Origin of the sequence: Micromonospora sp. NPDC093243, assembly GCF_044753725.1 — a bacterium.
Lineage (GTDB): Bacteria > Actinomycetota > Actinomycetes > Mycobacteriales > Micromonosporaceae > Micromonospora.
In genome coordinates, this window is sequence record NZ_JBIVNT010000002.1 from 987,913 (window position 1) to 1,030,109 (window position 42,197).

A 42,197-nucleotide genomic window follows, 5' to 3' on the forward strand; every position below is an offset into this window, starting at 1 on the left:
GTCTTCAGCGTCGGGGAGCGGGTGGTCGACATGAAGGACGAGGTGGCGGCCGTCCGGTTGCCGGAGTCGCCCTCCACCGACGCCGACTTCCAGGCGTACGTCGACCACTACCAGCAGATGGTCGGCCGGCACCTGGTCCCCGCGCTGGCCTGCCTGGTCGCCGCGGTCGCATTCATCGTGCTGGTCCAGCGGATCTCGGCCGCCCAGCAGGACCGCATCGCCCGCGCAGCCCCCGCCTGGTCGATCGTCCCGGGGATGCAACTGCCGCCGGGCACGCCCGGGATGCCCGCCCATCCGCAGCCGGTGACGGCGCCGTCGCCGCAGGTGCAGGCCGGTGCGACGCCGGTGTCCCCGCCGGCCCCGCCGGCGTCGGGTGGCACGATCGGGGCATGAACGAACTGGTCGGTCTCGCCGACGTACAGGCCGCGCGGGAACTGCTCGCCGGCGTCACCCGGACCACCCCGCTGGAGCCCTCCCGGCCGCTCAGCGCGGTGCTCGGCGGGCCCACCTGGCTCAAGTGCGAGAACGTCCAGCGCGCCGGCTCGTACAAGGTGCGTGGCGCGTACGTGCGGATCTCCCGGCTGTCGGCGGAGGAGCGGGCCCGGGGCGTGGTGGCGGCGAGCGCCGGCAACCACGCCCAGGGGGTGGCCCTCGCCGCCGGCCTGGTCGGTACGCACGCCACGGTCTTCATGCCGGTGGGTGCGCCGCTGCCGAAGGTGGCCGCCACCAAGGGGTACGGCGCGCAGATCGAGCTGGTCGGTGCCACGGTCGACGAGTCGCTGGTCGCGGCGCAGACCTTCGCCGAGCGGACCGGGGCGGTGCTGATCCACCCGTTCGACCACCCGGATGTGATCGCCGGGCAGGGCACGGTCGCCCTGGAGATCCTCGAACAGTGCCCGGACGTGAGGACGATCGTCACCGGGGTGGGCGGCGGTGGGCTGGTCTCCGGGATCGCGGTGGCCGCCAAGGCGCTGCGCCCGGACGTCCGGGTGATCGGGGTCCAGGCGGCCGGCGCGGCGGCGTACCCGCCCTCACTGCTCGCCGGCGAGCCGGTGCGGCTGCCGGCGTTCAGCACCATCGCCGACGGCATCGCGGTCGGTCGGCCCGGCGATCTCACCTTCAGCCACGTGCGCAAGCTGGTGGACGAGGTGGTGACCGTGTCGGAGGAGGACATCTCCCGGGCGCTGCTGATGCTGCTGGAGCGGAGCAAGCAGGTGGTGGAGCCGGCGGGCGCGGTCGGCGTCGCCGCGCTGCTGGCCGGGTCGGTGCAGGTGGAGGCCCCGGTGGTCGCGGTGCTCTCCGGCGGGAACATCGACCCGCTGCTGTTGCTGCGGGTGATCGAGCACGGGCTCGCCGCCGCCGGCCGTTACCTGCGGCTCACGGTGCGCTGCTCGGACCGCCCGGGCCAGCTCGCCTCGCTGCTCGGCGAGATCGCCGAGCACCGGGCGAACGTGGTGGACGTGGAGCACCAGCGGGCCAACCTGCACCTCGGCGAGGTGGAGGTGGCGCTGTCGGTGGAGACCCGGGGCGTGCAGCACTCGGACACGCTGATCAGCGCCCTGCGGGCGAGCGGCTACCAGGTGGTCTTTGCGGGCGAGGCGTGACACCGACGGTGTCACGCCTCGCCCGGGGATGCTGCGGTGGGCCGGGGCGCGGGCCCCGGCCGCCGGCTCAGCCGGAGAACGGCTCGAAGCTGACCACGGTCACCTTGATGTCGGCGCCGCTCGGCGCCGTGTAGGTGCAGGTCTGCCCGGCCCGGCCACCCAGGATGGCCTTGCCCAGCGCCGACTCGGGGCTGTAGACGGTCAGGTCGGTGGTCGACGCGATCTCGCGGGAACCGAGCAGGAACGTCTCGGTGTCGTCCTTGTCGTCGTCGAAGTAGATCGTCACGACCATGCCGGGCGAGACCGCGTCGGCCGACGGAGCCCCGCCGACCTTGGCGGTGCGCAGCAGCTCCTGGAGGTAGCGGATCCGCCCCTCGGCCTTGCCCTGCTCCTCGCGGGCGGCGTGGTAGCCACCGTTCTCCCGCAGGTCGCCCTCCTCGCGCCGAGCGTTGATCTCGGCGGCGATGACCGGCCGGTTGGCGATCAGCTCGTCCAGCTCGCCCTGGAGTCGGTCGTAAGCGTCCTGGGACAGCCAGGTGGCGGGCGCCTCGTTGCCAGTGGACACAGGCGGTCTCCTCAGTTGTGCGTGGCTGGCTGACAGGTGAACTACCAAATTACCAGTGAGGTACGACAAGAGGTGGCGTCGATCACCCCTGGTGCCATCGTCCGGCACGCTTTGTCAGGGTGTCGACCGACTTCCGTCAGCCGATCGTCCCGCCGTCGGGGCGGGCCCGATCGCTGAACGCCGGGTCGCTCAGCCGGTCGGGCGGCAGCGCAGCACCTCGCCGATGAACGCCCGCCCGGTGGTCGCCAGCAGGTGGCTGGTGGTCACGTGCCGCTGTCCCGGGGGCGCGGTGACGGTGATCTGCTCCCGGGCCACCTCGGCGCCGTCCCGGTCCCGGGCGCGCAGCAGACAGACCGTCGACCCGCCGGCCGGCACGGTCACCCGGAAGTCGAGTCGTAGCTGGTTGTCGGTGATGTCCGTGTACGTGATGACCTGTGCGTCGTAGTTCGGGTCACCGTACTGCCGGTAGAGCCGGACCGAGATCAGGCTCAGCACGGACACCAGCACGAGCAGGGCCACCGTGGCCAGCAGGACGCGGCGGCGGCCACCGGGCTCCCGGCGACGGCCGTAGCGCCCCGGCGGAAAGACCGGCGCTCCCGGTGCGATTGTGGCGTGCGTCTCGCTCACCGGCGGGTATCTCCTGGCGTTGTTGTCGGTGGCATCGGCAAGAATGGCAGTGTCCATTCTTCCAGCCCGGCTCTCGGTAAAGCATGGCAGGTCGACCACGGGTGTCGACCGGCCGGCGTCCCCGCGGGCCGCCGGCAGGGAAGGATCACGGCAGGTCCGCCGGCTCGGCCCCGGGCCCACCGGTCGACCCAGACGAGGAGTGCCGACGTTGGCAGAGCAGTTGCGTCTCATGGCCGTCCACGCGCACCCGGACGACGAGTCCAGCAAGGGCGCCGCGACCATGGCGAAATACGTCGCCGAGGGGGTGGACGTCCTGGTCGCCACGTGCACCGGGGGTGAGCGCGGCAGCGTGCTCAACCCGAAGCTCGACCGGCCGGACGTCTGGGCCAACATCGGCGAGATCCGCCGCGCCGAGATGGACGCCGCCCGGGCGATCCTCGGTGTCGAGCAGGCCTGGCTCGGTTTCGTCGACTCCGGGCTGCCCGAGGGAGACCCGCTGCCGCCGCTGCCCGAGGGGTGCTTCGCCCTCCAGGACGTCGAGGTGGCCGCCCGCCCGCTGGTGCGGCTGATGCGCGAGTTCCGTCCGCACGTGGTCACCACGTACGACGAGGAGGGTGGCTACCCCCACCCCGACCACATCATGTGCCACAAGGTGACGATGGCCGCCTTCGAGGCCGCCGGCGACCCGGAGCGCTACCCCGAGCTGGGTGAGCCCTGGCAGCCGCTCAAGCTCTACTACGACATCGGCTTCTCCAAGGCCAAGATCATGGCGCTGCACGAGGCGATGCTCGCCGCCGGTCTCGAGTCGCCCTACGAGGAGTGGCTCAAGCGCTGGGAGGAGCGGCCCGACAAGGGCCCGCGGATCACCACCCGGGTCGAGTGCGCGGAATACTTCCCGGTCCGCGACGACGCGCTGCGCGCCCACGCCACCCAGGTCGACCCGGACGGCTTCTGGTTCCACGTGCCGATGGAGCTGCAGAAGCGCGCCTGGCCGACCGAAGACTTCGAGCTGGTGCGCTCGATGGTCGACAGCCCGATGCCCGAGTCGGACCTCTTCGCCGGGGTGCGGGAGACGGCGCATGCCCGCTGAGTCAGCGCGGCGCTACGCTGGTCACCAGTCGCACATCGGAGGAACGCCATGTTGACCGCTGCCCAGGTGCTCGCGGAGAACAACTTCGGGGACACCCGCACGGGCGGCCTGGCCGGGCCGATGGGTCTCTTCCTCATCCTGGTGCTGGGCGCCGCCACCGTCCTGCTGATCCGCAACATGAACGCACGGCTGCGCCGGCTGCCCGACCGCTTCCCCCAGCAGGGTCGACCGGTCGAGTCGGGGCGGACCGACGCGGAAGTCGCCGATCCGACAGACGGGACCGGGGGACCGGATTCATCCTCGGACGCTCCCATGGGCCGTCAGCAGCGCCGGAACGGGTAGTCGGCGCATGAATCACGCCCAACCCGGTCGTCGACCCCTGTTGCGACCACCGGGTTTGGCTTAGCCTTCCGCCGGGGGGACCAAAAGTCCCCGAGCCGTGCGCGGAAGGGGGTGCCGATGACTGTCACAGCAACGGCCGCCCGCCGTACGCTCGATCGGCCCGTCCACGGGGCGGGTCGGTGACCTCCGGCAGGGCCGGCGAGCAGGTCGACCGGCTCGGATTGCGTGAGACTCCACCACGGGTGCTGGTGCTCACCGCCGCGGTCACCCTGACCGCCCTCGTGGCCGCCGTGGTCGGGCTGAGCCTGCCGCACCGCCTCCCCGCCGACGACCCGATTCCCGCCCCGGCGCGCTACGGCATGGCCGTGGCCGTGCTCGCCGTGGCCCAGCTGTTCCGGCTGCGGTTCCGCGCCGCGGGCGGCATGGTGAGCATCACCTGGGGCGAGGCCGCCCTGATCATCTGCCTCTATCTGGTGCCGCCCGGCTGGCTCCCGTCCGCCACGCTGCTCGGCGCCGGGCTCGCCTGGTCGGCGCTCTCGGCGTTCGGGGAGCGGCGGCCGGCGCTGGAGGTCGTCCGGATCGCGGCGTCACTGGCCGCCGCGTCCGCGGTCGCCGTGTCGGTCACCACCGCGCTGGGGCGTCCGCTGCTCACCGCGCCCACCCCGACGCTGGCCGCCGCCATGGTCGCCGGGTCGGTGACCTACCTGCTCGTCACGGCCTGGCTGGGCGGGGTCACCCTCGGCCTGCGGCACGGCGTGCCGATCGGGCCGGCGCTGTTCGCCGCGGTGCGCGGCAAGCTGCTGATGTTCGTCGGCAACGTCGCTGTCGGCCTGGTCGTGGTGGCGCTGCTCGAGGTCGACCCGCGTTGGCTGCTGCTGCTCCCTCCACCGCTCTGGCTGCTCCAGCAGACCTACCGGCACCGCCTCCGCGCCGATCAGGAGCGCCGGACCTGGCGGGCGTTCGCCGACGCCACCGCCGCGCTCAATCAGCTCGACGAGCGGGGTGTGGCCAGCGCGGCGGTCACCGGGGCGCTGGCCCTCTTCGACGCCGAACTGGTCGACGTGGACGTGGCCCGCGGTGACGGCCGTTGGCGGCGCTACCGGGGCGACGCGGCCGGTGGCCTGGTCGACCGGGAGATCGCCCAGCCCGGGTCCGAGGAGCCGGACGAACACGAGCTGGTGCGTCCGCTCGCCGTCGGTGCCGTGCCGGTCGGTCGGTTGCGGGTCCGCTTCCCCCGCACCGCGCCACCCAGTGGCCGGGAACGGGACGCGGTGGCCGCCTACGGTGACGCGCTCGCCGCCGCGCTGCACGACGCGGCGACCCATCGCGAGCTGCGGCTGGTCACCGCCCGCTCGTCCTACGAGGCGGTGCACGATCCGCTCACCGGGCTGGTCAACCGGGCGGCGATGCTCGGCAAGGGCGACCAGGCGCTGCGCCAGCTCGCGCACGACCACCCGGTGGCCCTGCTGCTGCTCGACATCGACCAGTTCAAGGAGGTCAACGACACGCTCGGGCACGCCGCCGGTGACCAGCTGCTGCGGCTGACCGCCAACCGGCTGGGCGCGCTGGCCCGCACCGGCGACCTGCTCGGCCGCCTCGGCGGCGACGAGTTCGCGCTGCTGCTGACCTCGGTCCCGGTGGTCGCTGACCGGACGGCCCCGATGGCGTACGCGCTGCGCCAGGCCCGCGAGATCGCCGAGCGGCTCGCCACGCCGACCGAGGTCGCCGGGGTGCGGATGTCCGTCGAGGTCTCCGTCGGCGTGGTGGTCGCCGACGCCGGCACCGCCGACCTGACCGAGCTGCTGCGCCGGGCCGACATCGCGATGTACCAGGCCAAGGAGGGCGGCGGCAACGTCGCCGCGTACGACAGCACCCGGGATGCGGCCAGCACCGACCAGCTCGCGCTCCTGGCCGAGCTGCGTGAGGCGCTGAAGGTGGAGGACCAGCTCGTGCTGGCGCTGCAGCCGGCGGTCGACCTGTCGACCGGGGCGCCGACCGGGGTCGAGGCGCTGATCCGCTGGCGGCACCCGCGCCGGGGTTGGCTCAGCCCGGTCGACTTCATCCGGCCGGTGGAGAACAGCGAGCAGCTCGGCACCTTCACCCGCTACGTGCTGGACAAGGCGCTCGCGGTCGCCGCCGGTTGGGCGCGCGAGGGGCTGGAGGTGCCGATCTCGGTCAACCTCTCCGCGCGCAGCCTGCTCGACCCGCGGCTGCCCACCGAGATCGCCGAGGCGCTGCGCCGGCACCAGGTGCCCCCGCAGCGGCTGGTCCTGGAGATCACCGAGACGGTGGTGATGAGCGAGCTGGAGGTCATCGACGAGGTGCTGGCCACGCTGCGTTCGATGGGTGTGCAGCTCGCGGTGGACGACTTCGGCACCGGCTTCTCGTCGTTGACGTTCCTGACCCGGATCGCGGTGGACGAGTTGAAGGTGGACCGTTCGTTCGTGATCCGCATGGTCGACTCTCCGGAGGCGGCGGCGATCGTGCGGACCACCGTCGGGCTGGCGCACGAGTTGGGGCTGCGGGTGGTGGCCGAGGGGGTGGAGACCGCCGAGCAGCGCTCCGCCCTGGCCGAGCTGGGCTGCACCGCGGCCCAGGGCTACCACTTCTTCAAGCCGATGCCGGCCGACAAGATCAGCGCGGTGCTCGGCACCCTCCTGGACGAGGCCCGCCCCAACGTCTTCCCTCTCCGCGCCGACGGCGCCTCCTAACCCCCCGCCCCCGCTGGCCGGGGTTGATCATGAAGTTATTGCCGGCCGCCCCGGCGTGTCCGGGCAACAACTTCATGATCAACCCGTCTTGGGGTCGGAGTCGGGCGGGGGCGGCGGCGGGTGGATAGGGTCGTTGGGTGAATCGACTCGCCGACGCGACCTCGCCCTACCTGCTTCAGCACGCGGAGAACCCGGTCGACTGGTGGCCGTGGTGCGAGGAGGCCTTCGCCGAGGCGCGCCGCCGGGACGTACCCGTGATCATCTCGGTCGGCTACGCCGCGTGCCACTGGTGCCACGTGATGGCGCACGAGTCGTTCGAGAACGAGTCGGTGGCCGCGCTGATGAACGGCGACTTCGTGTCGATCAAAGTGGACCGGGAGGAGCGGCCGGACGTCGACGCGGTCTACATGACCGCCACCCAGGCGATGACCGGCCAGGGCGGCTGGCCGATGACGGTCTTCGCCACCCCGGACGGCACCCCGTTCTTCTGCGGCACCTACTTCCCCCGCGACAACTTCCGCCAGCTGCTGCAGTCGGTGGCCACCGCCTGGCGCGAGCAGCGTGAAGCCGTGCTCCGGCAGGGCGCCGCCGTGGTCGAGGCGATCGGCGGGGCCCAGGCCGTGGGCGGGCCCACCGCACCGCTGGAGGGGACGCTGCTCGATGCCGCCGCCGCGCAGCTCGCCCAGGAGTACGACGAGACGAACGGCGGCTTCGGCGGCGCGCCGAAGTTCCCGCCGCACATGAACCTGCTCTTCCTGCTCCGGCACCACCAGCGCACCGGATCGGCCCGGAGCCTGGAGATCGTCCGGCACACCTGCGAGGCGATGGCCCGCGGCGGCATCTACGACCAGCTCGCCGGCGGCTTCGCCCGCTACTCGGTCGACGGGCACTGGACCGTGCCGCACTTCGAGAAGATGCTCTACGACAACGCGCTGCTGCTGCGGACGTACACCCAGCTCTGGCGGCTCACCGGCGACCCGCTCGCCCGACGGGTGGCCCGGGACACCGCTCGGTTCCTCGCCGACGAGCTGCATCGGGCCGGCGAGGGTTTCGCCTCCGCGCTGGACGCGGACACCGCCGGCGTCGAAGGCCTCACCTACGTCTGGACTCCGCAGCAGCTCGTCGAGGTGCTGGGCGAGGAGGACGGTCGGTGGGCCGCCGACCTGTTCGCAGTCACCGCCGAGGGGACCTTCGAGCACGGCAGCAGCGTGCTGCGGCTGGCCCGGGACGTCGACGACGCCGACCCGGCGGTGCGGCAGCGCTGGCAACAGGTGGTGGGACGGCTGCTGGTCGCCCGGGACACCCGGCCCCAGCCGGCCCGCGACGACAAGGTGGTGGCCGCCTGGAACGGGCTGGCGATCACCGCGATCGCCGACTTTCAGCAGGTCGCCGCCGCCTACGCGAACCCGGACGACGAGGACGCGAACCTGATGGACGGTGTGCTCATCGTCACCGACGGCGCGATGCGCGACACCGCCGAGCACCTGGCCAAGGTGCACCTGGTGGACGGGCGGCTGCGCCGGGTCTCCCGGGCCGGCGTGGTCGGCGCGCCCGCCGGGGTGCTGGAGGACTACGGCTGCGTGGCCGAGGCGTTCTGCGCGATGCACCAGCTCACCGGCGAGGGGCGCTGGCTGGAGTTGGCGGGCCGGTTGCTCGATGTCGCGCTGGAGCGGTTCGCTGCCCCGGACGGCGGGTTCTACGACACCGCCGACGACGCCGAGCGGCTGGTCACCCGGCCGGCCGACCCGACCGACAACGCCACCCCCGCCGGCCGGTCGGCGATCGTCGCGGCGCTGGTGGCGTACACGGCGTTGACCGGCGAGACCCGCTACCGGGAGGCGGCGGAGGCCGCGCTGGCCACCGTGGCGCCGATCGTCGGCCGGCACGCCCGGTTCACCGGGTACTCGGCGGCCGTCGGGGAGGCGCTGCTCTCCGGGCCCTACGAGATCGCCGTGGTCACCGACCAGCCGGTGGGCGACCCACTGATCGCGGCCGCGCATCGGCACGCCCCGCCGGGGGCGGTGATCGTGGCGGGCCGGCCCGACCAGCCCGGGGTTCCGCTGCTCGCCGACCGGCCGATGGTCGACGGGCGGTCCACCGCGTACGCCTGCCGGGGGTTCGTCTGCGAGCGGCCGGTCACCGAGGTGGCTGACCTGGTCGGGCAGCTCGCCGGCCGGTAGCGGCGGCGGCGCCGGGCCCCGATAGGCTGGCGCCGCTATGGATTCCCGTACCGGTCTGCCAGTTGTCGGCATGGTGGGTGGTGGCCAGCTGGCCCGGATGACCCACCAGGCCTCGATCGCCCTCGGCCAGTCGCTGCGCGTTCTCGCGCTGGCCCCCGACGACGGCGCCGCGCTGGTCGCCGCCGACGTCCAGTACGGCGATCACACCGATCTCGCCGCGCTGCGCACCTTCGCCAAGGGCTGCGACGTGGTCACCTTCGACCACGAGCACGTGCCGAACGAGCACGTCCGCACGCTCGCCGCCGAGGGGGTCACGCTCTATCCGCCGGCGGACGCGCTGCGGTACGCGCAGGACAAGCGCGCGATGCGGGAGCGGCTGACCGAGCTGGGCGCCCCGGTGCCGGCCTGGCGGCCGGTCGGCGCGCCGGACGACCTGGTCACCTTCGGCACCGAGGTGGGCTGGCCGGTGGTGCTCAAGGCGGCCCGTGGCGGCTACGACGGGCGTGGCGTCTGGATGGTGACCGACGCGGCGCACGCTGCCGAGCTGGCCGGCACGCTGCTCGCCGGTGGCACCGAGCTGATCGTCGAGGAGCGGGTGCCGCTGCGCCGGGAGTTGGCCGTGCAGGTGGCCCGCTCGCCGTTCGGTCAGGTCGCCGCCTACCCGGTGGTGGAGACCGTGCAGGCCGACGGCATCTGCGTCGAGGTGCTCGCCCCGGCCCCGGATCTGCCGGAGGAGCTGGCGCTCGCCGCCCAGCAGCTCGCCATCGACCTGGCGACCTCGCTCGGCGTGGTGGGCCTGCTGGCGGTCGAGCTGTTCGAGGTGGCGGGGCCGGACGGCAGCCGGATCGTGGTCAACGAGCTGGCGATGCGGCCGCACAACTCGGGGCACTGGACCATCGAGGGCGCGCGTACGTCGCAGTTCGAGCAGCACCTGCGGGCGGTGCTCGACTACCCGATGGGGGACACCTCGCTCGCCGCGCCGGTCGTGGTGATGGCGAACGTGCTGGGTGGCGAGCCCGGCGGGATCTCCGTCGACGAGCGGCTGCACCACCTCTTCGCGGCGGAGCCGGGCGCGAAGGTGCACCTCTACGGCAAGCAGGTCCGCCCGGGCCGCAAGATCGGGCACGTCACGGTGCTCGGCGACGACCTGGACGACGTACGGGCGCGGGCCGCGCGGGCGGCACGCTGGCTTCGCGAGGGACACGAGTGAGCGCGAGGAGCGAGCTTGCGAGCCCCGCGGTCGGGAACGAAAGGCAGTCGAGCGTGACGGTCGTCGGGTTGATCATGGGCAGCGACTCGGACTGGCCGACCATGAAGGCCGCGGCCGAGATCCTCGACGAGTTCGGGGTGCCCTACGAGGTCGGCGTGGTCTCCGCGCACCGCACCCCGGTCAAGATGATCGAGTACGGCCGCGCCGCCGCCGACCGCGGCCTCAAGGTGATCATCGCGGGGGCCGGCGGCGCCGCCCACCTGCCCGGCATGGTCGCCTCGGTCACCCCGTTGCCGGTGATCGGCGTGCCGGTGCCGCTCAAGCACCTGGACGGGATGGACTCGCTGCTCTCCATCGTGCAGATGCCAGCGGGGATCCCGGTCGCCACCGTGTCGATCGGCAACGCCCGCAACGCCGGCCTGCTCGCCGTCCGGATCCTCGGGGCGGCCGACACCGAGCTGCGCGCCCGGATGGCCGCCTACCAGGAGGGCCTGGAGCAGATGGTCGCCGAGAAGGACGCCAAGCTGCGCGCCACCCTCGCCTGAGGCAGCCGCCCGCAGGTCACCGCCTGGCTGCCGGCCCAGGGCCGACGCGTCGTGGCCGACGCACGAACCGGCACGCTCTGCCCGGCCGCCCCATGCAGGAACCCGGCATGCTCTGCCCCCGCCCGACGCTGCCCGCCGTGACCCTCCGATTCATCGCATGCCCCGCAGCGCGGTCTGCAGGCGCTCCTGGGCGCGGCGGCGGCGCTCGTTGCTCGCGCCGAGGATCAGCAGCAGAATGCCGACCGGGATCAGCGCCAGCCACGGTCCGAAGGCGAACAGGGCGTGGATGGCGGTGATCGCGGTGACCGTGGCCCCGACGATCACCGGCGCCTGCTGCCGGCTCGACGAGCCGAAGACGAGCACGGCGACCCCGCCGAGCAGCAGCAGCACCTGCCGTAGGGTGCTGGACTCGCTGGCCAGCACGATCGCCAGGGTCGGCAGGAAGGCGGCGACCAGCGCCGGACCGTACGCCACCCAACTGCTCATGTCCGGCCGGTGACGCAGCTCCAGCACGCCGACCAGCAGGGCCAGCGCGGCGAACGGCAGGGTGTACGCCTCGGGCAGCGCCACGTCGGCGACCCGCATCAGGATCCACCAGGCGGTGATCTCGCAGACCACCACGGACCAGAAGAGGATCCGCCGCTCCACCGGGCGACGACCCGGCCGGGCCGCGGCGATGCCCAGCACGGCGCCCCAGGCGGCCAGCAGGGCGGCGATGTGCCGGGGTGAGTCGAAGGCGAGCGCCAGCGCGATCAGCGCGGCGGCGTATCCGCTCCACTCCACGGTCGCGGCCTCGCGCTGGGCCTCCGGACGGCGGAGTCGGGGCAGCGTCGCGGCGAAGACCTGCAACGCCGCGCCGACCGCGAGCACCCCGAAGGCGGACCAGACCGCCGCCAGCCCGGCGACCAGGCCGGCGGTGAGCACGAAGAGCTGCGCCATCAGCGAGGCGAAGAGCCAGCCCAGGATGCGGGCCCGCTGGGTGGTGCCGAAGAACGCCGCCACCGCGCCCACGCCGACCGCGCCGCCGAGGGTGAAGAGGGTCAACTCCCGGGTGGCCAGGCTGCCGGCGAGTCCGGCGCCCCCGGCGGCCAGACCGATGGCGAAGACCAGGACCCGGGCCAGCCGCAGTGACCGGGCCGGTTCGACCAGCGGGGGCGGCGGGGTCAGCGCCAGTCCCAGCATCGAGATGGTGAAGACCGAGAGCGCGGCGAGCACGCTGGCCGGCCAGCCACTGCCCAACGCGATCGGGGTGATCAGCAGGGTGACCGCCGCGCCGGGCAGCACCACGGGCACCGCCCGGGAGCGCCGCCCGCCGCTGAAGCCGGTGGCGGCCAGCGCCGCGGTCACGGTCAGCAGCAGCGCGGTCAGCACGTGGGTCGGGTCGACCGCGCCGGGCGGCGGGGTGAGCAGCTCCGGAGGTGGCCCCTGCCAGATCCGGGCCAGCGTCCGATGCGGTTCGACCAGCGCGACCTCCAGGGCCTGCGCGATCGAGGCGAGCGCCAGGGCGGTCGGCAGCGCCGCCGCGGCCAGCGCCCCGGCAGCCGGGCTGACCCGCCAGCGGCGCCGCTCCGGGTCGTCCGGCAGCCGGCGCAACGCCCCGTTGAGCAGCACCGACCAGCGCCGCACCGGCTGGGCCGACCCGGCCGGCGGGACGGTCGCCCCGCGGACCAGCTCGGCCAGCACGCCGAGCAGGGCCGCGGCGGCCGCGTAGACGCCGACGGCGAGGCCGGTGGGGAAGGCGGCCAGCGCGCTGACCGTGGCGCCGCCGGCCACCGCCACGCTGGCCCACGGCAGATACTGCGGCACGTGCCGGCGGACCGCGGCCACCGCGGCCAACCCGAGGCTGGACGCGGCGAGCGCGCCGGTCAGGACCACCTGCGCCGAGTGGCCGAACTCGGCGGCGAGCGCGGCGACCGCACCGGGGAGGGCGAGCAGCGCGGCCCCGGCCGCGGCCCCGCCGATCTGCACCAGGTGCGGCGGCATGCCCTCGGTCTCGATCTCCTCCACCAGCGGCTCGGCGAGGTTGCGGGCGAGCGCGGCCACCACCACGCCGATAAGCGCGATGCTGCCCAGCGCCAGCGCGGTCGTCCACGGCCGGACCAGGCCGGCCCCGGCCGCGTGCAAAGCGACCACCCCGGCGACCGTGGCCCGGGACAGTGCGGCCCGCGGGTCGATCGCGGCCACCGCGGCCATCCCGAAGACGGTGGCGACCATGCCGCCGACCAGGACCGGTGACCACCAGGGCAGCTCGAACGCGGCCGGTGCCCCGATGGTGGCGAGCACCACGGCCGCGCCGGAGACGTCGTAGCGCCACGGAGGCGGCAGCAGGATCCCGGCGGCGACCGCGAGCAGTGCCAGGGCGATCGGCGCCTGCCAGGTCGAGCCGCCGGTGGGCGCCGCCGGCCAGCCGGTGAGGTCACCGGCCCAGATCGGGCCGGGGGTGGCCAGCACGCCGACCCCGCCACGCAGCGCGGTCCAGCCCGCGAGCAGGCCGATCAGCAGGCCACCCACGGCGAGGCCGAGGATCGGCCCGCGTCGCCACTCCTCCGGCATGGCGCGGGCCGCCACGGCCACGACCAGCACCAGCCCGGCGGCGACCGCCAACTGCCCGCCCGGCGCGAGCACGGTGGCGATCCGCAGCAGCGTGGCGATCAGCGCGGCGGTCACCGCGGCGGCGGCGAGATCCGAGCCGTCCAGGGTGAGGTCCGAGCGGCGGCCGGCGTCGATCGACGGGGCCAGGAAGAGCAGCACCGCGGCAACCAGCAGCAGCGCGGCGACCCAGGCGTCGGCCACGGTCGCCCCGGGGGCGCCGAACGCGGCGGCGGTCACCACCAGCGCGCCGAGCCCGGTGCCGACCGCCAGCGGCGCCGGGATGTGCCGCTGGGAGACCTGCACGATCGCGGCGTAGCCGAGCGTCACGCAGACCGCCAGGAAGGCGGCGGCCAGCACCGGAATGGTCACCTCGCGCAGGCTCGCCGGGGTGGGCGTCGAGTCGGTGGGCACCGTCGCGGCGACGAACGCGGCCACCGCCCCGGGCAGCGCGAACGCGGCGCCACCGGCGGCCCAGGCGGAGACGACGTCGGCCGACGCCGGGGCGATCCGGACCCGGGGCGCAACCGCCACCAGGACCCCGGCCGCGAAGAGCACCAGCAGGACGGCGGCGGTGAGCGCCGGCCGGGCCAGCCCCGCGCCCGCGCCGAACAGGCCCACCCCTGCCGCGCCGATCGCGTGCGCCAGGGCGGCCCGGGTGGTCCGGGCGGAGAGACCGGCCACCCCGATGCCGACCGCGGCCAGCACCATCGGCCACGGCGCCACCGCCCAGCCGAGATTGAACGAGGCCGGTACGGCCAGCGCGGTCAACGCCGCCCCGGCCACCGCGAACTCGCGGCGGATGTCCGGCGGCAGGGCCAGCACCGCCGCGACGGTGAGCAGGAAGGCGCTCGCGGCGAGCTGCCAGGCGGCCGGACCCACCGCGGCGGCCAGTTCGGCGGGGTAGCGGTCGAGGTCACTCGCCCAGGCGGGCAGCGCGGCCCGCACCGGGGCGACGCCGGCGCGCAGCGCGCCCCCGGCGACGACAAGCCCGCTCACCGTCAGCGCCACCGCCGACGCGAGCTGCGGCCCGCGCCGGGCGGCCTCCGGGACGGCCCGGACGGCGAGCCCGGTGACCGCGATGACCGCGGCGATGAGCAGCAGCGCCCGCCCGGGCAACGCCACCGAGGCGATGCGGCTCAGCGCGCCGATGACGGCCAGGGTCAGGATGCCGGCGCCGACGTCGGGCAGCGGCGGGCGGCGCAGCGCCAGCGTGCCGGCCAGCGCGACGGCGGCCGCGAGCAGCAGCACCAGTCCCGCGCCGGTGGCGGTCGGCACCGTGCTCGCCCGGAGCAGGGCGGTCACCGCGTACGCCAGGGCGACCGCGACCGCGATCCCGTGCAGCAGCCAGGTCAGCTCGCGCAGCCCGGGGACCGGACGCGCGGGCTGGTCGGCCGGGGTCGGCGCCACCGGCGCGACCACCTCGGCGTCCTCCTCCGGCGCGCCCTCGGGGCGGCTGTCGGCGCTCCGTTGCCGGGGCGCGGCCCCGGGGGTGGTGGCCGCCGGCGGCTCGGAAAGGTCTCGGCGGACGGGCCGCTCGATCACCACGCCGGAGCGCACCAGCCAGAGGTCGAGCAGGGCGACCACGGTCAGCGCCAGGGCCCAGCCGCCGGGCCCGGTGATCCGGTCGTACGCCAGCAGCGGCACCACCGGCTGCGCGGCGAGCACGGTGGCGAACCGCGGAGTCCGTAGCCCTGTCCAGCCGGCGTAGCCGACCGACACCGCGGCGGTGGCCGCGAAGATCACGCCGGTGAAGACCGCGCCCGAGGCGCCGCCGTTGCCGATCCGGTCCACCGCCCAGAGCGCGTACCCGGCGAGCGGCACCAGCAGCAGGCCGACCGCGGCGATCGTCTCGGCGGTGGAGGTCAGTCCGCGCCGGGCCAGCACCGGCGGGGCGAGCAGCAGCAGCACCGTCGCGACGACCAGGATGGCGAGCCGGGCCAGCGCGTCCATCGAACTGGTGGCCACCGCGGCGAAGACCACCGCGGCCACGCCGAGCAGCAGCGCGCCCAGCCCGAGCGGAATGTTCTGCACCTCCCGGGAGGACGCCTCCGGCGGGTGCTCGGGATCGTCCGCGTCCAGCCAGGTGGGGGGCGGCGGGGGCGGCTCGCCCGGCCCGGGCGGGGTGCCCTGCCGGGGCACCCGGGGCGGGGCGCCGGTGGCGGCGGTGGGTGGGCGGCGACCGGGCCGCTTACGCAGCACCCGGCGCGGCCGGGTGGCCTGCTTCACCCGCTCCTCGCCGGCGTGCGAGAGGATGTCCCGCTGGAAGAGCGCGGCCTGCATCTTGGCGGCGATCTGCCGCTGTTCACGGGCGATGGCGGCGTCGCGCGCCTTCATCTCCGCGATGGACCGCTCGATGTCCGCCAGATGTTCTACCCACTGTGGCTGTTCGGCGCCGCAGTGCGGGCAGCGGACGGCCGGCTTGATCTCCCGACCGCACGAGGAGCACTGAAAGGTCGCCACGACACCCCTCCGCCCGCACTGTGGACTCCCACTGTCGCAGCATGCCCAAAGCTGGCGCGATTTTCGACAGTTGTCGGCGGGTCCGGGACAAACGAGTCCGGGGGCACACAGGAAACGGCCGGCCGCGGAGCAGTTCCGCGACCGGCCGTCGTGACGTGTGGGTCAGGGGCGGCCCATGCCCCGGTACTCCCAGCCGGCCTGCGTCCACAGTGCCGGGTCGAGGCAGTTGCGCCCGTCGACCACCTTGCGGCCGGCCACCAGCTCGCCGAGGGCGACCGGGTCGGCGTTGCGGAAGTCGGCCCACTCGGTGAGCACGCAGACCAGGTCGGCCCCGGTGGCCGCGTCGGCCATGCTGGTCTCGTAGGTCAGCTCGGGCATCGCGCGGCGGGCGTTGTCGGTGCCCTGCGGGTCGAAGACGTGCACGTCCGCGCCGGCCTTGTGCAGCAGCGCGGCGACCGAGAGCGCCGGTGCGTCGCGTACGTCGTCGGTGTTGGGCTTGAAGGTGGCGCCGAGCACGGCGACCCGGGTGCCGGAGAGGTCCGGCCCGGCCGGGCCGGAGCGGCGCCCGAGCAGCTCGGCGGCGAGCTGGAGCACCCGGGTGCGGCGGCGCTGGTTGATCAGGTCGACCTCGTGCAGGAACCGCAGCGCCTCGCCGGCGCCCAGCTCCTGGGCCCGGGCCTGGAAGGCGCGGATGTCCTTGGGCAGGCAGGCGCCGCCGAAGCCGAGGCCGGCCTGGAGGAACCGGTTGCCGATGCGCGGGTCGTAGCCGATCGCCCGGGCGAGCTGGGTGACGTCGCCGCCGGCGACCTCGCAGACCTCGGCCATCGCGTTGATGAAGGAGATCTTGGTGGCCAGGAACGCGTTCGCGGCGACCTTGACCAGCTCGGCGGTGGCGAAGTCGGTGACCACCAGGGGCACCTCGCGGTCCTCGGTGGCGGCCAGGTCGAAGACGCCCTTGTGCGCGGCGTAGAGCATGCCGTTGGCCCACTCGCTCTTCACGCCGACCACGATCCGGTTGGGCCGCAGCACGTCGTCGACCGCGAAGCCCTCCTGGAGGAACTCGGGGCTCCAGGCCACCTCGACGCCGAGGTCGGCCGGGGTGTGCTTGCCGACCAGCTGCTCCACCCACTCGGCGGTGCCGACCGGCACGGTGGACTTGCCGACGATCAGCGCCTTGCGGGTCAGGTGCTGCGCCAGGCTGGTCACCGACGCCTCGACGTACGACAGGTCGGCGCCCATGCCGTCGGCGCGCTGCGGGGTGCCGACGCAGATGAAGTGCACGTCACCGAACTCGGCGGTCTCGGCGATGTCGGTGCTGAACCGCAGCCGGCCGGCGGCGATGTTGCGCTTGAGCAGCTCGTCCAGCCCGGGCTCGTGGATCGGCACCTGACCGGCGTTGAGCATCGCGATCTTGTCGGCGTCGACGTCGAAGCCGAGCACGTCGTAGCCCAGTTCCGCATAGCAGATGGCGTACGTCGCACCGAGGTAGCCGGTGCCCAGGAAGGTCACCCGCGGCCGAGCGGCGCCCGAGGGGGGCGAGACCGCCGCGATGGCGGGCACCGGCTGGCTGTTGGGGTACGGGATCGTCACGCCTGTCTTCTCCGCTCGCACTGGGCGGCGCACCGTCGCGTCGCGCTCTGCTGTGGCGCCGAACCGGGCACCGGAGGGGTGATGCTGGTCTTTCCTATGCTCGCCGGGCGACGTCGGCGCTCATCAAGCACGAGCGTACGCCGCGGTAACTTGTACCTGAACCTTGGTCGCTATCCTTCAGTCTGCGCGGTCGGCGGTCAGCGGACTGCACAGACTGCGCATGATAGCGGTGAAGGGGAGGGGCCGGCATGGCCGCAGAGGAGTCGTTCGACGTCTACCGGTTGCCCGAGGAGCACGAGGCGATCCGGGAAGCGGTCCGTGAGGTGTGTACGGCGAAGGTGGCCCCGAACGCCGCCGAGGCCGACGAGACCGGCGAGTTCCCGAAGGCGTCCTACGAGGCGCTGCGCGCGGCGGACTTCCACGCCCCGCACATCCCGGTCGAATACGGCGGCGCCGGCGCGGACGCCCTCGCCACCGCCATCGTGATCGAGGAGGTCGCGCGGGCCTGCGCCTCGTCCTCGCTGATCCCGGCGGTCAACAAGCTCGGCACCATGCCGCTGCTGCTGGCCGGCTCCGAGGAGCTCAAGCGCCGCTACCTCACGCCGGTCGCCGCGGGCGAGGCGATGTTCTCCTACTGCCTCTCCGAGCCGGAGGCCGGCAGCGACGCCGCGTCGATGACCACCCGCGCGGTGCGTGACGGGGATCACTGGATCCTCAACGGTGTGAAGCGGTGGATCACCAACGCCGGGGTGTCCGAGTTCTACACCGTCTTCGCCGTCACCGACCCGTCCGCCCGGTCCCGGGGAATCTCCGCGTTCGTGGTCGAGAAGTCGGACCCGGGGGTGAGCTTCGGCGCGCCGGAGAAGAAGCTCGGCATCAAGGGCTCACCGACCCGCGAGGTCTACCTGGACAACGTCCGGATCCCGGCGGACCGGATGATCGGCGCCGAGGGGACCGGCTTCGGCACCGCCATGCGCACCCTCGACCACACCCGGGTCACCATCGCCGCCCAGGCGGTCGGCATCGCCCAGGGCGCGCTCGACTACGCCAAGGGCTACGTGCGCGAGCGCAAGCAGTTCGGCAAGGCGGTCGCCGAGTTCCAGGGCGTGCAGTTCATGCTCGCGGACATGGGCATGAAGCTGGAGGCGGCCCGGCAGTTGACGTACGCGGCGGCCGGGAAGTCCGAGCGCGGCGACGCCGACCTGACCTACTTCGGCGCGGCGGCCAAGTGCTTCGCCTCCGACGCGGCCATGGAAATCACCACCGACGCGGTGCAGCTGCTCGGCGGCTACGGCTACACCCGGGACTACCCGGTCGAGCGGATGATGCGCGACGCCAAGATCACTCAGATCTACGAGGGCACCAACCAGGTGCAGCGGATCGTGATGGCCCGCCAGCTGCTCGGCTGAGCGGCTGGTCGGGGGCGGGCCGGGGATGCCGGCCCGCCCACGGTCTCAACGGATGCCGGTGCTGTCCTCGGGCCGGTTGGTGGAGCGGGGCGGCGCCGACCAGGGCGACTCGCCGCCGGTGCGCCGGGGCAGCGGCTCGGTCGGCGTCGACGAATCCGGGTATCCCAGGGTGAGCGGGGCGGTGTCCCGGTCCGTCGAGTCGGCCGGCGGCCAGTCGGTGAGAGTGAAGTCCCGCGTCGGCGTGTCGGACGCCGCCGGAACGGGGGCCGCCTCGACCGCCGGGTGCGGCCAGCGACGCCAGCGCTGCACGCTGAATGTGGCCATGAGCAGCAGCAGGCCGATCAGGAAGAGCGTTCCGTTCTCCACCGGCAGCTGCAGTGGGAGCGGATCGCCGAACACCTTCCAGCCGTCCGGGATCTGATCGCGCACCTGAAACGGCGCGACGAACATCCCGATGTACGGGGTGACCAGCAGCAACCCGGCCGTCAACGTGCCGGCCGGCGAGATCCGCAGCGTGCCGAGCAGGCCCAGCAGGACACCACCGACACCGAGGTAGACGGCCGGCTCGATCAGGTTGGCGGTGTTGAACGTTCCGATCTCCACCCAACGGTCGACGGTTCGGCTCGACCCGTCCTGTCCGAGCGTGACCAGCACCCACGTGACGGGTGCCACCACCAACCCGGCGAGGAAGCTCCAGAGATGACGCATTCGCGCACCGTACCGTTTTCGACATGACCGAGCACCCCTCCACCGCACCGTCGGGCAAGCCGACGTCCTACTCCCGAGTCACGTTGAGCCGGATCATGACGGCCGTGGACGTCAACCTCTACGGCACCGTGCACGGCGGCGTGCTGATGAAGTTCGTCGACGACGTGGCCGGGGCCGCCGCCGCCCGGCACAGCGGCGGCACGGCGGTGACCGCCGCGATCGACGAGATCGTCTTCTCCGAGCCGGTCCGGGTCGGCGATCTGGTGCACGCGCACGCCCAGGTGAACTGGAGCGGGCAGACCTCGATGGAGGTCGGCGTCCGGGTGGTCGCCGAGCGGTGGGACTCGGCCGAGGACGAGCCGGTGCGGGTGGCCACCGCGTACCTGGTCTTCGTCGGGGTGGACGTGAGCGGCGCGCCACGGGCCGTCCGGCCGGTGCTGCCGGAGACCCCGGAGGACGAGCGCCGGTTCCGGGAGGCGGAGATCCGCCGGGCGCACCGGCTCGCCCGCCGCCGGGCGATCCAGGCCCACCGGGCCGGCTGAGGGACCGGCGCCCACACAGGGTGGCTGGTGGGGGTGTGGGCCGGGCACGCGTCGGCGGCGGCACCCGGTGCGCAGAATGGCGCTCTGAGGTAGGGCAAGATGGCGCCACGGCCCATTCACAGTGTCGTGTCAGGGCCAGGGGAGGGTGGAGCAGTGGGTGACGTGCTGTGGACGCCGCCGGCGGACGTACGCGAGCGGTCCCGGATCGGGAACTACCTGCGCTGGCTGCGGGAGCACCGCGGCCTGGACTTCGCCGACTACGACGCGCTGTGGCGCTGGTCGGTCACCGACCTCGAGGCCTTCTGGAGCTCGATCTGGGAGCACTTCGAGGTGGTCGCGCACACCCCGCCGACCGCGACGCTGGTCGACCGTGGCATGCCGGGGGCGCGCTGGTTCCCCGGCGCCACGCTCAACTACGCCGAGAACGTGCTGCGGATGCCGGGCCGGGGCGACGACGAGCCGGTGGTGATCGCGTACGGGCAGACCCGCCCGCCGGTCACCCTCACCGCGGCCGAGCTGCGCGAGCAGGTCCGCCGGGTGGCCGCCGGTCTGCGCCGGCTCGGCGTCACCGCCGGCGACCGGGTGGCGGCGTACGCGCCGAACATCCCGGAGACCTACGTGCTGCTGCTCGCCACCAGCAGCCTCGGTGCGATCTTTTCCTCCTGCGCGCCCGAGTTCGGCACCCGCAGCGTCACCGACCGCTGGCAGCAGATCGAGCCGAAGGTGCTGGTCGCCGTCGACGGCTACCGGTACGGCGAGAAGGCGGTGGACCGGCGGGCCGAGGTGGCCGCCATCCGGGCCGCCCTGCCGTCGCTGCAGCACACCGTCGGCATCGGCTACCTCGACCCCGCCGCCGAGCCGACGGGGGCGATCTCCTGGGCCGAGCTGGCCGCGGCGACCGACGAGCCGCTCACCTTCACCCCGGTCGCCTTCGACCATCCGCTCTACGTGCTCTACTCCTCGGGCACCACCGGGCTGCCCAAGCCGATCGTGCACGGGCACGGGGGCATCCTGCTGGAGCACCTGAAGATGCTCGCGCTGCACCACGACCTGGGCCCGGCCGACCGGTTCTTCTGGTTCACCACCACCGGCTGGATGATGTGGAACTTCCTGGTCTCCGGGCCGGCAGTGGGCGCGGCGATCGTGCTCTTCGACGGCAACCCGGGCCACCCGGACCTGGGCGCGCTCTGGCGACTGGCCGAGGAGAGCGGCACCACCTACTTCGGCACGTCCGCGCCGTACCTGCTGGCCTGCCGCAAGGCCGGGCTGGTGCCCGCGGAGATCGCCGACCTCGGCGCGCTGCGCGGCCTCGGCTCGACCGGCGCCCCGCTGCCCGTCGAGGGCTTCACCTGGGTGTACGAGACGGTCGGTGACCAGCTCCAGCTCCAGTCCCTCTCCGGCGGCACGGACGTCTGCACCGGCTTCGTCGGCGGGGTTCCGCTGCTGCCGGTGCATGCCGGTGAGATCACCTGCCGGGCGCTCGGCGCCAAGGTCGAGGCCCGCTCCGCCGACGGCACCCCGGTCATCGGCGAGCTGGGCGAGCTGGTGATCACCGAGCCGATGCCGAGCATGCCGGTGGGCTTCTGGAACGACCCGGACGGCGCGCGCTACCGGGAGGCGTATTTCGAGGTCTATCCGGGAGTCTGGCGGCACGGCGACTGGATCACGATCAACGAGCGCGGTGGCTGTGTGATCACCGGACGCTCAGACGCGACCCTCAACCGGGGCGGCGTACGGCTGGGCACCGCCGAGTTCTACTCCGTGGTGGAGGGGATGGACGAGGTCGTCGACTCGGTCGTCGTGCACCTGGAGGACGACGAGGGCGGTGCCGGCGAGCTGCTGCTCTTCGTGGTGCTCGCCGAGGGGCTGGAGCTGGACGACGCGCTCCGCGGCAGGATCTGCCGTGAGCTGCGGACCGCGCTCTCGCCCCGGCACGTGCCCGACGAGATCCACCAGGTCCGTGCGGTGCCGCGCACCCTGTCGGCGAAGAAGCTCGAGGTCCCGGTCAAGAAGATCCTCACCGGCACCCCGGTCGACCGCGCCGCCGCCAAGGGCGCCCTGGCCAACCCCGAGTCGCTGACCGCCTTCGCCCAACTCGCCCAACGCCGCGCCCCGCACCACCCCACCCCCGCCTCCTGACCGGCCCACACCAGCCCCCCGACCCCCCGCCGCCCACCGCCCGCTGGCCGCCGTCGATCATGCAGTTGTGGTGCCTCACACAAGGTGCGAAGCGGCGCGAACCGCCCACCACAACTCCATGATCGACGGGGCGGGGGTGGGGGGCGGGGGCGGGGGGCGGGGGGGCGGGGGGTGGGACTGGGGTTAGGGCAGGGTGCGGGTGACTTTTTCTGTGGTCTCGCGGGTGGGGAGGCGGGACGGGTCGAGGTTGCCGCAGAGGACGAGGCTGGCGCCGACGCTGAGCGGGGCGAGCAGCCAGTCCACCGGGTCGGGGTGGCGGGCCGCGTCGACCAGGACCCGGTCCCCGGCGGTGAGGCCGAACTCCGTCGCCCGGGTGGCCGCCCGGGCCAGCAGGTCGGCGTCGCCCGAACCGACCGCGTACGGAGTGAAGTGGTCGCCGTGGCCGCGTACCTGCACCACGAAGTCGGCGAAGCCGGACGGCACCTCGCGCAGCGGCATGGCGAACGGGGCCAACGCGAACGCGTACCGCTCGCCCGCCGGCCAGGCCTGTGCCTCGTCCACCCGGTCGGCGGCGGCGAAGAGCACGTCGACGGGGCCGGGCGCCGCGGCCACCGTGAGCCCGGCCGACCAGCAGCCCAGCAGCACCGCGGCGGTCTGCCAGTGCGGCGGCAGGAGCACCCCGGCGGTGTCGTCGGGCCCGAGGGCGACCTCGTCGACGAGCAGGTTGGCCGTCTTGGCCACCCAGTTCGCCAGCGTGGCGCCGGAAAGTTCGGTGCGTTCGCCGGTGGCGTCGTCGTACCAGGTGAGCAACGGTCGCGTGGGGTCGGGCGCCACCGCGTCGGCGAGCGCCCGGGCAATGTTCTCGGCCATCGGCGCGAACGATACGCGCTCGCGGGCCGTACTCGATGACGATGACAAGTCGGCGTACCGTCGGGTCGCAGTCAGCGTCCGGGGCGGGCTCCGGCGTAGGCTTATCCCCCGGAGTGTTGTTCCCCACAGATCCATCAGCATCAAGGAGTCGCCCCGTGACCGCCGGTCGCCCGCCCCGCGTGCTCATCGACGCCACGAGCGTCCCCGCCGACCGCGGCGGCGTCGGTAGATACGTTGACGGCCTGCTCGGCGCCCTCGGCAAGGTGTGCGGGTCGGGGGTGGAACTGGCCGTGGTCAGCCTCCGCACCGACCTGGAGCGCTACACCCGGATGCTGCCGGGCGCGGAGATCATCCCCGCCCCCGCGGCCGTGGCGCACCGCCCGGCCCGGCTCGCCTGGGAGCAGACCGGGCTGCCGATGCTCGCCCAACAGGTCGGCGCGCACGTGCTGCACTCGCCGTTCTACACCTGCCCGCTGCGGGCGGGATGTCCGGTCACGGTGACGGTGCACGACGCGACCTTCTTCACCGAGCCGGAGCACTACGACAAGTCCCGGCGCACCTTCTTCCGCAGCGCGATCAAGACGTCGCTGCGCCGCGCCGACCGGGTGATCGTGCCCAGCAAGGCCACCCGCGACGAGCTGATCCGGCTGCTGGACGCCGACCCGACGCGGATCGACGTCGCCTACCACGGGGTCGACCACGCCGCCTTCCACGCCCCGAGCGAGGAGGAGAAGGCCCGGGTGCGTGCCCGGCTGGGGCTCGGCAGCAGCAGCTACATCGCGTTCCTCGGCGCCAAGGAGCCGCGCAAGAACGTACCCAACCTGATCCGTGGCTGGGCCCGCGCCGTCGGCGACCGGCCGGACCCGCCGGCGCTGGTGGTGGCCGGCGGCCAGGGGCACGACGACGACATCGACCGCGCGGTCGCCGAGGTGCCGTCGCACCTGCGGCTGCTGCGCCCGGGCTACCTGCGCTACGCGGATCTGCCCGGTTTCCTCGGTGGCGCGCTGGTCGCCGCCTACCCGTCCTACGGGGAGGGTTTCGGCCTGCCGATCCTGGAGGCGATGGCGTGCGCCGCGCCGGTGCTCACCACGCCCCGGCTCTCGCTGCCCGAAGTGGGCGGTGACGCGGTCGCCTACACCAGCGAGAGCCCGGATCAGATCGCCACCGACCTGACCGCCCTGCTCGACGACGAGCAGCGCCGGTTGACGCTCGCCAAGGCCGGCTTCGACCGGGCCAAGGAGTTCACCTGGGAGTCCAGCGCCGAGGTGCACATCGCGGCGTGGAGTCGGGCCCGGTCCTGATGCCGCGCGCGGCCCGGGCAACCAGCCGCCCGTGCGTGCGACCGTCGGGCATGATGTGCTGATGCTCTACGCCGTCATCCCGGCGGGTGGCAGCGGCACAAGGTTGTGGCCGCTGTCCCGTGCCGGGCACCCCAAATTCCTGCACCCGCTCACCGGGTCGTCCGCCTCGCTGCTTCAGGCGACCGTCGAGCGGTTGGCGTCGCTGACCACAGCGGAGCGGACGCTGGTGGTCACCGGCGCCGCGCACGTGACGGCGGTGGCGCGGCAGCTGACCGGCCTGCCGGAGGAGAACATCCTGGTCGAGCCGTCGCCGCGGGATTCCTGCGCGGCGATCGCGCTGGCCGCCGCGGTGATCGCGCTGCGTGACCCGGACGCGGTGATGGGCTCGTTCGCGGCCGACCACCTGATCGGCGACCCGCAGCGGTGGGCGGAGGTGGTCCGGGAGGCGATGCGCGGCGCCGAGAAGGGGTTGCTGATGACGGTCGGGATCACCCCGACCCGCCCGGAGACCGGCTACGGCTACCTGGAGTGCGGCGAGCTGCTCGGCGACGGCGCGCTGCGCATGGTCGCCGAGTTCAAGGAGAAGCCCGCCGCCGACGTGGCCGAGGCGTACGTGCGCTCCGGCCGGCACCTCTGGAACGCCAGCATGTTCGTCTGGCGGGTGGACGTCTTCCTCGCCGAGCTGGCTCGGCAGCAACCGGCCCTGCACTCCGGCGTCACCGCGATCGCGGCGGCCTGGGGCACCCCGCAGCAGGACGACGTGCTGGGCGCCGTCTGGCCGACGTTGCCGAAGATCTCCGTCGACTACGCGGTGATGGAGGGCGCGGCGACCGCCGGGCGGGTGGCGACGGTGCCCGGCGACTTCGGCTGGAACGACGTCGGTGACTTCCACACCCTCGGCGACGTGCTGCCGGCCGACCCGGCGCGCAACGTGGTGCTCGGCGGCGCGAAACCGGGCGTGCTGCTGCGCGACAGCACCGGCCTGGTGGTGGTGCCGCACTCGGGGCGGCTGGTCGCCGCCATCGGGGTGCACGACCTGATCGTGGTGGACACTCCGGACGCGGTGCTGGTCTGCCCGCGCGACCGGGCCCAGGACGTCAAGGCCGTGGTCGACGAGCTCAAGGAGCGGGGCGAAGAGGGCTACGTCTGAGCGCCGCGCGGGCCGGCGCGACGAGCTGGACGGTCCCGTCGGCCAGCGGCTCGGGCAGCCGGTCCGGCGGGAACCAGCCGAGCGCGGCGGACTCGTCGCTGACCCGCTCCACCGCGCCGGCCGGGGCGACGACGGCGAACCGGACGTCATAATGCAGCGAACCGCCCTGGCAGCCGACCGGGTGGATGTCCACGTCGATCGGTACCGGGTCGATCCGCAGGCCGGCGATCCCGGACTCCTCGGTCGCCTCGCGCAGCGCGGCGCCGGCCAGCGTCCGGTCGCCCGGCTCGCAGTGCCCGCCGAGCTGCACCCAACGGTGCAGCTTGCCGTGCAGGCAGAGCAGCACCCGGGTGCCGGTGGCGTCGAGCACCAGCACGCTGGCGGTGACGTGCCCCGGGCGGTGCTCCCGACTCATCGCCACCGGCCCGGCGGCGAGCAGCGCGAGCGTCCGGTCTCGGGCCACGGCGGCGGCCGGGCTGGTCGGTGTCCAGCCGGCCAGCAGCGTGGTCGCGTCCGCGTGCAGTGCCGCGTACGTGGTGGCCGGAGCGGTGGTGGGCGGGGCTTCGGGCATGCCGACACTGTACGAGCCGGTGCCGCCTACCCTTGCCGGGTGACCCTGCGACTCCTCGAGTTCGTCGTCGGCGGCAACGAGGCCAGCGACCTGCTACCGGTCCGCTCCGCGGCGTTGCTGCGCGCGCACGGTGCCCGGCGCGGCTTCTGGACGGTGCTGGACGAGGGGCCGGTGGAGCGTTGCCTGGCCCTGCTGTTGGAGCGGGAGGACGGGGCCTGGGTCGCCCATCACGTGGCCGCCGACGCCGGCGTGGAGAACGGCCGGACCGAGGACGGCGAGGCGCTCGCCCACCACGACGGCTGGGTCTACGTCTTCGGTTCGCACTTCGGTTCCAAGGCCGGTCCGCTGCGGCCCCGACGGGCCTTCGTCGCCCGGTTCCGCGAGGACGACGCGGCGACCAGCCCGCTGCCGGTCCAGGTGGTGCGCAACCGGTTCCGGGTGCACCGGGCGATCAACGACGCGCTCGCCGGCGCGGCGTTGACGCCGCTGCCGCCGGGGGAGCGGGTGCGGGCCCGGTTCATCGTGGAGACCCTGGCCCGGGGCACCGCGGGGGCGAAGAGCTGGGTCAGCCGGCTCACCCCGGACGATCTGCCGTTGAACGTGGAGGCGGCGGCCTTCACGCCGACCGGGACGGTGCTGCTCGGGCTGCGCTTTCCGGTCACCGTGGACGGCGAGCCGATCCTGGTCGAGCTGGCCGGCGTACCGGCCATGTTCGACGCCGAGCCGGCCTGGCCGCTGGCGGTGCGGGCGTACGCGCTCAGCGGGGTGACTCCGCCCGGCGCGTTGACCGGATTCCGGGCGATCGCCGTCGGCTCGGACGGCGGGTACGCGGCCGTGATCGGGTCCATCGACGCGCTCGGCAAGGGCTCGGTGCTGCTCGACGACCATCCCGGCGGCGGTGAGGTGACCTCCCGGCACATCCGGTTCCGGCTGCCCGCCGGTCCGTCGCCCGCCCTCGCCGGCGATCCGGCCGACGTGCCGGCCGGGGATGCCCACCTGCTCGCCGGGGAGCTGGTCGCCGACCTCGCGCCGTTCCACCACGTGGAAGGGCTGGCGGAGCTGGACGGCCGATGCTTCTACGTCACCGACGAGGATCACCGGGTGGCGCTCTGGGTGGGTTGATGCGCCGGCACGCCGGGCCGCAGCGGGTCGTCGGTCGGCGGCGCGTTCGATGGCGGTCGCCGGGCGGGCTGGCGGTGCGGCGATGGCTGGCGGTCGGGCCGCGTCGCGTGCGCCGGGCGGGACAGCCGGGCGGCACCCCTGCGGTGCAAGGGCCGCAGACCCTCGTGGTGCCGCCCGGTCGCCGGTCCTCCCCGGTCCCGGTGCCCGGGTGCCGAGCGCGTTTGACGCGCCGACACCGCTGGTGGGCAGTGGAAGCATGCCCAACGGGCGCCGAGGGCGTCGAGGTTTTTCAGCCGTGGCTTAAAGATGGAGATAAGTGCCGGCCGGTAGAGTGCAAACGGTCGTCCGGTAACCCCCACCGGGCGAACGGGAGCGGGTCATGCTGAAGATCTACTTTTCCGGTGAGGACATCCTCCGGACCCGGGTCGCGCCGGGTGCCGACCCGGTCTGGGAGATGGTCCTCAGCCTGCACCTGCTGCAAGGTCGGAGCCGGGATCCGCTGATGGCCACCTGGCGCCGGGCGGTGGCCCGTGGCCTGCGCCAGGACATCGCGTCCGACCAGCTCCGGCTGCTCTTCGCGCTGAACCCGCCACGCGGCTACTTCCCCGACTTCCTCACCCCGTACGCCAGCGTCAGCGGCTTCGAGGCGGGGCTGGACGCGGTCCGCAGCACGCCGGTGCCGCTGCTGCACCACGACCTGACCGTGCTGGCCGCCGAGAACCTGCTGCCCTCGTCGGCGTCGGCGCTGGCCCGGGGGGAGCCGGATGTGCTGCGGCAGCTGACCGACTCGATGGAGCAGTACCGGTCGCTGGCGATCAGCCCGTACTGGGCGCGGATCCAGGCGGCCGTGGAGGCGGACCGCAGCCGCCGGGCCCGAGCGCTGCTCGACGGCGGGGTGGAGGGGTTGCTGACCAGCCTGCGGCCGGCGATGCGGTGGGACTCCGGCGTGCTGGAGGTCCGCGACTACCCGGACAGCCGCGAGCTGCACCTGGACGGGCGAGGGCTGCTGCTCGTGCCGTCGTTCTTCTGCGCCCGTACCCCCGTCGCGCTGCTCAACCCGGCGCTTCCGCCGGTGCTGGTCTATCCGGTGGATCGCCTCGGTGGGCTGGCCCCCGCGTCGGGGGAGGGCGGCGGAGCGTCCGGGCCGAACCCGGGCCGGGAGGCGCTGGCCGCGCTGCTCGGTCGGACCCGGGCGGCGGTGCTGGAGGTCAGCGACGACGGCTGCACCACGGGCGAGATGGCCCGCCGGTTGAACATCTCGGCGGCAGCGGCCAGTCAGCACGCCACCGTGCTGCGCAACGCCGGGCTGCTGGTCAGCCAGCGGGACCGCAACACCGTGCTGCACACCCTGACCCCGCTGGGCCGCGCCGTCCTGGAGAGCTGACCCGAGGGTCAGAGCAGTCCTGGAGAGCTGACCCGTCGGTCAGAGGGCCAGGGCGGCGCTGGCGGTGCTGTGGGCGGGCGGTGGCAGCAGGAGGGACGGGACGCCCTCGGCGGCCAGGGCGATCCGCAGCCGGTGCAGGTCGGCGCCGAACCGGACCAGGTCGGTCGGGTCCACCGGGGTCGGCGGTGAGCCGAGGATCAGGGTGGTGGCCTGCTCCGGCCAGCCGGGCACCGCGTCGATCAGCCCAGCCCGCAGCTCGTCGTCCTCGGCGACCAGGGTGAAGACCGTGCCGGGCGCGACCACGTCGGTCACCGCGGCGAGGGCGCGGCCGACCGCGGCCGGGTCGGCCGGGGTCGGGCCGGGACCGTCCGGCAGGGTGACGGCGGCGGCCAGTCCGGCCGCCTTCGCCTCGGCGGTGCCGAGCGAGAAGAGATCCTGGGCGGCGTCCCGGACCAGCGCGGTCGCGCCGACCTCGTCCGGGTCGGAGCGGGTGGCGGCCAGGTAGCCGCGGACCACCGCGACGGGCACCTGGTCGATCTTGCCCTTGATCAGCTCACCGGCGCCGGCCAGCTCGTCCACCACCGCCATCTGGGTCAGCTGGAGCTCGTTGCCGTACGCGTCGACCTCGCCGCGGTGGTCCCGGATGGCGTCCATCCCGGCCACCCCGAGGGCTACATCGGTCAGCCCGTTGCGCCACGGCCGCCCCATGGTGTCGCTGATGATCACGGCGACGTCCAGGTCGTAGCGCTCGCGCAGGGCGGCGCGCAGCGATCGCGCCGAGGCGTCCGGGTCCTTCGGCAGTAGCACCAGCCGGGTCCTGTCGACGTTCGAGGCGTCGATCCCCGCCGAGGCCATCACGAAGCCGTGGTGGGTCTGCACGATCCTGGTCGCGCCCCGGGCAGCGACCACCCGGGCCGTCTCGGCGGCCAGCACCTCGTCGCGGGCGTTGTCCCGCTCCGGCCCGTCCGCCGGGACGTCCACCAGCCGCCCCTCCGCCTTGGAGACGATCTTGCTGGTCACCACGAGCACGTCGCCGTCGCGCAGCCAGGGCGCCGCGGCGGCGATCAGCGCCGCCACGTCATCGCCCTCGGACACTTCGCCGATGCCCAGCACCGGCAGGATCTCCAGCTTCACCGCAGCTCCACCGCAGCGCGGACCATCGCCGCCGTCGCCGCCTCGTCGGTCATCCGCAGCGGTACCGCGCGGACCGTCACCTCCGGCACCAGCGTGCCGGCGTCCTCCTCGGCGACCAGCCAGCCGTCGAGCAGGCCGCCGGCCGACCGGCCGCCGTAGAGGCCGCCCACGCCGGCCGCGCTGCACTCGACGCCGAGCACCGCCAGGCAGCGGTCGGCCATGCCGCGTACCGGAGCGCCGCCGATGATCGGCGAGACGCCCACCACGGGGGCCGGGCCGTCGACGATCGCCTCGCGCAGCCCGGGCACGGCCAGCACCGGGGCGATGCTCACCACCGGGTTGCTGGGCGCGATCAGGACGATGTCGGCCGAGGCGATGGCGTCGAGCACCCCGGGCGCCGGCTTGGCGGTCTCGGCGCCGACGAAGACGAACCGGTGGGTCGGGATGTCCGCCCGGTACCGAACCCACCACTCCTGGAAGTGGATCGCCCGCTGGCCACCGTCGACGTCGGCCGTGCCGGTGGTGCTCGCGGCTGCGGGGCTCGTCCCGCTCACGATCGCGTGGGTCTCCAGCCGGTCGTCGGTCGCCGGCAGCAGCCGCACGCCGGGCTGCCAGCGGGTGGCCAGCGCCTCGGTCACCGCGGACAGCGGATAGCCGGCGTTGAGCATCGTGGAGCGCACCAGGTGGGTGGCGATGTCCTTGTCGCCCAGGCCGAACCAGGTCGGCTCCGCCCCGTAGGCGGCCAGCTCGGACTTGACCGTCCAGCTCTCGCCGACCCGCCCCCACCCCCGCTCCGGGTCGGCGCCGCCGCCCAGGGTGTACATCACGCTGTCCAGGTCGGGGCAGATCTTCAGGCCGTGCAGCCACAGGTCGTCGCCGACGTTGACCACGGCGGTCACCTCGGCGCCCACCTGGCGGGCGTACTCCCGCACGCCGACCAGGAACCGGGCGCCGCCGATGCCGCCCGCGAGAACCACGATGCGCATGCCGTCCATCCTCGCGCACGAGACGCCTGCGGTCCGCCGGTGGTCGGGGAGACTAGGCTCACGTCGGCAACTGTCCGCTTTCGCCCCGAGGGGGAGCTCGTGACCAGCCCCGCCGAGCCCGCGTCCGCCGACGCGACGCAGGCCCGCCAGCTGACCAAGCCGCTACGCGAACTGGCGGCGCTCGTGCTGCTCGGCGCGAATGCCGTTCTGCTCTTCGTCGGCCTGATCAGACTGCTGACGCCCGCCGATTTCGGGACCTTCACCGACCGGGCGGGGAGCACCTTCTTCGCGTTCATCGGCGTCGAGGCGGTGGTGTTGCCGGTGCTGGCCGTGCTGCTCGCCACCCACGTCCAGCCGGTGCTGGCGAAGGCCAAACTGATCACCCAGGTGGCGCTGGCCGAGTACGCCGCCAGCGCGCTCTTCGGTGCGCTGACCTTCCTGATGTGGCTGGTCGGCCGGCTGGCTGAGGGCGAGGTGCTCGACGCCCTGCTCGGTCTGCTCACCCGGGTCGCCTGGCTGGCGATCTTCGCGGTCGCCGCGTACGTCGTCTTCACCGTCTGGCGGGCGCTCTACTACGTGCCGAAGCCCAAGCCCCAGCCGGGCGTCTACGGCTCGCCGCAGGCCGGCTGGCCGCAGCAGCCCGGTGGCTGGCCCGGCCCTGGCCAGCCGGGAGGCGGCTATCCGGCACCCGGTCAGCCCGGTGGCTACCCCGCTCCCGGCCAGCCCGGCGGTTACCCGGCCCCGGGTCAGCCCGGCTACCCCGGCCCGTACGCCGGCCAGCCCGGCCAGCCCGGCCAGTACGGCCAGCCGACCCCGCCGTTCGCCCCGGCGCCCCAGTCGGCACCGCCGTTCAACCCCGCGCCGCACTCGGCGCCGCCGGCCAACCCGGTTCCGCAGTCGGCCCCGCCGGCCGGTCCGGCCCCGCACTCGGCGCCGCCGTTCGGGCAGCCGCCGTCGGCCGAGCCGACCCAGGCGATCCCGCGCCAGCCCGCCGAGCCCACCCAGGCGATTCCGCGCCCGACCGACGGCGAGAGCGACCGTACCCAGCGGATCAACCCGGGCGACGACCCGAACGCCCCCCGCTGACCCAGCGCGCCGCACGCCGTCGAGCCGCGCGCAAAATTCAGGGAAAGAGTGGCCTCCCGCGCCAGGGAGGCCACTCTTTCCCTGTTGTCTGCCGCCTGATCCCGCGGGGGGTGGGCTTGCCCACGGTGCGGGCGGAGGTGGCGGCGCGGTCCCGATCACGGCTTAGGCTGAGCGGATGGTTGATCGCACCGAGTCCGGCCCGACCGAGGCGAGCGTGCGCCGGGCGTTGCGCCGGGCCGCGACCGGGCGCGCGCTGGATGTCGACGAGGCGACGGCGCTGCTCGGCGCTCGCGGTGAGGCCCTCGACGAACTGCTCGGCGTCGCCGCCGGGATCCGCGACGCGGGGTTGCGTGAGGCCGGCCGACCGGGCGTGGTCACGTACTCCAAGAAGGTCTTCATTCCGCTGACCCGGCTCTGCCGGGACCGTTGCCACTACTGCACGTTCGCCACCGTGCCGCACCGGCTGCCGGCGCCCTTCCTCGACCGGGACGAGGTGCTCGCGATCGCCCGGGCCGGTGCCGAGCAGGGCTGCAAGGAGGCGCTGTTCACCCTCGGTGACCGGCCGGAGGAGCGCTGGCCGGCGGCCCGGCAGTGGTTGGACGAGCGGGGCTACGACTCCACGTTGGACTACGTGCGGGCCTGCGCGGTGGCGGTGCTGGAGGAGACCGGCCTGCTGCCGCACCTGAACCCCGGGGTGCTCTCCTGGTCGGAGCTGCAACGGCTCAAGCCGGTCGCGCCGAGCATGGGGATGATGCTGGAGACCACCGCGACCCGGCTCTGGTCGGAGCCGGGTGGCCCGCACTTCGGCTCACCGGACAAGGAGCCGGCGGTGCGACTGCGGGTGCTCGACGACGCCGGCCGGGTCGGGGTGCCGTTCACCACCGGCATCCTCATCGGCATCGGGGAGACGCACGCCGAGCGGGTCGATGCGATCTTCGCGATCCGTCGCGCGCACCGGGAGTACGGCCACCTCCAGGAGGTGATCGTGCAGAACTTCCGCGCCAAGCCGGACACCGCGATGCGCGGCATGCCGGACGCGGAGCTGCACAACCTGGCCGCGACGGTGGCGGTGGCCCGGGTGCTGCTCGGGCCGCGGGCCCGCATCCAGGCGCCGCCGAACCTCATCGCGGGCGAGTTCGACCTGCTGTTGCGCGCCGGCATCGACGACTGGGGCGGGGTGTCGCCGCTGACCCCGGACCACGTGAACCCGGAGCGGCCCTGGCCGCACCTGGACGACCTGGCCCGGCGTACCGCCGAGGCCGGGTTCACCCTGCGGGAGCGGCTCACCATCTACCCGGAGTACGTCCGCGCCGGCGACCCGTGGCTCGACCCGCGGCTGCTCGCACACGTCACCGCGCTGGCCGACCCGCAGACCGGGCTGGCCGTCGCGGACGCGCGCCCGGTCGGCCGCCCGTGGCAGGAGCCGGAGGAGGTGTTCGGCGGGCGGACCGACCTGCACGTCACCATCGACAGCACCGGCCGCACCGACGACCGCCGGGGCGACTTCGACAGCGTCTACGGCGACTGGGCCGAGGTCGCCACGAAGGTGACCGCGGCACCGGCCGCCGCCGGCTCCGGCGACGCCGACCTGCGGGCGGGCCTGCGGCTCGCCGCCGACGACCCGGCGGCGCTGCTGGAGCCCGGGCACACCGACGCCGCGCTGGCGCTCTTCGGCGCCGACGGTCCGGCGCTGGACGAGCTGTGCCGGCTCGCCGACGACGTCCGCCGGGCGACCGTCGGCGACGATGTCACGTACGTGGTCAACCGGAACATCAACTTCAGCAACGTCTGCTACGTCGGCTGCCGGTTCTGCGCCTTCGCCCAGCGGGAGCGGGACGCGGACGCGTACCGGCTCTCGGTCGACCAGGTGGCCGACCGGGCCGAGGAGGCGTGGGCGGCCGGGGCGACCGAGGTGTGCCTGCAGGGCGGCATCGACCCGAAGATGCCGGTGACCGGGTACGCCGACATCGTGCGGGCGATCAAGGCGCGGGTGCCGCAGATGCACGTGCACGCCTTCTCGCCGATGGAGATCGTCACCGCCGCCGCGAAGGCGGGCGTGCCGGTGCGGGAGTGGCTGACCCTGCTGCGGGAGGCCGGGCTGGACACCATCCCGGGCACCGCCGCGGAGATCCTCGACGACGAGGTCCGCTGGGTGCTGACCAAGGGCAAGCTGCCCGCCGCCGCCTGGGTCGACGTGGTCAGCACCGCCCACGAGCTGGGCATCCGCTCCAGCTCCACGATGATGTACGGGCACGTCGACCACCCCGGGCAGTGGCTGGCGCACTTCCGGGTGCTGGCCGGGGTACAGGACCGCACCGGTGGTTTCACCGAGTTCGTGGCGCTGCCGTTCGTGCACACCAACGCCCCCATCTACCTGGCCGGCATCGCCCGGCCCGGGCCGACCTGGCGGGAGAACCGGGTGGTGCACGCGATGGCCCGGCTGCTGTTGCACGGGCGGATCGACAACATCCAGTGCTCCTGGGTGAAGCTCGGCGACGCGGGCACGGTGGCGATGCTCCAGGGTGGCTGCAACGACCTGGGCGGCACGCTGATGGAGGAGACCATCTCCCGGATGGCCGGCTCGGCCAACGGTTCGGCCCGCACCGAGGAGCAGTTGCGGGCGATCGCGACGGCCGCCGGGCGTCCGGCGCGTAAGCGCAGCACCGCGTACGGTCATCTGCTGCCCTGAGGTCGAACCTTTCCGCGTCGCCGGCCGTACCAACGGACGCCGGCGGCGGTAGCGGCGAGGACCGCCGCCGGCGCCCCCGGCGGGCTCCGGCGGCGGCCGCCACGCGGCGCGCGGCCGGCTCCCGTCCGACCTCGCGGGCGTGCCCGCGCCGCCGGAAAGGTTGCCCATGACCAGTGAAGTGCGGAAGCGGCCCTGGCCGCGACTGACCCGCCGGCAGACGTTGACCGCGGCGGCGAGCGCGACGCTCGGCGCCGCCGCGCTCACCGTGCCCGGCCTGTCGGCCGCTCAGAACGCACCCGGCGCGGCCGCGGCCGACGAGCCGATCGTGGTGCACCTGCGCGACGCCGCCACCGGCACCATGGACGTCTTCGTCGGCACCTCCCGGATCGAGGTACGCGACCGCAGCCTGGCGGAGCGGCTGCGGCGCGCTGCCCGCCGCTGACCGATCCGACCGCACTCATCCGGCCCCGGCGCGGATCTTCCGGCGCCCGGCCGGTCCTCGACCCGTCCCCCGCCCAGTGAGGTTGGTCCGTCATGTCTTCGCACCGCGAGGCTCCGGAAATCGCCAAGGATCCGGTCGCCGATTCCGCTGACCTGTACGCGTTCGTCAGCCCCGATCGCCCCGACTCGGTGACGTTGATCGCCAATTATGTGCCGCTGCAACTTCCTTCCGGCGGCCCGAACTTCTTCGAGTTCGGCGACGACGTGCGCTACGAGATCCATATCGACAACGACGGTGACGGCCGTCCCGATGTCACCTACCGGTTCGAATTCACCACCGAGATCACGAATCCGAACAGCTTTCTCTACAACACCGGGCCGATCGAGTCGCTGGACAGCCGGAACTGGAACCGGCGGCAGTTCTACAGCCTGACCCGGGTGGCCGGCGGCCGGGAGCACCGCCTCGCGCACAAGCTGCCCTGCCCGCCGTGCAACGTCGGCCCGCTCTCCACGCCGAACTACGCGGAGCTGGTCCGCCAGGCGACGTTCACCCTCTCGACCGGCGAGCGCGTCTTCGCCGGCCAGCGGGCGGACGGCTTCTTCGTGGACCTGGGTGCGGTCTTCGACCTGGGCACCCTGCGGCCGTTCCAGCAGCTGCACGTGGCCGGTAAGAAGCTGTTCAAGGCCGAGGGGGAACCGGTCAACGCGACGGACCGGATGAACGTGCACAGCATCGCCGTCCAGGTGCCGTTGAACATGGTGCGCCGCCGGGCCAACCGGTACGCGGTCGGCGATCAGGCTTCGGTGATCGGCGTCTGGACCGCGGCGTCCCGCCGGCAGGTCCGGGTGCTCGGCAGCGACCCGGGCACGGAGGTCTCCACCGGCCCGTTCACGCAGGTCTCCCGGTTGGGCAATCCGCTCTTCAACGAGGTCATCGTGCCGATGTCCAAGAAGGACCTGTGGAACTCGCTGCCGCCCTCGGAGGACAAGCGGTTCGCCCGGTTCGTCGAGCAGCCGGAGCTGGCCGCCCTGCTGCCGGCGCTCTACCCGGGGGTCTTCGCCAACCTGGACCGGCTCAACAAGTCCAAGAAGGCCCGAGCGGACCTGGTGGCGCTCCTGCTGACCGGGGTGCCGGCCGGGCTGATCGACGGCTTCACCAACGCCACCGGCGACGTCCAAGCGGACATGCTGCGGTTGAACACCGCGATCCCGCCGAGCCGCCGGCCGGACCGGTTCGGGGTGCTCGGCGGCGATCTCGCCGGCTTCCCCAACGGTCGTCGGGTCGGCGACGACGTGGTCACCATCGCGCTGCGGGCCATCGCCGGGCTGACCGTGCCGCTGGTGGACAAGGCGTTCCGGCCGGACGCGGCGGCCGCCGCGGTCACCCCCGGGTTGAGCGCCGCCGACGTGACCGCGCCGTTCCTGGCCGGCTTCCCGTTCCTCGGCACGCCGTACGACGGGTTCGGCAACCCGTCGGCGGCGGCGTGACGGGGGAGCGGGCATGGAGCCGAGCGCGTACGGGCCGTCGGAGACCGGCAGCGTCGTCCTCGACCTGGGCGGTGCGACGGGCGCACTGATCATCTACACCGGACGGGAGCTGCACGGGCGGGAAATCGAGATCAGCCCGGCGGGCCGGCCGGACGGGCCGCGCACCCACGCGGCGGTCCGTGAGCGGCGGGTCCAGGACGGGGTCTTCCACAGTGCCGTCTACCCGGACCTGCCCGCCGGGGTCTATACCGTCTGGTGGGACGAGCGGAGGACGGCCGGAGCGATCTGTGTCACCGGCGGCGTGGTCGCCGAGTTCGTCTGGCCGAGCAGCGTTCCGTCGGGTTTCGACTGACGTCGAGCCGGCCGCCGTGCGCCGCGCCCCGTCCACCATGTGGACGGGGCGCGGTTGTCGTGTCCCGCTCGACGGGCGGTCCGGCGTCACTCGGGTTAACCTGTGCCCCACCAAGATCAGCATTGCTGTCGGGGTCTTCCGGCGGCGTGTCCACGTCCGCCCCGACCGGGCCGCTGAGGAGGTCGCCACGGGAGAAATCTCCGGCAACTCGCCGGTGAGGGCGTTACTCGGCCGGGGTCTGAATCGATAGGGCAGGTTGCGAGGGCCGGGTGGCCGGATGGCCGTCCGGGGGTCTGTCGGGAGGGCGACTCCATTATCAAGTTTGGCTTGACGGCGCACGCATTACACGCGTGTAATTTGAATGGGGTTGTTCGCACGGAACGCATCAAACCGGACCGTACGGACTAGCACGCCTTTCGCGTGGGGGGTTGCAGCGGCGATGACGCCGGTGCGCGACAAGGAGGCATTTGATGGACGGCCAGCTTGAGGTGGCCGACCTGCTCGGAAACGCGCCGGAGTGGCAGGAGCGAGCGCTCTGCTCGCAGACCGACCCGGAGGCGTTCTTTCCCGAGAAGGGCGGCTCGACCCGTGAGGCGAAGCGGATCTGCTCGCGTTGCGAGGTCAAGACGGAGTGCCTCGAATACGCTCTCGGCCACGACGAGCGGTTCGGGATCTGGGGTGGGCTCTCCGAGCGGGAGCGGCGCAAGCTGAAGCGGCGGGCGGCCTGACCGGTGCCGGTTCCGGGCGGTGGGGGCCGCCCGGTTCAGGCCCTGTCCGGCGTGCCGCGTGTGGCGGCGCACGGTGGCCCGGTCGGGGGCGGGCCGCTAGGCCAGTTCGTCCGGGTCGACCCCGAGCAGGTTCGCCACCTGCTCGATGATCACGTCGTGCACCAGGTCGGCGAGATCTTCCCGGTCCATCGCCCGGAACTCCAGCGGACGGCGGTAGAGCACGATCCGTGGCGGCACCTCCTGCCGGCCCGGTCGGCCGGGCAGCAGGCGGGCCAGCGGCACCTCGCCGTCCTCCAGCACGTCGGAGTCGTAGACGTTCAGGTCGGGCGGGACGTCCTCCACCGCGAACTCGACCCCGGCCAGCTCCTTGGCGAACCGGCGTTCCAGGGTCTCCACCGTGTCCAGGACCAGGTCGTCGAAGACCTCGGCCTTCGTCCGGGCCAGCGGCACGGTGGCCGGCACCAGCCGCCCGCGCAGGCCGCGCCCGTGCCGGTCGCGGTGCGCGCGCCGGCCGGAACCGGGGCGGCGGTGTTCCGGGCTCGTCATGAGGCAAAGGGTAGCCCCCACCCGGGCCTGGCCTGCGGCAGCGCCGCGCGCTGGCGCGCCGGAGTCCCGGGGCGGCGCGTCGGCGCCGCGAATTGTGATCACCGTGACGGGCGTGTCGCAACGCGAAGCGGTGCGCCGGACCCGGTAATGGGGATACCCTGCCGCCGTGAGGTCACCACGGCGCTGCTCCCGTAACGGCTGCCCCCGGCAAGCGGTCGCCACATTGACCTATGTCTACAACGAGTCGACCGCGGTGGTGGGCCCGCTGGCCGCCTTCGCCGAGCCGCACACGTACGACCTCTGTGAGCCGCACGCCCGCAGCCTGACCGCACCCCGGGGCTGGGACGTGGTACGCCACGAGGGCGAGTTCGAGCCGCCGCCGCCGACCACCGACGACCTGGTCGCCCTCGCCGAGGCGGTCCGGGAGGCGGCCCGCCCGGCCCCCCGCCCGCCGGAGGACGACCGCGACCAGCAGGCCCACTCGACCGGCCGGCGCGGCCACCTCCGGGTCATCCCGCCGAACCTCTGAGCGGGGCGGTCAGCCGAGCGGCACCTGGACCGCGACGTCGTGCTTCGGGTAGTAGCTCTCCACCCGGTCGGCGCCGTACTTGTCGCGGAACATCGCCACCACGTGGTCGACCTGGTCCGGTTCGGTGATCGGGGTGGCGGGCGCGTTCACGGCCGTACCGTTCGCGGCCACCCGGATCATCGGCGTCCGGCTCACGTTCTTGTACCAGTCGCTGTCCGAGCCGGTCACCGGCACCAGGAACATGCTCTGCTCCTCCTGCACGAACCACACCGGGTGGCTGATCTGCCGGCCGCTCTTCCGCCCGGTCACGGTGATCTCGATTTCCTGCTCACCGTCGAACGCGTCCATGACCGCCTCAGTGCTCACGCCAACCTCCGTCAAGCTCCCTGAGCTGCTCCTGTCTGTCAGGCTAGGGAGCCGGACGGCGGCCCGGTGCCGGTTCGCCGAACACCCGCGGCGGGCGCGGCGGCCGGGTCAGTGCCCGAGGAAGCGGCCGAAGAGCGCCGCGCGTCGCGACGGGCGGCCGGTGCGGGCCTCGGCCGCGTCGGCCGAGAACATCACCCGCAGTCCGGCGTTGACCGCGAGCCAGCGCACCGGCTCCGGCTCCCAGTGCGGCGACAGGTGGCCCACCCAGGGCAGCGCGGTCAGTTCACTCGGCACGCCCCGGATCAGGTCGGCGAGGGTGCGCCCGGCGAGGTTGGTCGTCGAGACCCCGTCGCCGACGTACCCGCCGGCCCAGGCGAGCCCGGTCGCCCGGTCCAGCCCGACCGACGCCGACCAGTCGCGGGCGACGCCGAGCGGGCCGCCCCAGCGGTGGGTCAACGGCACGTCCGGGCCGAGCACCGGGAAGAGGTCGCCGAGGGTACGCCGCAGCGCCGCGAAGACCGCCGGCTCGCGGTCGTAGCCGGGCCGGACCCGGGAGCCGAAGTGGTACGGGGCGCCGCGCCCGCCGAAGGCCAGCCGGCCGTCCGCGGTGCGCTGCCCGTAGATGATCACGTGCCGATGGTCGGAGAAGGTCTCCCGCTCGGCCAACCCGATCCGCGCCCAGGTCGGATCGGGCAGCGGCTCGGTGGCGACCATCAGCGAGTAGACCGGCACCACGGCGCGCCGCTGGCCGGGCAGCGCCGGCGTGTACCCCTCGGTGGCGCGGACCACCACGGGCGCGCGGACCACCCCGGTGGGGGTGACCACCCGGCCCGGACTCAGCTCCTGGACCGGCGTCCGTTCCTGGATGGTCACCCCGAGCCGCTCCACCGCCCGGGCCAGGCCCCGAACCAGCTTCGCCGGATGCACCGCCGCGCAGTGCGGCGTGTACGTCCCGCCGCGTACCCCCTCGGCGGCGCAGCGGGCGGCGGCCTCGCCGGCGTCCAGCAGCGCCAGGTCCGCCGGGCCGAAACCGAAGGCCCGCGCCTCGTCGACCGCGGCCCGGGCCCGGCCGAGCTGGGCGTCGCTGCGGGCGAGCACCACCGTCCCGCCGGCCGCCCAGTCACAGTCGATGCCCTCGGCCGCCACCACCCGCCCCACCTCGCGCACCGTCTCGTGCATGGCCCGCTGCATCGCGATCGCCGCGTCCGGGCCGTGCCGGCGGGCCAGCCCGGTGAGCGAGGTGGGGAAGAGCGCCGAGCACCAGCCGCCGTTGCGCCCCGACGCCCCGAAGCCGGCGATCTCCTGCTCCAGCACCATGATCCGCAGCGTCGGGTCGGCGCGGGCCAGGTAGTAGGCCGTCCAGAGCCCGGTGTAACCGGCGCCGACGATCGCCACGTCGGCGTCGGCGTCGCCGGGCAGCGACGGACGCGGTGTCAGCGGATCGTCCACGGTGGAGAGCCAGTACGACAGGTCCTGGTAACGCATCAGCGCTCCGGTGCGTCGGCCGAGGGCGTCGACGCGCCGGTCAGAGCCGCTGCCATGCCTCGGTGAGCACGGCACGCAGGATCTGCTCGATCTCGTCGAACTGCTGCTGCTCGGCGATCAGCGGCGGGGCCAGCTGCACCACCGGGTCACCCCGGTCGTCGGCGCGGCAGTAGAGGCCGGCCTGGAAGAGCGCGGTGGAGAGGAAGCCGCGCAGCAGCCGCTCCGACTCGGCCTCGTCGAAGGTCTCCCGGGTTGCCTTGTCCTTGACCAGCTCGATGCCGTAGAAGTAGCCGTCGCCCCGCACGTCGCCGACGATCGGCAGGTCGTTGAGCTTCTCCAGGGTGGCGCGGAACGCCCCCTCGTTGGCCCGGACGTGCCCGACCAGGTCCTCACGGGCGAAGACCTCAAGGTTGGCCAGCGCCACCGCGCAGGAGACCGGGTGGCCGCCGAAGGTCACCCCGTGGGCGAACATGCCGGTCTCGGTGAGGAACGGCTCCATCAGCCGGTCGCTGGCGATCATCGCGCCGAGCGGTGCGTAGCCGGAGGTGATGCCCTTCGCGGTGGTGATGATGTCCGGCTGGTAGCCGTAGCGGAGGGCGCCGAAGTACTCGCCGAGCCGGCCCCACGAGCAGATCACCTCGTCGGAGACGAGCAGCACGTCGTACGCGTCGCAGATCTCGCGGACCCGCTCGAAGTAGCCGGGCGGCGGCGGGAAGCAGCCGCCGGAGTTCTGCACCGGCTCCAGGAAGACCGCGGCCACGGTGTCCGGGCCTTCCCGCTCGATCGCCCGGCCGATCTCTTCGGCGGCCCAGCGGCCGAACGCCTCGGGCGAGTCACCGTGCTCCGGGGCGCGGTAGAAGTTGGTGTTCGGCACCTTGATGCCACCCGGGACCAACGGCTCGAAGTCGCTCTTGATGCCCGGCAGGCCGGTGATCGACAGGGCGCCCATGGAGGTGCCGTGGTAGGCGATGTAGCGGCTGACCACCTTGTGCTTGTTGGGCTGGCCGGTGCGCTTGAAGTAGGCGCGGGCGAGCTTCCACGCCGCCTCCACGGCCTCGGAGCCGCCGGTGGTGAAGAAGACCCGGTTCAGGTCGCCCGGGGTCAGCGTGGCGATCTTCTCGGCCAGCTCGACCGCCTTCGGGTGGGCGTAGGACCAGAGCGGGAAGTAGGCCAGCTCGCCCGCCTGCTTGGCGGCCGCCTCGGCCAGCTCGGTGCGGCCGTGGCCGGCGTTGACGACGAAGAGGCCGGCGAGCCCGTCCAGGTAGCGCCGCCCTTGGGAGTCCCAGATGTACGCGCCCTCGCCGCGCACGATGGTCGGTACCTCGCCGGCGGAGTAGCTCGCCATCCGGGTGAAGTGCATCCAGAGGTGGTCGGTGGCGTTGGCCATGTCAGCCCCATCGGTCGTCGGGCCGGTCCAAGGGGTGACGCCGGCCGCTCTGCCCACGGTTATCGCACAGCCCGACCCGGAAAGGCAAGTGGTATCGGTGGTGTTCTGGCGGTACGACAACGGATTTAGCGAGCCGGTACGTTGATGGCAACGGAATCCGTATCGCTATTTCACCCCCCCCCGTTACCTTTTTGATCGTCCCCAGCCGGGGACCCTCGGTCGCTCGGCCCGGTATGACTTCCTGCCCCTGTCTTTCGGATGATCCGGG

Annotated in this window: 35 protein-coding genes (1 of these 35 running past the window's edge); 22 read left to right on the forward strand and 13 right to left on the reverse strand. The window is 73.7% G+C overall.

Annotation, left to right across the window (positions count from 1 at the left end):
• Positions 1–393: the 3' end of a DUF4328 domain-containing protein gene (locus tag ACIP9D_RS09475; protein WP_350867216.1), read on the forward strand. The gene continues 564 nt to the left of window position 1, outside the view; only the last 393 of its 957 coding nucleotides appear in the window; the start codon falls outside the window, past its left edge; it ends in the stop codon at positions 391–393.
• Positions 390–1,604: a threonine ammonia-lyase gene (gene ilvA / locus ACIP9D_RS09480; RefSeq protein WP_350867214.1), complete on the forward strand. Its 1,215-nt coding sequence runs from the start codon at positions 390–392 to the stop codon at positions 1,602–1,604. The genes ACIP9D_RS09475 and ilvA overlap by 4 nt, the downstream gene beginning before the upstream one ends.
• A 67-nt stretch (positions 1,605–1,671) precedes the next feature.
• On the opposite strand, the gene greA is transcribed toward ilvA, so the two are convergent.
• Positions 1,672–2,169 (reverse strand): transcription elongation factor GreA, encoded by a 498-nt coding sequence (gene greA, locus ACIP9D_RS09485; RefSeq protein ID WP_350867213.1) that lies wholly within the window; start codon positions 2,167–2,169, stop codon positions 1,672–1,674.
• A gap of 189 nt (positions 2,170–2,358) precedes the next feature.
• Complete coding sequence (locus ACIP9D_RS09490; RefSeq protein ID WP_350867211.1) at positions 2,359–2,796, reverse strand: DUF4307 domain-containing protein; 438 nt, start codon at positions 2,794–2,796, stop codon at positions 2,359–2,361.
• 208 nt (positions 2,797–3,004) lie between these two features.
• On the opposite strand from ACIP9D_RS09490, the gene mca reads away from it, so the two are divergent.
• From mca to purE, 6 genes are all read left to right on the forward strand, one after another.
• Entirely contained in the window at positions 3,005–3,886 is an 882-nt protein-coding gene (mca, locus tag ACIP9D_RS09495; protein ID WP_350867209.1) for a mycothiol conjugate amidase Mca, read from the forward strand.
• A 48-nt stretch (positions 3,887–3,934) separates the two neighbouring features.
• On the forward strand, positions 3,935–4,228 hold the full coding sequence (locus tag ACIP9D_RS09500) for a hypothetical protein (RefSeq protein ID WP_350867207.1): 294 nt from the start codon (positions 3,935–3,937) through the stop codon (positions 4,226–4,228).
• 179 nt (positions 4,229–4,407) lie between these two features.
• Positions 4,408–6,939 (forward strand): putative bifunctional diguanylate cyclase/phosphodiesterase, encoded by a 2,532-nt coding sequence (locus ACIP9D_RS09505; RefSeq protein ID WP_400449594.1) that lies wholly within the window; start codon positions 4,408–4,410, stop codon positions 6,937–6,939.
• Positions 6,940–7,076: 137 nt separating this feature from the next.
• Entirely contained in the window at positions 7,077–9,119 is a 2,043-nt protein-coding gene (locus ACIP9D_RS09510; protein ID WP_350867205.1) for a thioredoxin domain-containing protein, read from the forward strand.
• A 37-nt stretch (positions 9,120–9,156) separates the two neighbouring features.
• A complete protein-coding gene (locus tag ACIP9D_RS09515) occupies positions 9,157–10,329 on the forward strand; it encodes a 5-(carboxyamino)imidazole ribonucleotide synthase (RefSeq protein ID WP_350867203.1) in 1,173 nt (390 codons plus the stop codon).
• A gap of 53 nt (positions 10,330–10,382) precedes the next feature.
• Positions 10,383–10,874: a 5-(carboxyamino)imidazole ribonucleotide mutase gene (gene purE, locus ACIP9D_RS09520; RefSeq protein ID WP_350867200.1), complete on the forward strand. Its 492-nt coding sequence runs from the start codon at positions 10,383–10,385 to the stop codon at positions 10,872–10,874.
• A gap of 150 nt (positions 10,875–11,024) precedes the next feature.
• Here the strand turns inward: purE and ACIP9D_RS09525 are convergent, their stop codons facing one another.
• Together ACIP9D_RS09525 and ACIP9D_RS09530 are read right to left on the reverse strand one after the other, a co-directional pair.
• Complete coding sequence (locus ACIP9D_RS09525) at positions 11,025–15,926, reverse strand: SCO7613 C-terminal domain-containing membrane protein (RefSeq protein WP_350867197.1); 4,902 nt, start codon at positions 15,924–15,926, stop codon at positions 11,025–11,027.
• A 162-nt stretch (positions 15,927–16,088) separates the two neighbouring features.
• Positions 16,089–17,516 (reverse strand): UDP-glucose/GDP-mannose dehydrogenase family protein, encoded by a 1,428-nt coding sequence (locus ACIP9D_RS09530; protein ID WP_350867194.1) that lies wholly within the window; start codon positions 17,514–17,516, stop codon positions 16,089–16,091.
• 248 nt (positions 17,517–17,764) lie between these two features.
• Between ACIP9D_RS09530 and ACIP9D_RS09535 the strand changes: the two genes are divergently transcribed.
• Complete coding sequence (locus tag ACIP9D_RS09535; protein WP_350867193.1) at positions 17,765–18,925, forward strand: acyl-CoA dehydrogenase family protein; 1,161 nt, start codon at positions 17,765–17,767, stop codon at positions 18,923–18,925.
• A gap of 45 nt (positions 18,926–18,970) precedes the next feature.
• Here ACIP9D_RS09535 and ACIP9D_RS09540 read toward each other — a convergent pair whose 3' ends face one another.
• Entirely contained in the window at positions 18,971–19,633 is a 663-nt protein-coding gene (locus ACIP9D_RS09540; RefSeq protein WP_350867191.1) for a hypothetical protein, read from the reverse strand.
• Positions 19,634–19,656: 23 nt separating this feature from the next.
• On the opposite strand from ACIP9D_RS09540, the gene ACIP9D_RS09545 reads away from it, so the two are divergent.
• Both ACIP9D_RS09545 and ACIP9D_RS09550 read left to right on the forward strand, forming a co-directional pair.
• Positions 19,657–20,175, forward strand: coding sequence for a hotdog domain-containing protein (locus ACIP9D_RS09545; RefSeq protein WP_350867188.1), 519 nt, complete (start codon positions 19,657–19,659; stop codon positions 20,173–20,175).
• Between the two features lie 153 nt (positions 20,176–20,328).
• Positions 20,329–22,314, forward strand: coding sequence for an acetoacetate--CoA ligase (locus tag ACIP9D_RS09550; RefSeq protein ID WP_350867185.1), 1,986 nt, complete (start codon positions 20,329–20,331; stop codon positions 22,312–22,314).
• Positions 22,315–22,497: 183 nt separating this feature from the next.
• Here ACIP9D_RS09550 and ACIP9D_RS09555 read toward each other — a convergent pair whose 3' ends face one another.
• The gene (locus ACIP9D_RS09555) at positions 22,498–23,184 is read right to left on the reverse strand and encodes a TIGR03089 family protein (RefSeq protein ID WP_350867183.1); all 687 of its coding nucleotides are present in this window, start codon (positions 23,182–23,184) and stop codon (positions 22,498–22,500) included.
• 155 nt (positions 23,185–23,339) lie between these two features.
• Between ACIP9D_RS09555 and ACIP9D_RS09560 the strand changes: the two genes are divergently transcribed.
• Positions 23,340–24,485 carry a glycosyltransferase family 1 protein gene (locus ACIP9D_RS09560; protein WP_350867180.1) on the forward strand — a complete coding sequence of 382 codons (1,146 nt, stop codon included), beginning with the start codon at positions 23,340–23,342 and terminating at the stop codon, positions 24,483–24,485.
• Positions 24,486–24,546: 61 nt separating this feature from the next.
• A complete protein-coding gene (locus ACIP9D_RS09565) occupies positions 24,547–25,635 on the forward strand; it encodes a sugar phosphate nucleotidyltransferase (RefSeq protein ID WP_350867177.1) in 1,089 nt (362 codons plus the stop codon).
• Here ACIP9D_RS09565 and ACIP9D_RS09570 read toward each other — a convergent pair.
• Positions 25,604–26,206, reverse strand: coding sequence for an NUDIX hydrolase (locus ACIP9D_RS09570; RefSeq protein ID WP_350867174.1), 603 nt, complete (start codon positions 26,204–26,206; stop codon positions 25,604–25,606). The genes ACIP9D_RS09565 and ACIP9D_RS09570 overlap by 32 nt on opposite strands.
• 39 nt (positions 26,207–26,245) lie before the next feature.
• On the opposite strand from ACIP9D_RS09570, the gene ACIP9D_RS09575 reads away from it, so the two are divergent.
• A complete protein-coding gene (locus ACIP9D_RS09575) occupies positions 26,246–27,328 on the forward strand; it encodes a hypothetical protein (RefSeq protein ID WP_350867171.1) in 1,083 nt (360 codons plus the stop codon).
• A 379-nt stretch (positions 27,329–27,707) separates the two neighbouring features.
• Entirely contained in the window at positions 27,708–28,712 is a 1,005-nt protein-coding gene (locus ACIP9D_RS09580) for a winged helix-turn-helix domain-containing protein (protein WP_350867169.1), read from the forward strand.
• 39 nt (positions 28,713–28,751) lie between these two features.
• Here ACIP9D_RS09580 and ACIP9D_RS09585 read toward each other — a convergent pair whose 3' ends face one another.
• Together ACIP9D_RS09585 and cofD are read right to left on the reverse strand one after the other, a co-directional pair.
• Entirely contained in the window at positions 28,752–29,846 is a 1,095-nt protein-coding gene (locus ACIP9D_RS09585; protein WP_350867166.1) for a coenzyme F420-0:L-glutamate ligase, read from the reverse strand.
• Positions 29,843–30,832, reverse strand: coding sequence for a 2-phospho-L-lactate transferase (gene cofD, locus ACIP9D_RS09590; protein ID WP_350867163.1), 990 nt, complete (start codon positions 30,830–30,832; stop codon positions 29,843–29,845). Before cofD ends, ACIP9D_RS09585 begins: the two co-directional genes overlap by 4 nt.
• Before the next feature lie 99 nt (positions 30,833–30,931).
• On the opposite strand from cofD, the gene ACIP9D_RS09595 reads away from it, so the two are divergent.
• From ACIP9D_RS09595 to ACIP9D_RS09620, 6 genes are all read left to right on the forward strand, one after another.
• A complete protein-coding gene (locus tag ACIP9D_RS09595; protein WP_350867160.1) occupies positions 30,932–31,918 on the forward strand; it encodes a hypothetical protein in 987 nt (328 codons plus the stop codon).
• Between the two features lie 175 nt (positions 31,919–32,093).
• On the forward strand, positions 32,094–34,607 hold the full coding sequence (locus ACIP9D_RS09600; RefSeq protein ID WP_350867157.1) for a bifunctional FO biosynthesis protein CofGH: 2,514 nt from the start codon (positions 32,094–32,096) through the stop codon (positions 34,605–34,607).
• 166 nt (positions 34,608–34,773) lie between these two features.
• Entirely contained in the window at positions 34,774–35,049 is a 276-nt protein-coding gene (locus tag ACIP9D_RS09605; RefSeq protein WP_350867154.1) for a hypothetical protein, read from the forward strand.
• A 92-nt stretch (positions 35,050–35,141) separates the two neighbouring features.
• Positions 35,142–36,536 (forward strand): DUF4331 domain-containing protein, encoded by a 1,395-nt coding sequence (locus ACIP9D_RS09610; protein WP_350867151.1) that lies wholly within the window; start codon positions 35,142–35,144, stop codon positions 36,534–36,536.
• A gap of 13 nt (positions 36,537–36,549) precedes the next feature.
• Positions 36,550–36,888 carry a phospholipase gene (locus ACIP9D_RS09615; RefSeq protein WP_350867148.1) on the forward strand — a complete coding sequence of 113 codons (339 nt, stop codon included), beginning with the start codon at positions 36,550–36,552 and terminating at the stop codon, positions 36,886–36,888.
• A 470-nt stretch (positions 36,889–37,358) separates the two neighbouring features.
• On the forward strand, positions 37,359–37,616 hold the full coding sequence (locus ACIP9D_RS09620) for a WhiB family transcriptional regulator (RefSeq protein ID WP_007455784.1): 258 nt from the start codon (positions 37,359–37,361) through the stop codon (positions 37,614–37,616).
• A gap of 96 nt (positions 37,617–37,712) precedes the next feature.
• Here the strand turns inward: ACIP9D_RS09620 and ACIP9D_RS09625 are convergent, their stop codons facing one another.
• Positions 37,713–38,162: a metallopeptidase family protein gene (locus tag ACIP9D_RS09625; RefSeq protein ID WP_074316962.1), complete on the reverse strand. Its 450-nt coding sequence runs from the start codon at positions 38,160–38,162 to the stop codon at positions 37,713–37,715.
• A 166-nt stretch (positions 38,163–38,328) separates the two neighbouring features.
• On the opposite strand from ACIP9D_RS09625, the gene ACIP9D_RS09630 reads away from it, so the two are divergent.
• Positions 38,329–38,691, forward strand: a complete 363-nt coding sequence (locus ACIP9D_RS09630; RefSeq protein ID WP_350867145.1) for a DUF3499 domain-containing protein — start codon at positions 38,329–38,331, stop codon at positions 38,689–38,691.
• Between the two features lie 9 nt (positions 38,692–38,700).
• Here the strand turns inward: ACIP9D_RS09630 and ACIP9D_RS09635 are convergent, their stop codons facing one another.
• From ACIP9D_RS09635 to ACIP9D_RS09645, 3 genes are all read right to left on the reverse strand, one after another.
• A complete protein-coding gene (locus ACIP9D_RS09635; protein ID WP_350867142.1) occupies positions 38,701–39,057 on the reverse strand; it encodes a nitroreductase/quinone reductase family protein in 357 nt (118 codons plus the stop codon).
• A gap of 108 nt (positions 39,058–39,165) precedes the next feature.
• A complete protein-coding gene (locus tag ACIP9D_RS09640) occupies positions 39,166–40,542 on the reverse strand; it encodes an FAD-binding oxidoreductase (protein ID WP_350867139.1) in 1,377 nt (458 codons plus the stop codon).
• A 40-nt stretch (positions 40,543–40,582) separates the two neighbouring features.
• Positions 40,583–41,929 carry an aspartate aminotransferase family protein gene (locus tag ACIP9D_RS09645; protein ID WP_350867137.1) on the reverse strand — a complete coding sequence of 449 codons (1,347 nt, stop codon included), beginning with the start codon at positions 41,927–41,929 and terminating at the stop codon, positions 40,583–40,585.
• Positions 41,930–42,197 lie beyond the last annotated feature (268 nt).

Bases quoted from the DNA above. Each gene is read 5' to 3' on its own strand.
- ilvA (WP_350867214.1), top strand. From the start codon at position 390: ATGAACGAACTGGTCGGTCTCGCCGACGTACAGGCCGCGCGGGAACTG.
- ACIP9D_RS09500 (WP_350867207.1), top strand. From the start codon at position 3,935: ATGTTGACCGCTGCCCAGGTGCTCGCGGAGAACAACTTCGGGGACACC.
- ACIP9D_RS09515 (WP_350867203.1), top strand. From the start codon at position 9,157: ATGGATTCCCGTACCGGTCTGCCAGTTGTCGGCATGGTGGGTGGTGGC.
- ACIP9D_RS09535 (WP_350867193.1), top strand. From the start codon at position 17,765: ATGGCCGCAGAGGAGTCGTTCGACGTCTACCGGTTGCCCGAGGAGCAC.
- ACIP9D_RS09540 (WP_350867191.1), bottom strand. From the start codon at position 19,633: ATGCGTCATCTCTGGAGCTTCCTCGCCGGGTTGGTGGTGGCACCCGTC.
- ACIP9D_RS09545 (WP_350867188.1), top strand. From the start codon at position 19,657: ATGACCGAGCACCCCTCCACCGCACCGTCGGGCAAGCCGACGTCCTAC.
- ACIP9D_RS09555 (WP_350867183.1), bottom strand. From the start codon at position 23,184: ATGGCCGAGAACATTGCCCGGGCGCTCGCCGACGCGGTGGCGCCCGAC.
- ACIP9D_RS09565 (WP_350867177.1), top strand. From the start codon at position 24,547: ATGCTCTACGCCGTCATCCCGGCGGGTGGCAGCGGCACAAGGTTGTGG.
- ACIP9D_RS09570 (WP_350867174.1), bottom strand. From the start codon at position 26,206: ATGCCCGAAGCCCCGCCCACCACCGCTCCGGCCACCACGTACGCGGCA.
- ACIP9D_RS09580 (WP_350867169.1), top strand. From the start codon at position 27,708: ATGCTGAAGATCTACTTTTCCGGTGAGGACATCCTCCGGACCCGGGTC.
- cofD (WP_350867163.1), bottom strand. From the start codon at position 30,832: ATGCGCATCGTGGTTCTCGCGGGCGGCATCGGCGGCGCCCGGTTCCTG.
- ACIP9D_RS09600 (WP_350867157.1), top strand. From the start codon at position 32,094: ATGGTTGATCGCACCGAGTCCGGCCCGACCGAGGCGAGCGTGCGCCGG.
- ACIP9D_RS09605 (WP_350867154.1), top strand. From the start codon at position 34,774: ATGACCAGTGAAGTGCGGAAGCGGCCCTGGCCGCGACTGACCCGCCGG.
- ACIP9D_RS09610 (WP_350867151.1), top strand. From the start codon at position 35,142: ATGTCTTCGCACCGCGAGGCTCCGGAAATCGCCAAGGATCCGGTCGCC.
- ACIP9D_RS09615 (WP_350867148.1), top strand. From the start codon at position 36,550: ATGGAGCCGAGCGCGTACGGGCCGTCGGAGACCGGCAGCGTCGTCCTC.
- ACIP9D_RS09620 (WP_007455784.1), top strand. From the start codon at position 37,359: ATGGACGGCCAGCTTGAGGTGGCCGACCTGCTCGGAAACGCGCCGGAG.
- ACIP9D_RS09625 (WP_074316962.1), bottom strand. From the start codon at position 38,162: ATGACGAGCCCGGAACACCGCCGCCCCGGTTCCGGCCGGCGCGCGCAC.
- ACIP9D_RS09640 (WP_350867139.1), bottom strand. From the start codon at position 40,542: ATGCGTTACCAGGACCTGTCGTACTGGCTCTCCACCGTGGACGATCCG.
- ACIP9D_RS09645 (WP_350867137.1), bottom strand. From the start codon at position 41,929: ATGGCCAACGCCACCGACCACCTCTGGATGCACTTCACCCGGATGGCG.